Raw genomic sequence first — 55,715 nt, 5'->3', positions numbered from 1 at the left:
ATGAAACCGGGCAGCGTCATCGAAGTCGAAATCGACGGCGTCGGCAAGCTCAGCAACCGTTTCGGTTAGAGCTCGCACCAGAATTCAACAACTGGAGTTCGACATGAAGATTGCAGTCATAGGCGCTGGCGCCATCGGGGGCTTGGTGGGAGCGAAGCTCGCGCTGGCCGGTGAAGACGTCACGTTCATGGTGCGCGGAGCCAACCTCGATGCCATCCGCAACAACGGCATCAAGCTGATCTCTGCCGAAGGCGACGAGCAGGTGGCGCGCAACGTGAAGGCCACGAACGACTACGCCGCAGCGGGGCCGCAAGACATCGTCGTCCTCGCGATGAAGGCCCATCAGGTCGAAGCGGTTGCGAACGACGTGCCCAAGCTGTTCGGCCCCGAGACCGTGGTGGTGACGATGCAGAACGGCATCCCCTACTGGTACTTCCACAAACACGGTGGCGTGCTCGCGGGCAGCGTCGTGCGCAGCGTCGACCCGAACGGCATCGTCGGCGAGAAGATTCCGGCAGGCCGCGTGATCGGTTGCGTGGTGTACCCCGCGTCCGAACTCATTGCGCCAGGTGTTGTGAAGCACATCGAAGGCGAGCGCTTCCCGGTCGGCGAACTCGACGGGTCGTCGAGCGAGCGCGTCAACCGCGTCTCGGCCTGCCTGACGCAGGCGGGCTTCAAGTCACCGGTGCTCGACAACATCCGCGCCGAGATCTGGCTCAAGCTCTGGGGCAACCTGACCTTCAACCCGATCAGCAGCCTGACGCATTCGACCCTGGTCGACATCTGCCAATACCCTCTGACGCGTGAGCTGGCCTCGGCCATGATGCGCGAGGCGCAGGCGGTGGCCAACAAGCTCGGCATCGAGTTTCGTGTGACGCTCGAGAAGCGCATTGCCGGCGCCGAAAAAGTCGGCAAGCACAAGACCTCGATGCTGCAGGACGTCGAAGCCGGCCGCGCGCCGGAGATCGATGCACTGGTCGGCGCCGTCGTCGAGCTGGCCCGTCTCACCGAGACGCCGACACCGCACATCGACACGGTGTATGCGCTCGTCAAGCTGCTTGCGCAAACCATGGATGCACAAAGCGGACAGGTTCGCCTTGTCGCTGCAAGCTGAGCCAGCGCTCTCGCGTCACACGGTTCGCAAGGCGTATGACGCGTCTGTTCAGCAGCTCAATCTCCGCTCTGACTTCTGAGCAAACTCGGCCCATGAAGGCCAAGGTGTGGTCGTTTTCACGTTTGATGGAAACGCACGACCGTTCGACGCTCGAAACCCCTGATGTGGGTCACGTCAGCTATGCGTCAGAATCTCGCCTTCATGCAAGAGTTGCATTCGGAGCAGAAGATGGAAAAGACATGGCTCAAGCAATACCCCGCGGGCGTGCCTGAGCAGATCGACCCCGATCAATACCAGTCGCTCACAGCACTGATCGAGGAGGCCTTCAAGAAGCACGCAAGCCTGCCCGCCTACAAGTTCATGGGCAAGAGCTTCAGCTTTGCCCTTGTCGACGAGCAGTCGCGGGCCTTCGCGGCCTACCTGCAGTCGCAGGGGCTGGAGAAGGGTGACCGTGTGGCCATCATGATGCCCAACGTGCCGCAGTACCCGATCGCAGTGGCAGGCATCCTGCGCGCCGGCCTGGTGGTGGTGAACGTGAACCCGCTGTACACGCCGCGTGAACTCGAGCACCAGCTGAAGGACTCGGGTTCGAAGGCCATTGTCATCGTCGAGAACTTTGCTGCCACGCTGCAAGCTTGTTATGCCGCGGTGCCGACGAAGAAGATCATCCTCGCCAGCATGGGCGAGATGCTCGGCTTCCCGAAGGGGCTGATCGTCAACTACGTGGTGCGCAAGGTGAAGAAGCTGGTGCCGGCCTTCACCCTGCCCGGCGTCGTGCATTTCAACGACGCGGTGGCGGCCGGCCGCAAGGCGGCCTACCGCGCGCCCGACCTCAAGCCGACCGACATTGCCGTGCTGCAGTACACCGGCGGCACCACGGGTGTGAGCAAGGGCGCGGTGCTCCTGCATCGCAACCTGGTGGCCAACACGCTGCAGAGCGAGGCTTGGTACCAGCCGGCCCTGAAGAAGGTGCCCGCAGGCGAACAGCTGACGACGGTGTGCGCCTTGCCGCTGTATCACATCTTCGGTTTCACCTCGAACATGATGCTGTCGATGCGCACCGGCGGCTGCAACATCCTGATCCCCAACCCGCGTGACATCCCGGCGGTGTTCAAGGACCTGTCGCGTGAGCGCATCCACAGCTTCCCGGCGGTCAACACGCTGTTCAACGCCATGGCGAACCACCCGGGGTTGAACACGGTGGACTGGAGCCACTTGAAGATCTCGGTCGGCGGCGGCATGGCCGTTCAGCAGGCCACCGCCAAGCTGTGGCTCGAGAAGACGGGTTGCCCGATCTGCGAAGGCTATGGCCTGTCGGAGACGTCGCCGTCCGCCACCTGCAACCCGCTCGACAGCGATGCCTTCACGGGCACCATCGGCCTGCCTTTGCCCAGCACCGAGTTGGCCCTTCTCGATGACGACGGCAAGGAAGTGCCCGCCGGCACGCCGGGCGAGATCGCCATCCGCGGCCCGCAGGTGATGGCCGGCTACTGGCAGCGCCCCGACGAGACGGCCAAGTCGATGACGGCCGATGGCTACTTCCGCACCGGCGACATCGGCACCGTGGACGCGCGCGGCTACTTCAAGATCGTCGATCGCAAGAAAGACATGATTTTGGTGAGCGGCTTCAACGTCTACCCGAACGAGATCGAAGACGTGGTGACGCAGATGCCCGGCATCCGCGAATGCGCTGCGGTGGGCGTACCCGACGCCAAGGCCGGCGAGGCGGTGAAGCTGGTGATCGTGCGCAGCAACCCCGCCGTTACCGAAGCCGATGTGAAAGCCTATTGCGAGGCCAACATGACAGGCTACAAGCGGCCCAAGATCATCGAATTCCGCAACGACCTGCCGAAGACGCCGGTTGGCAAGATCCTTCGCCGGGAGCTCCGTGACAAAGCCTGATTCCGCGAACGCGGAAGTGAAATTCCTTCGGCCCCAGATGGAAATCGTGAAAACTTGGCGCCGTGGCGGTTCTAATGTGGAACAACGTTGCACAGAACGGGCCGAAACAAGTCCTGCAGTGCGTAAGCGACGCACACTTGCAAGCGCAACGACGTTGTCATCCACGGGAGCTCGCCGGTGATCTGGTCCAAGACTGATGCGGGAAGAACGGAAATGCAGACGCGTGCGCTCGTCAAAGAGCGCAGCCAACGCAATCTCTTGCTGCTGATTGACGGTATCAAGACCGAAGAGATGCTGTTGGCCAACGTGGCTGGCGTGAAGCCCGAAGACTTCGAGTCTCTCCAGTCGCTGGGGTTGATCGCACCGGTTTCCAGCTCGTCATCGAGCCGGTCCTCCCACTCCTCGGCCTCATCCAGCAGTGCTTCGGCGCCTGCGACTATGCCGCCGGCAGCGGCCGCTGAAGAGCCTCTCGACTACTCCCAGTTCACCACCGCTCTCACGCAGCTGATTTCCAGTGAGCTGGGGTTGCGTGGGTTTACGCTGACCTTGGCTGTCGACAAGGCCAACAGCATCGAAGAGCTGCGCGAGGTGGCCACCCGCGTGATCGATCAGATCCGCGATCGCAAGGGCCTGCCTGCCGCCGAAAAGGCCCGGCGCACCCTCTTTGGCGCCTGACCTCCCGCTGCTGCGCTCGGCTTCTTCTCGATGACCCTTCTGCGCAGCCTGCTGCACGGCTTGCGGCGTCTCCTGCGCGGTGTACTGCTGATCCTGGCGGCGGCAATCCTCTTCATCGAGGAATGGGGCTGGCGGCCGCTCACGGCCTGCATGGCGTGGCTCGCGAAGTGGCCACCGCTCGCGCGGCTGGAGGCCGCCATCCGAGGCGTGTCCCCACGGTGGGCCTTGGTGCTCTTCATCGTGCCGGCCACGCTGCTGTTCCCGATCAAGCTGGTGGCGCTATGGCTCATCCACAAGGGACATGCAGCGTTGGGGCTCGCCGTGATCGTCGCGGCGAAGTTGCTAGGCACCGCCCTCGTCGGTCGCCTGTTCGTGCTGACCGAACGGCAGCTGATGCAGTTCGCGTGGTTCGTGCGGGCGCTGAACTGGTGGCGCACCACCAAGGAGCGCGTCAAGGCGGCCGTCAAACGCACTGCCAGCTGGCGTGTCGCTCAGGTGCTGACGCGGCGTGTGCGTATCCTCTTCAGGCGCTTCTCGCGCTAGCTTCGGCTAGTGCCTGAACTCAGGCAGTCTTCTGCGGCGGCCTTCGAACTCGGCGGTCAAGCCTGCGTCGCCGAACTTCGCAGCCAGCGCGTTGGCGCGGGACAGCGCATCCGCTGCGTCATCCGCCATGCCCAGCCAGGCACAGGCATTCCAGCGTTCCAGCTCCAAGAACGCGCGGTCCACGTCTTCGCCATGCGCGCTGTCGTGCGCGTCGAGCAGCGCCAGGCCAGCCATCGCATGGCGCAGAGCGAGATGCGGTTCGCCGAGCGCCGTGCAGGCGATGGCTCGGGTGTAGAACGCGCGTTCATGCTGCACCCAGGTGCCGGCGTGTTGCCAGAGGCGCTGAGCCTGCTCGGCGCTGCGGGCCAGCGCGGCGCGCAAGGCGCCATGCTGCAGATCAGTGTCGGGCCGCTCCAGCAAGCCGCTGGCGATGTTGTTGAGGCAGGCGGCGGTCTGAGCGTCGAGCGGGGTCTGCGTGGGCCACGCGCTGTCGGTGATCGCCGCCAGCGCTCGCAGGGCGGTCTGTGCCGCGTCGCCGTTGGATTGGGCGGGCATGAGGTACATCGCGGCGCTGAGCGCCAGCAACTCGGGCGCGCGTTCGGTCAAGGCGCCGCTGGTGGCCACCAACTCGGTGGCGGCACGGGTCAGCGAATCGGTAGCACCGACGATCAATGCGGCGGCGCCCAACTGTCGCCACAAAGCAGGGTGCGGCGTGGGCAAGGCCAGCTCGATCAGTTGCTGCTGCCGTGACAACGCCTCGTCCCAAGCCGAGAGCTTTTCTCCCAGCACGTGGTTGATGAGATAGGCGTAGTTCAGCCAGCGTTCGACCGGCAATTGGCGTGTGTTCAGCTGGCGCAGCAGCTCGGCCGCGCGAGCCGGTTCGGCGTCGTGGCAGGCGTTGATTTCGTCTAGGCGTTCGGTGTCCGTGCTCATGGTGGCAACTCTAGCTGAGGCACACTCGCCGCATGCCCGTTCGCCTCTATCTGGAGCAGCCGCTTCTGGCCGACTCCCTCATCAGCTTGCCTGCCGGTCCAGCGCGTCATGTGCAGGTGCTGCGCCTGCAACCCGGCGCCGATATCACGCTCTTCAACGGCCAAGGCGGCGAGTGGCAAGCCACCGTCAAGCAGATGGGCCGCAGCGAGGTGCAGGTGCTGGTCGGCCAGCACGGCCCGGTGGATCGCGAGCTGCCGCACCGGATCACCCTTGCCATCGGCATGCCGGCCAACGAGCGCATGGATGCGCTCGTTGAAAAAGCCACCGAACTCGGCGTCGCTGCCATCCAGCCTCTGCTCACCGAACGCTCGGTATTGCGGCTGAGCGGAGAGCGCGCGGAGAAACGCCTTGTGCATTGGCAGGGCGTGGCGGTCGCTGCATGCGAGCAGAGCGGCCGTACCCGCGTGCCTGAGTTGGCGCCAGTGCGGTCGCTGGCCGAGTGGCTGCGCGGCTTGCCGGCGTCCGACGGTGGGCAGCGATGTTTGCTCAGCCCGCGTGCGACAAACGCACTGGCGCCTTCGACAGGCGCTGTGATGTTTCTGAGTGGACCTGAGGGCGGCCTCAGTGAGGCAGAAGAAGCGCTCGCGATGTCAGCCGGGTTCGCCGGCGTCAGCCTCGGCCCGCGCGTGCTGCGTGCCGACACCGCGCCGCTGGCGGTGCTTGCACACCTGGCACTATCGGCTCGCTAAGCCGGGCGGCTGCGCGCCGAGCCCGCCACGAGATCGAAGCGGAACAGCCGGCATTCGATCGGGCCATTCCACATCGGCACGCGGCGTGATTCCTTCAGGCGCATGGCACTGGGCAGCTTCATGTCGGGACTGAGCACCCAGGCCGTCCACCCGGAGGGATGCTGCGTGTAGGCGCGCTTCCAGTGGGAGGCGAGGCGAGGGAAGAAGTCGTCCGGCGTGTCCCGGTCTTGCGCCGAGGGCCGTGCCGCCTTGCCGGCGACATCGATGCGTTCACCGTAGGGCGGGTTGATCATCAGCGTGCCGTGCAGGGTGTCCGGTAGCTGAGGTGCAGGCCGTTCCAGCGCGTCGCCGCCGTTGAACTGGATCGCCTGTTCGACCCCGGCGCGCTGTGCGTTACGGCGAGCGAAGTCGACCATGCGAAACGCCACGTCACTCGCGTAGATCGGCACGGCGCTCGCGTGGATGCGCGACTGTGCATGGCTCTTCAGGCGCTGCCATTGCGCGCGCATCTCGGCATCTGCAAACGGCAGCAGGCGCTCGAAGGCGAAGCGGCGCTTCAGGCCGGGTGCGATGCCGCAGGCGATCTGCGCGGCTTCGATGGCGATGGTGCCCGAGCCGCAGCAGGGGTCGTGCAACGCGCCGCCCGCCTCTGCAGTGCCTTGCCAACCGGCCGCGGCCAGCATCGCGGCGGCCAGCGTTTCCTTCAACGGTGCGTCGCCCTTGTCTTCGCGCCAGCCGCGTTTGAACAGCGACTCACCCGAGGTGTCGACGTACAGGGAGGCATGCGTCTCGCCGAGGTGCAGCACCAGTTGCAGGTCGGGGTGCTGCGTGTCGACGTTCGGCCGCTCGCCGGTGGCTTCGCGGAGCATGTCGCACACGGCGTCTTTGACGCGCAGCGCGGCGAAGTTGAGGCTGCGCAACGGGCTGCGTTGCGCGGTGGTGTCCACGCGCAGCGTGTGCTCGGGCGTGATCCACTGCATCCAGTCGACGCTGCGGGCCAGCGCATACAGGTCGTCTTCGCTCTGGTACGGGCCTGCGGCCACTTCGGCGAGCACGCGCTGGGCCAGGCGGCTTTCAAGATTCAGCGCCATCACCTCGAGCGGCGTGCCGTCCACACCCACGCCACCACGGCCCGTATGCACCTGGGCGTCGGGCAGCACGCGCTGAACCTCTTCGGCCAGCCATGCTTCGACGCCGGCTGCGCACGGCAAGAACAGGGGCAGGGCCATTACATCGTGCGCCGCAGGTTGGCCGGCGCGATGCGCAAGGCTTCGCGGTACTTCGCGACGGTGCGCCGCGCGACCTGGATGCCCTGCTCTTCGAGCATCTTGGAGAGCTGGCTGTCCGACAGCGGCTTGGCCAGGTCTTCAGCGGCCACGAGCTGCTTGATGAGCGCGCGCACCGCGGTGCTCGAGGCGTTGCCGCCGGCTTCGGTGTTGAGCGAGGAGCCGAAGAAGTACTTCAGCTCGAAGGTGCCGAACATCGTGGCCATGTACTTGGCCGTGGTCACGCGCGAGATGGTCGACTCGTGCAGCCCCAGCTCGTCAGCGATTTCGCGCAGCACCAGCGGCTTCATCGCGATCTCGCCGTGGGTGAAGAAGCTCTTCTGCCGCTCGACGATGGCCTGCGACACGCGCTGGATGGTGTCGAAGCGCTGCTGGATGTTCTTCATGAACCAGCGTGCCTCTTGCAGGCGCGAACTGAGCGCCGCGCCCGATCCGTTGTTGGGCGAGCCGCGGCTGTGCCGGATGGCCTGCGCATACAGGTCGTTGATGCGCAGCTTGGGCATCACGTCGGGGTTGAGCACGACCTTCCAGTTGCGGCCCGACTTCTGCACGATCACGTCGGGCACGATGATGTTGGCCTCGGCGCGCGCGAAGGGGCGGCCCGGTTTGGGTTCGGTGGCGACGATCAGCGTCTGCGCCTGCTTGATGAGCTCTTCGTCGGCACCGGTGGCCGCCATCAGCTTCTTCATGTCGCGCCGGGCCAGCAGCTCCAGGTGCTGCTTGCAGATCATGATCGCGATCATCTGCGCCTCGCTGCGCGGCTGGGCCCGCAGCTGCAGGATCAGGCACTCGCCCAGGTCGCGCGCGCCCACGCCCAGCGGCTCCATGTTCTGCAGCCACTTGAGCGCGCAGTGCAGGCGCTCGAGCAGCTCCTCGCGCTGTTCTTCGTCGTCGGCCAGTTTGGCGGCGATCTCTTCCAGCGGGTCGTCAAGGTAGCCGTCGTCGTTCAGTGACTCGATTAGCACGGTCACGGCGGCTGCGTCTTCGGCGCTGAGGCGCATGCCCATCAGCTGCTGGCGCAAATGGCTTTGCAGGCTCTCGCCGACGCTGTTGCGCTCGTGGGGGTCGAAGTCGTCGCTGTCGTTGCTGGTGCTGCTGCCGCTGGTGGGCAACTCACGGATGCCGTCGAAGTCATCGCGCTCGGTGCCGTTTTCCCAGTCGTCGCGTTCGGTGGTGCCGAACTCGGCACTGTCGACGCCGGGAGTCACTTCGTCAGGCGCAGAGTCGGCATTCGGCTCGGCCACGCGCTCGGCCTCGCGCTCCGCGACGTGCTCAGACGGCGAGATGCGCTCGGTCATCGGCTCGAAGGCCGCGGCCGCCTCTTCCTCGGCTTCGAGGAAGGGGTTCTGCTCCAGCATCTGCTCCACTTCCTGGTGAAGCTCGAGCGTGGAAAGTTGCAGCAGCCGGATGGACTGCTGGAGCTGGGGCGTCAGCGCCAGGTGCTGTGACAGGCGTACCTGCAATGACGGTTTCATACTGCGTGGTCCGTCACAAAACTACATTCGGAAGTGTTCGCCGAGGTAGACCTTTCGAACATCGGCGTTCTCGACGATCTCCCCAGGTGTGCCTTCGGCCAGCACCCGGCCCTCGCTGATGATGTAGGCGCGGTCGCATATGCCCAGCGTCTCGCGCACGTTGTGGTCGGTGATCAGCACACCGATGCCACGCGCCTTCAGGAATCCGATGATGCGTTGGATCTCGAGCACCGCGATCGGGTCGACGCCGGCAAACGGCTCGTCGAGCAGGATGAAGCGAGGCTGCGTTGCCAGAGCGCGTGCGATCTCGACGCGCCGGCGTTCGCCGCCCGACAGCGACGGCGCCGGGTTCGCCCGCAGCTTCTCGATACTCAGGTCGTTGAGCAGGCCGTTGAGCAGCTTGTCGATGGTGGGCTTGGGCAGCGCGCGGTCGTCGGGGCCATGCTGAAGCTCGAGCACCGCGCGGATGTTCTCTTCGACCGTGAGCTTGCGAAAAATCGAAGCCTCTTGCGGCAGGTAGCTCAGACCCAGGCGCGAGCGTTGGTGAATCGGCAGGCGCTCGACGCGCTTTCCGTCGATGCTGATCTCGCCCGCGTCAGCCCGCACCAGGCCGACGATCATGTAGAAGCTGGTGGTCTTGCCTGCACCGTTGGGCCCCAGCAAGCCGACGACTTCGCCGCTGTTGACCGCCAGGCGAACGTCTTTCACCACCTTGCGCGCGCCATAGCTCTTCTGCAGCCCCACGGCCTCCAGCCGGCTGGTGGTGACTTCGAGCGGGGCTGGTGCGTTCACCGCTTCGCCTCCGACGCGGCGGCTGATGCGGCTTCAGCGGCAGCGGGCGAATCCGGCCGCGGCGTAAGCACCGCGCGCACACGGCCCGTGGGGTTGGCGGGTGTGGCGGCCGAGGTGCCGCCCGACACGGTGAACAGCTCGGCCGTGTTGTCGTACGTGATCAGCGCGCCGGTCACTTCATCGGCCACGGTGCTGCCGCGCAGGCGCTTCACTGCTGCCTTGTTGATGAAGCGGATGGTGTCGGCCTTGCTGTCGTATTCCAGGCGCTCGGCCTCGCCTTCGATGAACTCGTTGACGCCTTCGCGCTTTTGCCGAAAGCTGGCCGGTTGGTTCGTGCTCCCGATGGCGGTGGCGGATTGATAGCCCTCCGGGCTTTCGCGAACTTCGATGCGGTTCGCGCGGATCACCATCGTGCCCTTGGTGACCACCACGTTTCCGTTGAAGACGACGATCTGATTCTGCAGATCAACCTTACCCGGCTGGTCGGACTCGACTTCCATCTTCTTCAGACGGTCGGCCTTCTCTGCATGCACGGGCATCGCGAGGGTCGCGAACAGCAGCACGCAGAGCGGAACGAGGCGGGAAAGGGGGAGGTGTGGTGTGTTCATTGCGGCATGAAACTTGCAGGCCATTCTAGCCGACAGTTTCATGCAGCCGGGAGACTTCGCGCAGGCTCGCCGCTCACGCGGCGTGTGCTAAATCGCCTTTCAGCGCGCGACTTTAACCGTCAAGCCTTGCGCAGCGTCTGCACCAGGTACTCGGTCACTGCGAGGGCCTTTTCCGGAGAGCCAGCCAGTGTGCCCGAGGTGAAGAAGCGGCCGTGGATGCCCATGGCGGGCACGCCGTCGATCTTGTAGCCCTCGGCCAATCGCGTGGCCTGCTTGGCCTTGGTCTGCACCGAGAACGAGTTGAAGACTTCCAGGAACTTGGCCTTGTCGATGCCGTTCTTTTCCATGAACGCAGCGATTTCGTCGACCTTTTCCAGGCGCTGACGGTCGTTGTGGATCGCGTAGAACACGCGGCGATGCATGGCGTCGACCTTGCCCATGGCTTCCAGCGCGTAAAAGATCTGTTGCTGGGGCGCGTAGATCTCGCGAAAGGCGACCGGCACGCGGCGGAACGCGATGTCGGCCGGCAGCTTCTTCTGCCAGGCATCGAGCGTGGGCTCGAAGGCATTGCAGTGCGGGCAGCCGTACCAGAAGAACTCGATGACCTCGATCTTCCCTGGCGGGGCGCTCACCGGTACCTGGGTCCCGAGGCGAACGTAGTGAGTGCCCTCCACTGGCCCACCCTGTGCCTGCGCAGGCAGGCCCATCGAGAGGGCAGCCGTTCCCAAACCCAGGCTCACCACTTGTGCTGAAAAATCGCGACGGTTCATGTTGTATCGATTCGAGGTCAATGACGGTTGTGGAGTACGGCAGCGCCAGATAAGTTCAGGACTTCACTTCTGAACCTGGACCAGCGCGGATTCCACACCCACGCCTTCCAACTTTTCTTTCATCTGCGTGGCTTCTTCTTTCTTGTCGAACGGGCCCAAACGCACGCGGTAGACAGTACGCCCGGACTGTTCACGCTCGGTGACCTTGGCCGCCCAACCCGACATCGCCAGTTTGGCGCGCTGGGCTTCGGCATCTTCGACACGGCCAAAAGCACCTGCCTGCACGAAGTAGCTCAACGCATCACTGCCCGGTTTCGTGGACACGGTGTTTTCGGCGGGTGGCTTGGCGGGCGGGATTGCGGGTGGAATCGCAGGCGGAATGGCTGGCATGGCTCCGCTGGCGGGCGGCGGGAGGACAGCCGCCGGGGCCGTGGCCACGGTGCCGCTGGCCGAGCTGTTCGGCTTCACCGGCGTCTTGCCGTAGAGCGCGCTGTTCGGGTCCCAGTTCTTGTTCTTCTCGGTTTCGGCGGCGTCCTGCTCGGCGGTGCGTTGCGGCACCTTGTTGATGAAAGGCACCGGCACCTTGGCGATGTAGAGCGCCACGCCGAGGGCGAGCGCGAGACCGACCAGCAGGCCGACGATCAGGCCCAGCACGAAGTTGCCGCGCTGGTGGATCCGGCGGTTGGGGCTGGCGGGGCGTTGCATCTTCATTCCTTCTCCATCACATCTTGTCGGGGGCGCTCACGCCCAGCACGGCCAGGGCATTGCGCAGCACCTGGCGCGTGGCGGCCAGCAGAGCCAGCCGGGCTCGGGTGAGCTCGGCGTTGTCGTCCAGCAGAAAGCGTTCGGCGGCATAGTAGCTGTGGAACGCTGCAGCCACATCGCGCAGGTAGAACGCGACGTCGTGCGGCGCCAGGTCGGTCGCGGCCGAGGCAAGCATTTCGGGGTAGTCGGCGAGCTTCTGCATCAGCGCGATTTCACTCGGCGCGGTCAGCAGCGAGGCATCGGCCTGCGACAACGTGGCCAGGTCGCCGCCACGCTCGCTGGCCCAATCGCGCAGCACCTTGCTCATGCGCGCATGGGCGTAATGCACGTAGTAGACCGGGTTCTCGTCGTTCTGCTTCACGGCCACGTCGACATCGAAGGTGAACTCGGTGTCGGCCTTGCGGCTGATCAGGAAGAAGCGCACCGCATCCTTGCTGGTCCACTCGATCAGGTCGCGCAGCGTGACATAGCTGCCCGCGCGCTTGGAGATCTTGACCTCGGCGCCGTCCTTCACCACGCGAACCATGGTGTTAAGCACGTAGTCGGGGTAGCCGGCCGGGACCCCCATGTTCGCCGCCTGCAGGCCGGCGCGCACGCGTGCGATCGTCCCGTGGTGGTCGGTGCCCTGGCAGTTGATCGCCTTCGGAAAACCGCGCTCGAACTTGCTCAGGTGATACGCGACGTCTGGCACGAAGTAGGTGAACGTGCCGTCGGACTTGCGCATCACGCGGTCCTTGTCGTCGCCGTACGCGGTGGTGCGCAGCCACAGCGCACCGTCTTGTTCGTACGTCTTGCCAGAAGCCACCAGTCGTTCCGCCGTCTGCTCGACGCGGCCGCTGGTGTACAGGCTCGACTCCAGAAAGTAGTGGTCGAAGCGCACGCTGAAGGCCTGCAGGTCCAGGTCTTGTTCGTGGCGCAGGTAGGCCACGGCGAATTGGCGGATGCCGTCCAAGTCGTCGGGGTCGCCCGAGGCGGTGAACTCGCGGTCGTCGGCCTTCACGGTCTTCTTCGCCATGAAGTCGGCCGCGATGTCGGCGATGTAGTCACCGTTGTAGGCCGATTCTGGCCAGCCGGCGTCACCCGGCTTCAGGCCCTTGATGCGCGCCTGTGTCGAGCTGGCCAGCGTGGCGATCTGCACGCCAGCGTCGTTGTAATAGAACTCGCGCTGGACCTTCCAGCCCTGCGTTTCGAAGAGATTGCAGATCGCATCGCCCAGCGCGGCTTGTCGTGCATGGCCCACGTGCAGCGGGCCGGTCGGGTTGGCCGAGACGAACTCCACCATCACCTGGCGCGCCTGCTGCGGCCCGCGGCCGAACGCGTCTGCTGTCGTCAACACCGCAGACACCACCGCCTGCTTGGCCGCTGCTTTCAGGCGCAGGTTGATGAAGCCCGGGCCCGCGATCTCCATCGACTCGACCCATTGCTGCACGGCCGCGCGGCGCGAGAGCGCGTCGATCAGTGCCTGCGCCAGCTCGCGCGGGTTCTTCTTCAGCGGCTTGGCCAGCTGCATCGCGGCCGTGCAGGCCAGGTCGCCATGGGACGCCTGCTTGGGCGACTCGAAGGCGGCGGAAACGGTACTGCCGGGGTTCAGTTCGGCAAGGGATTCCTGCAGTGCGAGCAGCAATTCCTGTTTGGCTTGGATCATCAACGGATTCTAAGTGGCGCATCCACACGGACATGGCATGCGCAAAGGCCCGGATAAGCACAACGTTTTGTGTCCAATTTGGCATGCAGGGCTTGCGGGACAGTGCCAAGATGCCGTTTCCGATGTCCTCGCTCACACCTTATCCCAGCAGCTCTTTTGGCGGCCTGCCCCTGCCGCCTCAGATCGGCAAGTACCCCGTGCTGCGCCGCCTCGGTGAAGGTGCGACCAGCGAGGTCTTCCTGGCCCGCGACGACTTCCACCAACGCGACGTTGCCATCAAGCGCGTGCGCGCCGGCGCCACCAACGACCCGACCGACGGGCGCTATTTCGAGCGCTTCTTCGCCGCCGAGGCCGCTCTGGTTGGCCGGCTGAAGCACCCGAACGTGGTGCAGATCTACGACGCAGTGGTCGACCCCATCGAGTCGTATCTCGTCATGGAGCATGTGCCGGGCAGCACGCTGCGGCCTTACTGCCGCGCCGATCAGTTGCTGCCACTCGAGTTGATCGTCGAAATCGGCTTCAAATGCGCGATGGCGCTTGGTTACGTGTACCGCCAGGGATTGATCCACCGCGACGTGAAGCCTGCCAACCTGCTGGCGGTGATCACCAACGGCAACATCACCGACGTCAAGATCAGCGACTTCGGCAGCGCGCTCAACATGGCCTCGGAGACGACCCAGGTCTACCGCGTGGGCTCGCTGGCCTACATGTCGCCCGAGCAGCTCGACGGCAGCACGCTCGATTGCCGTGCCGACATGTACTCGCTCGGCGCGGTGCTCTACCACCTGATTGCCGGCCGGCCGATGTTCGACTCAAACTCGCAGTCGGCCATGATGAACCAGATCTACACCGCCGAACCCACGCCGCTGAGCACCTTGCGTTCGGGCGTGGCGGCAGGTGTCGACAACGTGATCCTCAGCGCCGTGGCCAAACGGCCTGACGATCGCTACACCACCTGGGACGACTTCGCCCAGGCGCTCTCCGGCCTCATCACCAACCAGCAGGTGCCGCGCGGCCACCTGCAGGGCGTGCTTGATTCCGAGCGCTTCAACCTGCTGCGCTCGCTCGATTTCTTCTCCAACTTCGGCGACGTGGAGCTGTGGGAGGTGGTGCACCGCGCACGCTGGCAACGCTTTGATTTCGGCCACGCGCTGTACAGCAAGGGCGAAGAGGGCAACAGCTTCCACATCATTGCGCAGGGTGAGGTCGAGGTCTTCCGCGATGGCAACAAGGTGGCCCAGCTCGGCTCCGGCACCTCGGTGGGTGAGATGGCCTACCTCGCGCCCAGCCCCGAGCTGCGCCGCCACAGCACCAACGTGGTCGTCACCGACCCGGCCACTACCATCTCGTTCACACCCGAGACACTGGCGCAGGTGAGCCCGAACTGCCGCCACTTGTTCGATGAAGCGTTCATCCGCGTGCTGGTGCGCCGGTTGCATGCTGCCCACGAAGCTATCGCCCACCCGCGGCGCATCCTGTAGTCGCGAAGTGCTGCTCGCGCGTTGACCCCTTGCTGGGCGCGTGCGGCAGTGATTCAATCGCGACCGGCGAACTCCTCGCTATGCCTACACCCCGGGAAGGAAGCTCCATGAAACATCTGATCAGCATCTTGGCTGTCGCCGCATCTGCCTTTGCCGTCTCGGCGCATGCCGCCGATGCCGCTTCGGCCCCCACCAAGCAGCAGTCCAAGATGACCACCTGCAATGCCGAAGCCGGTGACAAGAAGGGCGACGAGCGCAAGGCCTTCATGAAGACCTGCCTCTCCAACAAGCCGGTCGCCGCCAGTGGCAAGACCGCGCAGCAAGAGAAGATGAAGACCTGCAATGCCGACGCCAAGGACAAGAAGGGCGATGAGCGCAAGGCGTTCATGAAGACGTGCCTCTCGGCATGATCTAGCCCCGAGCGCTAGCCCCCCAGTCGCTTCGCTCCTGCCCCCGAGGGGCGCCAACTCTACGCCCGGGAGACCCGTGCGTGAGTCGTTGCTTGAGGGGGCACTTCGCGTTGCTTGTGCTCGCGTGCTAGCGACTGCATGGGTTGATACGCCCGCGTCCGCTCGGGCGTTTTCATTGGTTGCCGTCGTGCTCGGCCGAGCGCGCTGTGTGCCTCAGAGGGCCTGCTGCCAGTAGGCGGCGTCGCCATAGGTCTGCTTTAAGAAATCGATCCACAGGCGCACGCGCAGCGCGAGGTGCTTGCGTTGCGCGAAGACGGCGTAGATGCCGTTGGGGGGTGCTGCGAACTCGTTCAGCACGCTCACCAGTTGGCCGCTCTGGATCTGGCTTTCTACCTCCCAGGTTGAGCGCCAGGCCAGGCCCAGGCCGGCGAGGCACCAGTCGTGCAGCACCTGGCCATCGCTGCAGTCGAGCTTGCCGTTCAGGCGCAGGTGGATCACCTCGCCGTCGAGCTTGAAGGCCCAGCCTCGGGTCTGGCTGGCGTCTGAGCTGAGCGTGAGGCAATCGTGACGAGCCAGGTCGTCGGGGTGCTTGGGCGTGCCGGCGCGCGCCAGGTAGTCGGGCGTGGCCACGCACAGCCGCCGGTTGTCGGCCAGGCGCACGCTGACGAGGCTGCTGTCTGGCATGTCGCCCACGCGTACGGCGCAGTCGTAGCTTTCGTTGACGATGTCGACCAGCCGGTCGCTCAGGTTCAGCGACACCTTCACGTCGGGGTGCATCGCCACGAAGCCGGGCACCAGGGGTGCCACGTGGCGCCGGCCGAAGCCTGCCGGCGCGGTGATGCGCAGGTAGCCGCTGGCCTTCACGCCGCCGGCGCTGACGCTGGCTTCGGCGTTCGCCAGGTCGGCCAGCAGGCGCTGGCAGTCTTCGAGAAAGGCGCTGCCCTCGTGCGTCAGCGTGATGCGGCGGGTTGTGCGCAGCAGCAGCTTCACGCCCAGGTGTTCTTCCAGCGCGTCGATGCGGCGGCCGATCACCGCCGGGGCGATGCCTTCGACGGCGGCGGCAGCCGTCAGGCTGCCCTTGGCGGCCACCGACACAAAGGATTCGATCTGCTTGAGCTTGTCCATCCCGCTAGATTACCTCCAGAGAAGTCACGAATCTTCGGCATCTCAGGCTCTTAATAAACCGCGAAAGATCGAATAGATTGCGGGGCTGACACCGGCGCGCGCCTTGCACGCCCGCGCCCGCAACCTTTTCTCATGACGCCAGAGGGATCCCATGACCGCACGCACCTCCATCCACAGCCTGCAAGTTGCCACCGAGCTGGCCCGCTTCGTCGAGGACCAGGTCCTGCCCGGCACCGGCATAGCCGCCGCTCATTTCTGGCAAGGCTTCGATGAGATCGTGCGCGAGTTCGCGCCCAGGAACATCGCGCTGCTGGCCGAGCGCGACCGCCTGCAGGCCGAGATGGACGCGTGGCACCAGGCCAACCCCGGCCCGATCGGTGACATGAAGGCCTACAAGGCCCATCTGGAGAAGATTGGCTACCTCGTGCCGCACCCGAAGAAGGGCAAGGCCACGACGAAGAACGTCGACGCCGAACTCGCGCTGCAGGCCGGGCCGCAGCTGGTGGTGCCCATCCTCAACGCGCGTTATGCGCTGAATGCCGCGAATGCGCGTTGGGGCTCGCTGTACGACGCGTTGTATGGCACGGATGCGATCTCCGAGGCCGGCGGTGCGGAGCGGGCCGGCGCCTACAACCCGGTGCGCGGCGCCCGGGTCATCGAGTACGCACGCCACGTGCTCGACCGCACCGCGCCGCTGAAGAAGGGTTCGCACATCAACTCGGTGGGCTACCACGTGGACGATGGCAAGCTCGTCGTCACGCTGAAAGACGGCAAGCAGACCGGCCTCGACGAGAAAGACCAGTTCATCGGCTACCAGGGCGATGCGGCGTCCCCCTCGTCGGTGCTGATCCAGCACAACGGCCTGCACATCGACATCCGCATCGACCGCGCCACACCCATCGGCAAGACCGATCCGGCTGGCGTGAGCGACCTGGTGCTCGAAGCGGCGCTCTCGACCATCCTCGACCTCGAAGACTCGGTGGCGGTGGTCGATGCCGAAGACAAGGTGCTGGCCTACGGCAACTGGCTCGGCATCCTGAAGGGCACGTTGACCGAGCAGGTCAGCAAGGGCGGCAAGACCTTCACGCGCGGGCTCAACCCCGATCGCGTCTACACCAGCCCCAAGGGTAAGACGGTCACGCTGCATGGCCGCTCGCTGATGTTCGTGCGCAATGTCGGCCACTTGATGACCAACCCGGCCATCCTCTATGGCGGCGGCAAGGAGATGCCCGAAGGCATCATGGACGCCGTCATCACGACGACCATCGCGCTGCACGACCTCGCGCGCACCAAGACGCCCGGCATCAAGAACTCGCGCACCGGCTCGGTCTACATCGTCAAGCCGAAGATGCATGGCCCGGCCGAGGTGGCCTTCGCGTCCGACCTGTTCGCAAGCGTCGAGAAGCTGCTCGGCCTGCCCGACAGCACGGTGAAGCTGGGCATCATGGACGAAGAGCGCCGCACCAGCGTCAACCTCAAGGCCTGCATCGCTGCCGCCGCTTCGCGCGTGGCCTTCATCAACACCGGCTTCCTCGATCGCACCGGCGACGAGATGCACACCGCGATGTACGCGGGCCCGATGATGCGCAAGGGCGACATGAAAGCCACCGCATGGATCCAGTCCTACGAGCGCAACAACGTGCTCGTCGGCCTCGGCATGGACCTGCGCGGCCGCGCACAGATCGGCAAGGGCATGTGGGCCATGCCCGACCTGATGGCGGCGATGCTCGAGCAAAAGATCGCCCACCCCAAGGCCGGCGCCAACACCGCCTGGGTGCCGTCGCCCACCGCGGCCACGCTGCATGCGCTGCACTATCACCAGGTCAAGGTGTCGAAGGTGCAGAAGGAGCTCGAAAAGACCGACGCCGACGAGGCCCGCAGCGAGCTGCTCGACGGCCTGCTGCAGATCCCGGTCGTGAAGGATGCCACCTGGTCGGCCGCCGAGCGCCAGCAGGAGCTCGACAACAACGTGCAAGGCATCCTCGGCTACGTGGTGCGCTGGATCGACCAGGGCGTGGGCTGCTCCAAGGTGCCCGACATCCACAACATCGGCCTGATGGAAGACCGCGCCACCCTGCGCATCAGCAGCCAGCACATCGCCAACTGGCTGCAGCATGGTGTGGTGACCGACAAGCAGGTGAAGGAGACCTTCCAGCGCATGGCTGCGGTGGTCGACAAGCAGAACGCCGGCGACCCGCTCTACAAGAACATGGCCGGCAACTTCAAGACCTCGGCCGCGTACCAGGCCGCGCTCGACCTCGTGTTCAAGGGCAAGGAACAACCGAGCGGCTACACCGAGCCGCTGCTGCACGCATGGCGCCTGAAGGTGAAGGCCCGGGCCTGACCCGCGCGCAGTCGCACCCACCCTCCACGGCGCCTTCGGGCGCCGTTTTTCATGGGTAAAACTTTCAAAGTCGAGGGAAAGTCCCAGCCCCCTTGGCGCCATCCGCCATCGTTTGGCGCGGATTGCCACTTACGCTCGAGCGAAGCTTCATTCGAGAATTTCCGGCATCGGAGGCACCGGCGCGCAGTCGCCGGGCACCGATCGACAGGGCGACGCCCTGGCCGCACCAAAAACCAATGCATAGGAGACAAACCATGCGCCTTTCTTCTGCGCTCACGCGCGCGCTGTGCGGCTTGACGCTTGTGGCCGGGCTTTCGCTCGGCCTGGCCCATCGCGCCGCCGCGGCCGATACCTACACCCAGACCAAGTACCCCATCGTGCTCGTGCATGGCCTGTTCGGCTTCGATGCCATCGGCCCGGTCAACTACTTCTACGGCGTGCCCAGCGCGCTGCGGTCAGGCGGTGCGGTGGTCTTCACGCCCAGCGTGTCGGCCGCCAACTCGTCCGAGGTGCGCGGTGAACAGCTGCTGCAGCAGTTGCGCGCGATGAAGGCGGCATACGGGTACCAGAAGTTCAACCTCATCGGCCACAGCCACGGCGGGCCGACCATCCGCTATGTGGCTGCGGTGGCACCGGAGCTGGTGGCGTCGATCACCAGCGTGGGGTCGCCGCACGCCGGCAGCAAGGTGGCCGATGGCCTGAACACCATCACCTCGTGGACCGGCACCACCGGCGTGGCGGCCACGATCGCCAATGCGCTGGCATCGACCATCGCCTGGCTCTCGGGCTCGTCGCAACTGCCGCAGAACTCGCTCGCTTCGCTGCAATCGCTCAACACCGCGGGCTCGGCCGACTTCAACCGCCGCTTTCCGCAGGGCGCACCGACGAGCTCGTGCGGCCAGGGCGCTGCGGTCGTCAACGGCGTTCGCTATTACTCGGTGGGCGGCACCAGCGTCTCGACCAATGTGTTCGACGTGAGCGATGCGCTGCTCGTCGCCACCAGCGTGTTCTACGGCTTCGAGCAGAACGACGGCCTCGTCGGCCAGTGCTCCAGCCACTGGGGTGTGGTGCTGAAGGACAACTACGCCTGGAACCACCTCGACGAGGTGAACCAGGGCTTCGGCTTGCGCGGCCTGTTCTCGCAAGACCCGGTTGCGTTCTACCGCAGCCAAGCCAACCGCCTGAAGGCCGCCGGCCTGTGATGAGCGGGCTGACCCATGCGTCGCGGCGGTTGTCGCGGCGCATGCTGCTGCTGGCCGCGATCGCGCTGCTCGTGGTGGCGTGGTCGCTGCTGAAACAGGAGCACGCCACGCCGCCGGCGCGCACACCCGTCTTCACCGACTGGAACTTCAACCCCTTCGCCGACGGCGCGCCCAGCGAGGCCATCCAGCACAACGCCGACGAAGCCCTGGCGCTCGACGCGGCACGCGCACGCGTGATGAAGGTGTGGGAAAGCGGCTCGCTGCGCGGGTCGGACCTCGACGGCGACTGGGGTCAGTGGGTCGTTGACAGTGCTGGCACCCAGCAATTGCAACCCTCCCTCTCGCTGCGCCGCCGCTTCGACTACCTGCTGACGGCGCTCGGCGAGGTGACGGCGCCCGACCTGCGGCAATGGATGGCGCAGGAGATCGGCGTCGAACTCGGCAGCGCGGCGGCGCAACAGGTGCTTGCGGTGTGGGACCGCTATATCGCCCTGCAGCAGACGAGCTTCAAGGCGCTGGTCAACCCGAACGATGCGGCGACTTGGCAGCCCTCGCTGGCCGAACGTGCCGCGGTTCGCCGGCAGATCCTCGGTGAGGAATGGGCGAAGGCGTTCTACGCCGACGAGGAGCGCGATTTCGTGGCCTTCACCGGGCCGCTGGCTACGCAGCGCGCGGCGGGCACAGCGGCTCCTCGCGATGCGCAGATGGCCTTGCTGATGCCCGCTGCGCCCACGGCCGACCCCACGCAGTTGCAAGCGCAGCGGGTGCAGCAACTGGGCGCGGAAGGCGCCGAGCGCCTGCGCGACGAAGAGGCGCAGTGGGCCGACTGGGAGCGCCGGTTGGCGGCTGCGCGAACGCGTCTGCAGGAGATCGCGGCAGCGCCCGAGTTGTCTGCCCTGCAGCGCGCGCAGGCCCAAGCGGCCTACCTTGCGCAGAACTTCGCTGGGGCGGAGTTGGTGCGAGTGCGGGCCTTGCTCGGCGTCGACCGCTGAGGGGCTGGGTTGGACAGGTGGTGGCCGTGCACATCCAGCCATCGAAGGCGAGAATGACCGAAGCCCACTGACCCTTCGCGTTCGCGCGGACCGGACGCCCCATGACCACACTCCTGATCCGCAACGCCCGCCTGCTCGTCACGATGGACGACGACCGGCGCGAGATCGCCAATGGCGGCGTGTTCGTGCGCGACAACGCCATCGAAGCCGTCGGCCCCAGCGACGAGTTGCCCACGACCGCCGACGAGGTGATCGACGCGAGCGACCAGGTGGTGATCCCCGGCCTGGTGAACACGCACCACCACATGTACCAGTCGCTGACGCGGGCCATCCGCCCGGCGCAAGACCGCGAACTCTTCGGCTGGCTGCAAACGCTCTACCCGATCTGGGCCGGGCTCACGCCCGAGATGACACGCGTGTCGACGCAAACCGCGATGGCCGAGCTGCTGCTGTCGGGCGCCACCACCAGCAGCGACCACCTCTACATCTACCCCAACGGCACGCGGCTCGACGACAGCATCGAGGCCGCCGCCGAGATCGGCATGCGCTTCCACGCGGCGCGTGGGTCGATGAGCGTGGGCCAGTCGCAAGGCGGCTTGCCACCCGATCGTGTGGTCGAGCGCGAAGACGCGATCCTCAAAGACACACAGCGCCTCATCGAACGCTGGCACAACCCGGGTCGCTTCGCGATGCAGCGCATCGTGGTGGCGCCGTGCTCGCCGTTCTCGGTGAGCCGTGAGCTGATGCGCGACTCGGCGCTGCTGGCGCGCCAGCATGGCGTGTCGCTGCACACCCACCTGGCCGAGAACGACAACGACATCGCCTACACGCGCGAGAAGTTCAACTGCACGCCGGCCGAATACGCCGAGCAGCTCGGCTGGCTCGGCCGCGACGTGTGGTGCGCACACTGCGTGAAGCTCGACGACGCGGGCATTCGCCTCTTTGCCCGCAGCGGCACCGGCGTGGCGCACTGCCCGTGTTCCAACATGCGGCTGGCCTCGGGCATCGCGCCGATTCGTGCGATGCGCGATGCCGGTGTGCCGGTGGGCATCGGTGTCGACGGCAGCGCGTCCAACGACAGCGGCCACATGCTCGCCGAGGTGCGGCAGGCGCTGCTGCTGCAGCGGGTCGCGCGCGGTGCCGAGAAAGGCCCGTCGGCGATGAGTGCCCGCGAGGCGCTCGAGATCGCCACGCGCGGCGGTGCCCAGGTGCTCAACCGTGACGACATCGGCCAACTCGCGCCCGGCATGGCCGCCGACATCGTCACCGTGCCGCTCGACGAGATCGGCATGGCCGGCGGCCTGCACGACCCGCTGGCCGCGTTGCTGTTCTGCCATGTGCCACGCGTGAAGCACAGCATCGTCAACGGCCGCGTGGTGGTGCGCGATGGGCGGCTCGCCACGGTCGACCTGCCGCGGCTCATCGAACGGCACAACCGCCTCGCGCGCGATCTCGCGGGCGCGTAATCCATTGAGCTTGACCAATCGACCTTGATCGAGAATGGCGGCGTGCCGAACGCCATCTCACGTCGCTGCTGGATGCTGTTGCTCGCCTGCTGGCTGGGTGTGATTGCCCCGTCGCATGCTGCCGATGTGCCCGCGGACACCTACACCCAGACCCGTTACCCGATCGTGCTCGTGCACGGCCTGTTCGGCTTCGGCGCCATCGGCCCGGTGGACTACTTCCACGGCGTGGCCAAGGCCTTGCGCGACGGCGGTGCGGTGGTCTACGCGCCCGGCGTGTCGGCTGCCAACCTGTCGGAAGTGCGTGGCGAGCAGCTGCTGTTCGAGTTGCGTGCGCTGAAGGCAGCGTACGGGCACGAGAAGTTCAACCTCATCGGCCACAGCCACGGCGGGCCGACCGCGCGTTATGTTGCCGCCGTGGCGCCGGAGCTCGTCGCTTCGGTGACCACCGTGGGTGCGCCGCACACCGGCAGCAAGACGGCCGACGGGCTGAAGGAGATGGCTCGCGGCAGCGGTGTGCCGGCCGCATGGGCGAATGCACTGTCGGGTGCCGTGGCTTACCTGGCGGGGGATTCGGGCTTGCCGCAAGACGCGCTCGGTGCCTTGCAGTCGCTCGACAGCGAAGGTGCGGCTGTTTTCAATCGGCGCTTCCCGCAGGGCCAGCCGAGCACGCCGTGCGGCGAAGGCGCTGCGCTGGTCAACGGCGTGCGCTACTTCTCCGTGGGCGGCACGCGCGTCACGACCAACCCGCTCGACCTCAGCGACGCCGTGCTGCTGGCCACCAGCCGCTTCTACGGCGACGAGCCGAACGACGGTGTCGTCGGCCGCTGCGCCAGTCACTGGGGCACGGTGCTGCGCGACGACTACGAGTGGAATCACCTCGACGAGGTGAACCAGAGCTTCGGCCTGCGCGGCATGCTCTCGCCGGACCCGCTGGCCTTCTATCGCCTGCAGGCCAACCGGCTCAAGAAGGCGGGGCTGTGAGGGCGACGGCCGTGCGCGGTGTGATGCGGCTGGCTGCCGCGCTGTGGCTGGCCGGGTGTTGCTCGACACCGGCCGCAGCACAAGCCGGCGTGCGCAGCGTGGACCAGGTGCGTGCCAGCGGCTCTTTGCGCGGCACCGATCTCGACGGCGACTGGGTCATCGGCCCGGCGAACGGCGCGCGGCCCGATGCCGCGCTGATCCGCCGCTTCGACCACCTGCTCACGGCGGTCGGCGAACTCGACCTGCGCGAGCTGCGCGCGTGGATCGAACGCGAGGTCACCCAGCAGCGAGGCGCTGCCATCGCCAGCCAGGTGCTGGTGGCGTGGGACGAACACCTGGCGTGGCTCCAAGGCCGGAGCGCCTCGAACCAGGAAGCCAGCGGCTCACCGGCACCGAATGCGCCGACGCGTGGCGCGAGCGTCACGCCGCCGCCTGCCGCGCCACGCATGCTGCTGATGCCCGAGCCACTGGCCAGCGCCGAACAACAGAAGGATTTGCAAGCGCAACGGGTCGGCCGCTTCGGCGCTGTGGCCGCCGAGCGCCTGCGCGCTGAAGACGAAGCCCGCTGGGCGTGGTCTCGCCGCATGGCGGAAGCGCGTGCCCAGCTGCAGACGCTGAAAGGCGAGGCCGCGGAGCGCTACCTCGCACGCCAGTTCAGCGGCAACGAGCTGCTGCGCGCCCGCACCCTGCTGGGCATGCCGCCCTGACCCTGCGTTAGGCCTTGGGCTGCCGAGATCGGTTTGTCGCCTGAGGCGCGACCGGGAAAGACCTTGCTGACCGGCGATCTGCAAACACCCGTGAAGATTGGGGTTTGCCCAGGTTGGACTTCAACCCGGGCATCCACGATGCTCTGAAAGCTGCTCATGGCTGTGGCTGTCAGCGCTCCAACGTTCCCCTGCAGGAGACATCACCGTGACCACTCGCATCCAGATCAACGGCAAGACGATGACCGTCAAGGCCGAGCCCGATACGCCTTTGTTGTGGGTCATCCGAGACGAGGTCGGGCTCACCGGCACCAAGTTCGGCTGCGGCATGGCGCTCTGCGGCGCCTGCACCGTGCACCTCGACGGCCAGCCCGTCCGCTCGTGCCAGACGCCGCTGTCGGCCGCGGCCGGCAAGAAGGTCTCGACCATCGAGAGCCTGTCGGCCAACAACAGCCACCCGCTGCAGAAGGCCTGGATCGCGCACGACGTGCCGCAGTGCGGCTACTGTCAGAGCGGCCAGCTGATGAGCGCCGCCGCGCTGCTCAAGACCAACAAGAACCCGAGCGACGACGACATCGACGCCGCAATGAGCGGCAACATCTGCCGCTGTGGCACCTACCCGCGCATCCGCGCCGCGATCAAGACCGCGGCGGCTGAAATGCGCAAGGCCTGAGGGGACTGCCATGACCACCACCACCACCACTACCAAGTCCAAGAGCGCCGGCGTCAGCCGCCGCGGCTTCCTGCAGACCTCGGCCGTCGCCAGCGGCGGCCTGATGCTCGGCGTGAGCCTCACCGGCGTGAGCGACGCGCTCGCCGCCGGCACGGTGCACACGCCCAACGCCTGGGTGCACATCGCCGACGACAACACCATCACGCTGCTCTCGGCCCGCTCCGAGATGGGCCAGGGCGTCTACACCTCGATGCCGATGCTGATCGCCGAAGAGCTCAACGTCGACATCCGGCGCATCAAGGTCGCGATCGCGCCGCCCAACGGCAAGGTCTACGGCAACGCGCTGCTCGGCGGTCCACAGCTCACCGGCGGTTCGTCTTCCGTGCGCGACGGCTGGGACAAGCTGCGTCTGGCAGGCGCACAGGTGCGCACCATGCTCATCAGCGCCGCGGCGCAGAAATGGAAAGTCCCCGAGTCGGAACTGAGGGCCGAGAACGGCTTCGTGCTCGGGCCCAAGGGCAAGAAGGCCACCTACGGCCAGCTCGCCGCTGCGGCGTCGCGCCTGCCGGTGCCGCAAAGCCCGACCATCAAGGACCCGAAAGACTTCCGCATCGTTGGCAAGCCGACCAAGCGGCTCGACACGCCGGCCAAGACCAACGGCACGGCCGAGTTCGGCATCGACGTCAAGGTGCCCGGCATGGTCTACGCCTCATTGGAGCAATGCCCGGTGATCGGGGGCACGGTGAAGAGCTTCGACGCGAGCAAGGCCAAGACCATGCCCGGCGTGATCGACGTGGTGCAGATCCCCGACGGCATCGCCATCGTGGCCGACACCTGGTGGCACGCTCGCAAGGCGCGCGAAGGCCTGACCGTCGTGTGGGACGAAGGCGCCGGCGCAGCGTTGACCGAGAAGACCATGCTGGCAAGCACCAAGGCCGCCGGCCTGTCCGACGCGGCCAAGCCGCTCGCGCTGCCGAAGGTGGGCGATGCCGACGCCGTCATCAAGGGCGCGGCCAAGGTCATCAAGGCCGAGTACACGATGCCGCTGCTGTCGCACTCGCCGCTGGAGCCGATGAACTTCACCGCCTGGTACCACGACAACCGCGTCGAGCTGATCGGGCCCACGCAGTGGCAAGACGCTGCGGCCGGCACGGTGGCCAAGGTCTGCGGCGTGCCGCCGGAGAACGTGAGCCTGCGCACCACCTTCCTCGGTGGCGGGTTCGGCCGGCGCATCGACGTCGACTTCATCCTCCAGGCCGCGCTGATCAGCAAGGCCGTCGGCAAGCCGGTCAAGCTGCTGTGGACGCGTGAAGACGACATGACGCACGACTTCTATCGCCCGCAGTCCGTGCACGAGCTGAGCGCCGCCGTCGGCGACGACGGCAAGCCGACGGCCATGACCTTCCGCCTGACCTCGCAGTCGATCACCGGCCGCGTGTTCGGCCTGCCGGCAGCAGTGCAAGACCCGCTGATGACCGAAGCCGCCATCGCGGCCTATGAGATCCCGGCCACGCGGCACGATGTCGTCAAGCACGACGCCGGGCTGCGCGTGGGCTACTGGCGCTCGGTGAGCCATGCGCTGAATGCCTTCGCCAACGAGACCTTCATCGACGAGCTGGCCGCCAACGCCAAACAAGACCCGTACGCCTACCGCATGTCGCTGCTGGCGAACAAGCCGCGCTTTGCCAACGTGCTCAAGCAGTGCGCCGAGAAGGCCGGCTGGGGCACGGCGGCACCGGCGGGTCGCTTCCGTGGCATTGCGCTGATGGAGGGCTACGACACCTACATGGCGCAGGTGGCCGAAATCTCGCTCAGCAAGGACAACGAGGTGCGCGTGCACAAGGTGACGGTCGTGGCCGACCTCGGCCGCATGGTCAACCCCGACACGGTGGAGGCACAGATCCAGTCGAGCATCGTCTTCGGCGGCACGGCTGCGCTGTGGGGCGAGATCACGCTGGAAAACGGCCGCGTGCAGCAGACCAACTTCCACCAGTACCGGCTGATGCGCATGAACGAGTCGCCCGAGATCGTGATCGTGCTGGTGCCCAGCACCGAGAAGCCCGGTGGCATTGGCGAGCCGGCCACCGCGCTCATCGGCCCGGCCATCGGCAATGCCTTGTTCGTCGCCACCGGCAAGCGGCTGCGCAAGATGCCGTTCACGCCGGAGAACATCGCGGCGGCCTGATCGGTCGCTGAGGTCAGCGAGGTCCTGTCGTGGCGAGATGCCGCGCCAGGGCCTCGCGCGCCCGCTCCGCAGGTTCCGCGGCGACGCGCTCGGCCAGCACGTCGGTGAGCTGACGCACCTGGCCCTCGGCGAGGCCGGTGTTCATGCTGATGCGCACATGCGCCTGCAGCTGCGAGTCGACGCCTTGCAGGGCAGACAGCATGCTCACGGTCGCCAGTTCGCGGCTCTGCCAGTCGAGGTTGTCTCGCTCGAAGATGTCTCCGAAGAGGTGGGTCCTCAGGTAGTCGTTTATGGCCGGCGCAAAGTCGAACAGCGCTCCCGTGACCGGCGCGCCCGACAGCTTCGTCTGGTTGGCGGTTCCTGCCGCCATCAACGCGTCGCCCTTGGGCGCAGCGCGGCTGGGAGCACGCCCCTCTACATCTTGGATGCCGCGCTTCTTGCGGTCGTCCAGCGTCTTCATGAGTTCTCCCAGGGCATTCAGGCTGCGCGGGAAACCGGCGTAGGCGTAAAGCTGCACCAGGATTTCCTTGGTGTCATTGATCGTGAGGCCGGCGTCCAGCCCTCTGCTCAATGCGGTGCTGAGCCGGGGCAGGTCGCCGGCAGCTGCGAAGGCGGCGATCGGAACGATGGCTTGCTGTCGGGCCGACAGCGTGTCTGAGCGTGGTTGTGCGTGGTTCATGGTGGGCGGGGTTGGGTTGTTGGCGGTGCCTGCCTGGCAGAGCGCAGCTGCCAGACCGAGCGCGATGGAGAGCGCGACCTTCGCGCAAGGGCTAGCGTGCTGTGTATTGCGCATCGCTGACTTTCTCCATCCACTCAACGTTCTTCCCTTCGGCGGTGCCGGTGACCGCCAAGTGGGTCATGGCGGCAGAGGGACCGGCTCCATGCCAGTGCTTCACACCGGGCGGGCACCACACGACGTCTCCCGGGCGAATCTCCTGGACGGGCTTGCCCCATTCCTGTGTGAGGCCCACACCGGACACGACCACCAGCCGCTGGCCTTTGGGATGCGTGTGCCATGCAGAACGCGCGCCCGGCTCGAAGGTCACCAGCCCGCCTGACGCCGTGATGTCGCCGTCGGCGGGCCACACCGGGTCGACTCGCACGCGGCCGGTGAAGAAGTCGGCCGGCCCCGCCGCCGACGGTTGGGTTCCTGCGCGTGTGATCTGCTGCGCCGGCGCGCTGCCGGCGTTGTCGGCGGCTCCGGCGCCGCAGGCCGTGGTGGCAGCGACGCACGCTGCAATGTGCATGGGAAATTTCATGTTTGTCGCTCCGTTTTGAGGTGCAAAAGCAGTCCGGTCTGAACACTGTAGGCAGCGGTTCATTGGTTGATAAGATGGAAAAATCCGCATACGGTGGTGTGCCGGATTCACCAATGGCCAAAGAGAACCTGAACGACCTGCAGGCCTTCGTGGTCGTTGCGCGAGAGCGCAGCTTCACCCGCGCAGCGGCTCAGCTCGGGCTGTCACGCTCGGCCTTGAGTCACGCGATGTTGGCTCTGGAGGCGCGCCTGGGAGTCCGGCTCCTGACCCGCACCACGCGCAGCGTTTCCACGACCGACGCCGGCGTACGGCTGCTGAACACGGTTGCGCCGCGTCTTCAAGAGATCGAGCACGAGCTCAGCGTTCTCACGGAAATGCGCGACAAGCCTGCCGGCACCGTCCGCATCACCGCGCACGATCACGCCATCGTCACGGCGCTCTGGCCGCGTCTCATGCCGCTGCTGAAAGCGTATCCGGACATCCAGGTCGAGTTCAGCGTCGAATATGGGTTCACGGACATCGCTGCGCAGCGCTTCGATGCGGGTGTGCGCCTGGGAGACCGCGTCGACAAGGACATGATTGCCGTTCGCATCGCGCCGGACCTGCGGATGGCCGTCGCAGCGTCGCCCGAATACCTTGCGGGCAAGACCCTTCCGGCCACGCCGCACGAGCTGACAGCGCACCGCTGCATCAACCTGCGACTGCCGACCCATGGCGGCCTCTATGCGTGGGACTTCGAGAAGGACGGCCAGCAGCTCAACGTCCGCGTGAACGGCCAGACGGTGTTCAACAACACCTTTCTGATGCTCCATGCCGCGCTGGACGGCCTGGGCTTCGCCTACGTGCCGTTCGACCTGATGGAGCCTCATATCGCGGCGGGCCGGCTGGTGCCTGTGCTCGAGGATTGGTGGCCGCGATTTCCGGGGTACCACCTCTACTACGCCAACCGGCGGCAGATTGCCCCCGCGCTGGCGCTCGTCATCGAAGCGCTGAGGCAGCGCTAGCGGGTCACGACGGCGAGGCCTGGGCCTGCTGCGCCAGCGCGTCGCGTATCTCGCCGACGCCCGACGGCCGCACCACGCGTGTCACCTCGACGCCGTCGCGCATGAAGATCAGCGTCGGCCACAGCTTCACGCGGAACGATCGGCCGAGCGGCCGGCCCTGGCCGTCTTCAACCTTGATGTGGCGCAGCTGGGGGTGATCGGCCATCGCCGTCTCGATCAGCGGCTGCGCGCCGCGGCACCAGCCGCACCAGTTGGTGCCGAATTCGACGACGGTCGCGCCGGGCAGCGCGTCAAGCTCGCTGCGGCTCAGGGCTTCTTCGGTGTAAGGCGTGCTCATGTGGCCATTGTGTGCAGGTGACGAATGCGCTGCGCATGGGGCCATAGAAAACCCGCCATCGCGGCGGGTTCTTGGCAAACGGGCTACGGCTGCCCGCGGTGTGCCCAGGGCACGCCGGTATGCTTCGCATTCCATGAATCTTTCTCTCTCTGAACTCCCCGAGCGCTGCGACGTGCTGGTCGTCGGTGCTGGCCCGGCCGGCAGCGCGGCGGCCAATGTATTGGCGAAGGCTGGTCTCGACGTGGTGCTGATCGACCAGCGCAGCTTCCCGCGCGAGAAGGTGTGCGGCGACGGCCTCATCCCCGACACCCATGCGGCGCTCGACAAGCTCGGCGTGTTGGAAGAGGTGATGGCGCGCGCGCAGTCCGCCGGCCACGTGGCCTGTATCGGCCCGCGCGGTGGCCGCATCGACGTGCCGGGCCGGCTGGCGGTGCTGCCGCGCCGCGAGCTCGACGACATTGTTTGCCGCGCCGCCGTGCGGGCCGGTGCGCGCATGCACGCGCCGGTGCAGTTCGACGAGCCGCTGCTCGACGCGGCCGGCCGTGTGTGCGGCGCCAAGGTGTCGCACGCCAAGGAGCACCGCGAGATCCGCGCCCACTGGATCGTGCTGGCCAGCGGTGCCGTGCCGCAGGCGCTGAAGGCCGCCGACGTGTGCGAGCGCCAGACGCCGGCCGGCGTGGCTATGCGCGCGTATGTGAAGAACGATGCGATGGTCGGCCGCATCACCGAACTCGAGGTGGTGTGGCACCGCAAGCTGCGGCCGGGCTACGGCTGGATCTTTCCCTGCCCCGACGGTGTGTTCAACATCGGGGTGGGCGTGGTCGACAGCCACGGCACCGGCCGCGACGGCCACCACACCATGCAAGACGTCAACCTGAAGCGCGTGTTCGAGCGCTTCTGCGAGTGCTACGCGCCGGCACACGAGTTGATGGCTGGCGGCGTGATGCAGGGCAGCCTGAAAGGCGCGCCGCTGCGCTTCACGCTGTCGGGTGCGCGCTTCTCGCGCGACGGGCTGCTCGTCACCGGCGAAGCCGCAGGCAGCACCTACTCGTTCACCGGCGAAGGCATCGGCAAGGCGCTGGAGACCGGCATGCTCGCCGCCCACGCGCTGCTGAGCGGCCGCCAGCAGCAGTGGGACGACGCGGCCGTGCGGGCGCACTACGAAGCCGGCTTGATGGCACTGAAGCCGCGTTTCGACCTCTACGAGCGCGCCAACCGCGTCAACGCCCACCCGTGGCTGATCGACCTCGTGATCTGGCGGGCGAGCAAGAGCGCGCGGCTCCTCAAGCGCATGAGCGGTGTGCTCAACGAGACCAGCAACCCGGGGCAGCTGTTCAGCGTCAAGGGCTTCACGCGGCTGTTCACGGAATAACACCATGTGCCAGCTCTTGGGGATGAACGCCAACACGCCGACCGATCTGGTGTTCAGCTTCACCGGCTTTTCAAAGCGCGCCGAAGAACACAAGGACGGCTTTGGCATCGCCTTCTTCGAAGACGCCGGCGTGCGGCTCTTCGTCGATGCGCAGAGCGCCGCGCTGTCACCGGTGGCCGAGATGGTGCGGCACTACCCGATCCACAGCAGCAACGTCATCGCCCACATCCGCAAGGCCACGCAGGGCCGCGTGGCACTGCAGAACACGCACCCGTTTCAGCGCGAGCTATGGGGCCGCTACTGGGCCTTTGCGCACAACGGCGACCTGAAGAACTACGCGCCGCGCCTGCACGGCGCCTTCCACCCGGTGGGCAACACCGACAGCGAACTCGCCTTCTGCTGGCTGATGCAGGAGCTGGCGAAGGCGCACGCCGGCGTGCCGTCGATCACCGAACTCACCGCCACGCTGGCCGAGCTGGTGCCGCGCGTGGCCGCGCACGGCACCTTCAATTTCATGCTTAGCAACGGCCAGGCGCTGTGGGCGCATTGCTCGACGAAGCTGCACTACCTGGTGAGGCAGCACCCCTTCCAGGCCGCGCACCTGCAGGACGAAGACATGAGCGTCGACTTCGCGCGCGTCACCACGCCGGCCGACCGCGTGGCGGTGGTGGTGACGGAGCCGCTCACCGCCAACGAAGCGTGGGTGCCGTTCGCGCCGGGCGAGATCAAGGTCTTCGTCGACGGGCTGCCGGTCGGGCCTTGACGGGCGTCTTCCCCGGCGCTTTCGCCGGTGTCTTGGTGCGCGCATTCGGCTCAGTCTTCGGCCGATGCCCGCTCGCCAGCCACTCGCCGTAGAAGTCGAGCTTGCCGTCGAGCAGCGCGAGTGCCTGGCTCCACTCTTCGATGGTGCTGAGCACGCGCGCACGGTGCGCGGCCAGCATGTCGCGCCGCTGTGCGAGCGTGGCCTTGCCCTGCATCACGAGCGTGGTGTAGCGCCGCATCTCGGCGATCGACATGCCGGTGCGGCGCAGGCGCTCCATCAGCAGCAGCCAGTCGACGTGCTGCTCGTTGTAGACGCGCCGGCCGCCTCCGTTGCGTTGAACCCCCGGCATCAGCCCCTGCGTCTCGTACCAGCGGATCGCGTGCACGGTGCGTGCCGTGCGGCTTGCCAGCTCGCCGATCATGAAGGCCTCGGCCATCGGTTCAGTCCTTTCGGTACCAGGTGTCCCACACGTGGTGGCTGTCGTAATACTCCTTCACCGCGGCGATCTTGTCACCGCGCAGGCGCATCAGCAGGTGGTACTGGTTCTCGTACACGCGGCCGTTCTTCAGCCTGCCGTGCGACTCCACTTCGACGGCGACCTGGTCGCCTTCGGCCACCGTGCCCTTGACCGTCATGCGCAGCCCCTCGGGCAGCTGCGCCGTCATGCGGCGAAACACGTCGACGATCTGCGCGCGGCTCAGCAGGCCGACACCGGGCAGCTTGTCGGGCTTGCCCGCCAGCCACCAGGTGGCGTCGTCGGTCAACAGCTCGACGGCACCGGCCACGTCGTTGTCGTTGAAGCGCTGGAAGAAGGCACGCGCCAGCTGCGCGTTCTGCGTAGCGTTCGCTCGTGTGATGGGCTCGTTGCTCATGGCGATCTCCAAGTTGAGGAGAACGCATTGGGCGAGCTAGAGCGCACTCGATGTCAAGCGGCCTCGCGGCATGGGGCCAGACCGGGACGCCACACCCCGCGATCAGTTGGAGCTAAAGCACCCCCGCAGTATTCTTCGCCCACTTGTCTCGTTCATGAACAACGACCAAACCCCATTCCATGACCCTGCCCAAACCACCCATCCCCCGCTTCGACACCTTCTACAAATACGACGCCTTGACCCGCTTGCTCTTCGACTACGCCGATGCCTACCCGGAGTTGCTGCAGGTCGCGGCCATCGGCAAGAGCCACGAGGGCCGCGACATCTGGGTCGCGACCGTCACCAACACGCACACCGGCCCGGCTGAAGACAAGCCCGCGTTCTGGGCCGACGGCAACATCCACGCTGCCGAGCTGACCGCCAGCACCGCCTGCCTGTACTACCTGCACCAGCTGCTCAGCAGCTACGGCACCGACCGCGACATCACCTACCTGCTGGACACGCGCACCGTCTACATCTGCCCGCGCCTGAACCCCGACGGCGCCGAGTTGGCGCTGGCCGACAAGCCGCGCCACATCCGCTCGTCGACGCGCCGCTATCCGTTCGACGAAGAGCCGGTCGATGGCCTGACGATGGAAGACGTGGACGGCGACGGCCGCATCCTTTTCATGCGTGTGCCCGACCCGATGGGCACCTACAAGAAGTGCGCACAGGACCCGCGGCTGATGGTGCCGCGCGAGCCCGGTGAGTTCGGCGGCGAGTACTACCGCGTGATGCCCGAAGGCCTGATCGAGAACTACGATGGCCTCAGCATCAAGGTCAACAAGGACCTCGAAGGCCTGGACCTCAACCGCAACTTCCCGGCGTTCTGGCGACAGGAGTTCGAGCAGACCGGCGCCGGCCCTTATCCGACCAGCGAGCCCGAGGTGCGCGCGATGGTCGACTTCATCCTCAAGCACCCGAACATCGGTGCCGCCATCAGCTACCACACGCACAGCGGCGTGATCCTGCGGCCCATGGGCACGCAGAGCGACGACGACATGATCCCCGAAGACCTATGGGCCTTCAAACGCTTCAGCGCGATGGGCCAGCAGCTCACCGGCTACCCGGCCATCAGCATCTGGCACGACTTCAAGTACCACCCGAAGGAAACCATCACCGGCACACAGGACTGGGTCTACGAGCACCTGGGCGCGCTGTTCTGGGTGGTCGAGATCTGGGCGCCCAACAAGGAAGCCGGCATCGGCGACTACAAGTGGATCGACTGGTACCGCGAACACCCGGTCGAAGACGACCTCAAGCTGCTGAAGTGGAGCGATGACCACTGCAACGGGCAAGCCCACGTCGACTGGAAGCCGTTTCACCACCCGCAGCTCGGCGCGGTCGAGATCGGCGGCTGGGACAAGATGAACTTCTGGCGCAACCCGCCGCCGCACCTGCGCGAGCGCGAGGCCGCGCGCTTCCCGAATTGGATGACGCAGGTCGCGCTGAGCCTGCCCAAGCTCGAGGTGCTGCGCGCTGAAGTGCGCGCGCTCGGCCCCGACACCTGGCGCGTGCGCTTCGCGGTGTGCAACAGCGGCTGGCTGCCGGCCTACGTGAGCAAGCGGGCGCTGGCGCGCAAGACGGTGCGCGGCGTGATGTTCGAGATCCACCTGCCGCCTGGCGATGCGAGTGTGTCGCTCGTCAGCGGCAAGGAGCGCATCGAAGGCCCGCAGCTCGAAGGCCATGCACCCAAGAGCACGCTGCAGGCCTTTCTGCCGGCGGCCGACGTGACGGCCGACCGCGCGGTGACCGAGTGGGTGGTGCGCGCGCCCAAGGGAACGCGGCTCGCACTGACGGCCCGTGCCGACCGTGCTGGCGCCGTCAAGACCGAAGTGGTGCTGGATTGACGAGGCGGGCGCTGGCCCGGGTTAACAAAGCGCTACACATTTGAAGCTCTCCCCCTAAGTCTTGGGGGGCCAGGCTTGGCGGCAAAGACCGGGCCCTAAACTGCGGCCCGCCTTCGGAGTCAGCGCACCGTCATTGCGCCCGAAGGCAATCCAACTCCAGGGAGAGAACCTCATGAAACAGGGTGCGATGCGCCAACTGTGGGTGGGCCTGTGCCTCACGGCGGGCCTGTGGCTGAGCGGTTGCGGTGGCGGCGGTGGAGACACCACGCCCACCCCGGCGCCGGTGGGCAAGGTGAGCGGTACGGCGGTGGCAAGCGACGACTCCTCGCCGCTTGCCAACGCCAAGGTCAGCGTCGCGGGCATGAGCACCCGCACCGCGGCCGACGGCAGCTTCACGATCGACGCCGTGCCGGCGGCCGACCGGCAGGTGCTGAGCATCGAGGCCGACGGCTTCGTCGACGGCAAGCTGCCGGTGCCGGTGGCCGCGAACCAGACCGCGCGCGCCACGGCCCGCCTGGTGCGCGCCGCCTCGGCGACGACGGTCGACGCGGCTGCAGCCGCTACCGTCACTGCGCCCAACTCCACCGCGGCGGTCAATCTGGCCGCCAACAGCCTCGTCAACGCCAGCAGCGGTGCAGCCGCCACAGGCGCGGTGACGGTGCGCGTCACGCCGATCGACCCGGCCGCCGACCCACAAAGCATGCCCGGCGACTACACCACGCCGGCCAATACCCGCATCGAAAGCTTTGGAGCTGTCGAGGTCAGCCTGAAAGACGCCACGGGCGCCAGGCTGAACCTCAAGGCCGGCAGCAGCGCCACGCTGCGCATCCCCTTGTCGTCTCGCTCGGCCAACCCGCCGAGCACCATCCCTCTGTTCTACCTGGACGAGGCCGCCGGCCGCTGGGTCGAGCAAGGCAGCGCCACGCTGAAGGGCACCGAGCCCAACCGCTACTACGAAGGCACGGTCACGCACTTCAGCTACTGGAATGCAGACCAGGTGCAGGACACGATCTTCGTCAACGGCTGCGTGGTCGACAAGGCTGCCAAGCCGGTTGTCTGGGCCGACGTGCAGAGCGTGGGGCTGGACTACTCCGGCAGCGCTTACGCGCCCACCGACGCGCAAGGCAAGTTCCGCGTGGCGATCCGCAAGTCGAGCCGCGCGCAGGTGTTCGCCGAGTTCAACGGCGGCTACTCGAACACCGTCCTCGTCGGTCCGTCCGAGGTCGACATCACCCTGCCCGAATGCCTGGTGATCGACACCGCCCCGGTCGCGCCGATCATCCTCACGCCTCCTGAAAGCCAGACGGTCGACGACGGCACGTTGACCTGCTTCAGCGTGGTGGCCAACGGCACACGCCCGCTGACCTACCAATGGAAGCGCGACGGCGTCGCCATCGTTGGAGCGAGCTACCCGTGGTATTGCGTCACCGCGAGCACCAGCGGGGTGTTCACCGTCAACGTCAGCAACACGGTGGGCACGGTGACCAGTGCGGCCGCCACGCTGACGGTCACGCCGCCGACGGCGCCCGCGCTGCTCGTGCAGCCGCAATCGGTGTCGGTCACCGAAGGTGACGCGGCCAGCTTCTTCGTCGTCACCACCGGCAGCACGCCGATGAGCTTTCAATGGCTGCGCAACGGCGTGGCCATCGACGGCGCCACGGGGCTGGGCTACACCCTGCCCACGACCAGCGCGGCTGACAACACCGCCCGTTTCAGCGTGCGTGTGAGCAACCGGGCCGGTACCGTCACCAGCGCCGAGGCCACGCTCACCGTCAAGCCGGTGGTGCTGAAGGCGCCCGAGATCACGGTGGCACCCGGCAATGTGACCGTCAACGAAGGCCAGCCGGCCACATTCATCGTGCTGGCCAGCGGCACACCGAAGCCCACCTACCAGTGGAAGCGCAATGGCGTCGACATCGCGGGCGCCACTGCCACCACTTACACGACCCCGCTGACGGCCCTGGCCGACAGCGGCGCCGTGTACACGGTGGTTGTGAGCAACAGCCAGGGCAGCGTGACGAGCCCCGGCGCGACGCTCACGGTGCTGGTCGGTACCCAGACCGACAGCTTCGCGCTGATGCGCTTGCTGGGCCTGAGCTTCGACTTCTACGAAGCTGCCTACCTGCCGTTCATGGCCACCAACGATGCCGGCACGGCGTTCATTGACCCAGCGTCGGTGTGCAGCGTTTCCGGCACGTTGGCGGTCAAGCTGAACGGCACCACCGTCACCGCTGGCGGCGCATTCCCGGCGAGCGGCACGCTGGCGGGCACCGCGAGCGCCTGCAACGACGGCACCAGCGCCTACACCGGCAGCAGCTCGGTGGTTTTCAACTTCAGCGCGACCAACCCCACCGTCGGCACGGCCACCGCCACAGTGAGCAACATGCGCCTGCTGAGCGTCGACGGGAACGGCACGGTACAGCGCGACATCACCGCCAACGGCGGTGGCGCAACCAACGTGAGCGGCAGCGTTTCGGGTGCCAACACCACCCAGATTGCGACGCTCACCCCGGCCGTGGGCGCTACGCTGAAGAGTGGCGTGAGCGGGCTCACCGCCACCTTTGCGGGCGGCAGCGTGTCGACGCAGACCACACAGGTCACGCTGACCGACGAGCTCAAGCAGCTCCGCGTGACCTACAGCGACATGCGCTTCAGCGTGTCGGGTGTCAGCTACCTGGCCAACGGCTTCTATGAGTTGAACTTTGCCGCTCCCGGCACCCTGCCCACCGGCGCGGGCGAAGTGGTGCTCAGCTCGAACGGCGTGCGCGTGGGTCGCCTGTTCATCGACGCCAACGGCATGCTTGCGATCGAGGTGAACGGCACGGTCCAGCCTTTCGGGGCCGCCACCCGCGGGCTGCGCGCGCGCTGAGCGAGAGGGCGCCTCGCGCCTTCTCGCTCACGCCTCTCAGTGGATGCCGGTGCCGTCGCCCAGCTCTCGGCTGGAGGCGGGCCGCGCCACCACCGGCGCTTCGCTCATGGCCTCGCGCCACACCTTCTTCGGCAAGAACGTGCGCAGCTGCTCGATGGCCTTGTCCATCAGCAGCGGGTGCAGCTCGTGGCCGATGCCGGGCAGCACGTCGGCCGTCACGTCACCACCCAGCGCGACCAGGCGCTCGGCCGAGTCGATCGCCGGCGCGGGCGTGATCACCGCGTCAGTCATGCCGTGGAAGAAGTGCACCGTGGTGTCGTGTGGCGCATGCGCCGGCTGGACCGCATGGCGGCCCGAGAACGCGAGCACGCGGCCGGCCAGCGCAGGCTCGGCCTGCACCGCCTCGAGCGCCATGATCGCGCCTTGTGAAAAGCCGAACAGGGCGGTGCGCTCCCAACTCATGTTGAACTGCTGCTGCAGCGACCGCACCATCGCGACGAACCTCGGCATGGCCGCGGCCACGCGCTCGACGCGGTTGGTTTCGGTCACACCGCGCACCGAAAACCATTGCCAGCCCGCGCCGCCGCCCGGCACGCCGTCAAAGGCTTCAGGCGCGTCGAGGCAGATCACCGCGGCCTGCGGGTACTCGGCCACCAAGCGCTGCGCCAGCGGCGTCATGTCCGACGCATCGGCACCGACGCCGTGAAACAGCAGGAACAGGAGTTCGGTCGGCCCGGAGGCGGGCAGGTGGGCGAGTGCGGTGGCAGGCATGCGATGGCTCGGAGCGAAAGGATCGGAGCCGAAGTTTGCACCTGCCGGCAGGTGCCGTCGCGGGCGGGGGCATTGTGAATCAAGGTACAATGGTACCTTGGTATCTTGCTGACAAGAGTGGCCACCATGCCCAAATCCGAAGAAGACATCCCTGTCGAGCGCATCCAGACCGGCGTGCGCCTTGAGAAGCGTCTCGTCAAAGTGCTCAAGGCTTTGGCCGAGTACAAGGAGGTGACGCTCGGTGACCTGATCGAAGGCATCGTGCTGCATGCGTTCGAGAGCAAGCCCCCGTTCTCCAAGGACACCCTGGCGATGATCGCCAAGCTGAAGGAGATCTACGGGCTCGAGCTCGGCGCCAGCGCGAGCCATCGCATGTCCGATCGGAAGGGAGCGTGAGTCCTGCTTGTGCGAAGTCCATGAACTTGAATCAATCAACTCATGGAGCTGTCTCATGTCTCACCACCGCGTTCTCGCGCACACCATCCGCATCGCCGCGCCCGTTCAAGCCTGCCAGCGGTTCTTCACCCCAGCCGGTGAAGAACTGTGGGTCGACGGCTGGCGACCCAGCTACCTTCACCCTACCGATGGGCGCACCGAGCCGGGCATGGTTTTCACGACCGGCTCGGGAGATGATTTCACCGTCTGGAGCCTGGTCGACTTCGACACGGTAGGTCACCATGCGCGCTACACGCGCGTCACCCCCGCTTCACGCAGCGGCTTCGTCGAGGTTCGCTGCGTGGCGCTCGATGCCAGGTCGACGGCGGTGACGGTGACCTACACGCTGACCGCGCTGACGCCGAGCGGCGAGAAGCTTCTCGCCGCACTCGACGAAGCTGCCTTCACGGCCATGATCGAAGGCTGGCGCACGTCGATCGAGGCGCGCTTGCCGCAGCTGCTCCTGGCAAGCATCCGCTGAGCCGCTGTCAGCAGCCCCCGCCCATCTTTTCCATGCCCTGGCGGATCTCTTCGGGCGAGAGATCGCGCTGGTGCGTCGCCAGCGACCACATGTGGCCGAACGGGTCCTGCACCTGGCCGTAGCGGTCGCCCCAGAACATGTCGGCGGGTGGCATCTTGACCGTGGCCCCGGCATCCACGGCCTTCGCGAAGGCAGCGTCGACATTGGTGACGTAGAGGTGCAGCGTCACGGCGGTGCCCTTGAGCTTGTTCGGGCCCACGGCGCCCATGTCGGGCCACTCGTCGACCAGCATCACGGTCGAGTCGCCGATGCGCACCTGGGCGTGCATCAGCCGGCCGTCGGGCCCGGGCATGCGGGACAGCTCCGTCGCGCCGAAGGCCTTCTTGTAGAACTCGATGGCCGCGGCGGCGCCGTCGCACACCAGGTGCGGCGTCACGGTGTGCATGCCTTCGGGAATGGGTTTGACAGATGTCTGGGTCATGTGAACCTCCATGCAGGGTTGAGTGCGGCGGGCTGAGCATCGATCGACGCTGCGGCGCCTCCAACTTCCATGACGAACGACAAGAGGCGCTTTCGACACCCGAGAGCTCAGGGGTAACCCTGAGCCAGCGCGATGGCAACGGCCCGGGCGGGCATGTTTCAAGCTTGTCGCATTTCGTCGTTCAACGTCTTCGCCAACCGGCGCGGCAGGCCGCCCAATCGAGAACGATCCTGTCACGAAAGAACCAGTCCGTGCCCACAACCCTGCTTCGCGCCTTGTTTCTCGCGCTGTCACTTTCGGGCTTGTCAGCCTGCGGTGGCAGCAGCTCCGACAGCACGTCGCCGGCGCCGCCCGCCACGCCACCGGCAGTCGACCAGGTGGTCACGACCAGCGTGAGCGGCTACCCGCATGCGATCGATGTCTACCAGACCGCCGGTGCCACGCGGGCTGTCGTCGTCCTGCATGGCGGTGGTGGCGACAAGACGGCCATCGCCTACCAGCTCGGCATGAATGCGAGCGCGACCTCGGCGACGCTGGGCACCGTCAATTGGGGCTGGCTCGACGCGCACAAGGTGATGCTGGTGCTGCCACAGGGCCAGCACCTGAGCACCGAACCCAAGGCCACGACCTGGAGCAACCGGGCGATGAACTCCGGCGTCGACGACGTGGCCTTTCTTCAGGCGCTGGCGGCGAAGATTCGTGCCGACTACGGCATTGCCGACGTCTCGGTGATGGGCCATTCGATGGGCGGTGTGATGACGAACCGCATGTGGTGCGAATCACCGCAAACCTTCAATGCCTATGTTTCGCTCGCCGGCCCGGCATCGGCCAGCTTCAACAACGCCGCCACTCCGTGCCAACCCGGCAGCGCGGCGGCCAAGCCCTACATGGGCGTCATCGGCGACAGCGACGAGATCATGCAGACCGCCGGCGTCTGGGACGCCGCCACCTGGACGGTCGACCCGACGGTGGTGATCGCCGCGTTCACCGCCTGGGACAACAACATCGTCATCGGTGAACTGCATCAGCAGCAGACGCGCACCTCCATCCTGTGCAGCGGCACCCTGGACCCGAACGCCTTTGTCGCCGAAGGCAATGTCGACACCTGGGGCAGCTGCGGCGGCAAGCTTGTGCTCAAGCGCGTGCGAGGCGGGGAGCATGGTGTGGCGTCGCTCGACGCACAGATGGGCGCCGGCAGCACGGATGTGATGGACGCGGCGTACGCCTTCATGTCGCGGCCATGAGCGCTCGCAGGGTCAGGGCCGCACGCGTGCCTTGAATCCGACCTCGCGGGAGACGTTCTTCGATTGCTTGCACCGCCGCGGGCACGAAGACTGCATGGCCTGCATACGTCCCCACGGGAAACCTGCATGACCACCACCTTGATCCGCCAAGGCCGCGTCATCACCGCCACCGACGATTACGTCGCCGACGTGCTGATGCAAGACGGCGTCGTTCGCGCGATCGGTCGCGATCTCGCGGTCGGCGACGACGTGGTGCAGGTCGATGCGAGCGGGCTGTACGTGCTGCCAGGCGGTGTCGACACCCATGTTCACATGGAAAACGTGATCGGCCCGACCATCACCTGCGACACCTTCGCCAGCGGCACCAAGGCGGCGGCCTTCGGCGGTACGACGACGGTGGTCGACTTCGCGCTGCAGACCGCAGCCGACTCACCGCTCGAAGCCATCGCCCGTGCGCAGCGCAGCGCCGAGCCGCAGGTGAACATCGACTACAGCCTGCACTGCATCGTGACGCGCGTCGACGCGCAGGTGCTCGCCGACGTGAAGCATGCCATGCGGCACGAGGGCGTCACCAGCTTCAAGATGTTCATGGCCTACCCGGGCGTGATGATGGCCGACGATGCGGCCATCTTCCAGATGCTGAGGCAGGTGGGCGCCGATGGCGGCATGGTGGCACTGCATGCAGAGAACGGCACGGTGATCGACCTGCTGATCAAGGAGGCGCTGGAAGCCGGCCACACGGCGCCGCGCTATCACGCGATGACGCGGCCGGCGCTGATGGAAGGCGAGGCCACCCACCGCGGCATCCGCCTCGCCGAGCTGGCCGAGGCGCCGATCTACTTCGTGCACGTGTCGTCGAACCAGGCGCTCAAGCACATCGTGGCGGCGCGCGACGAAGGCATTCCGGTGTTCGCCGAGACCTGCCCGCACTACCTGCTGTTCGACGACTCGGTGTACGACAGCGACAGCTTTGAGATCGCCAAGTACGTGATGACGCCGCCGCTGCGCACGAGCGACGACCAGAAGCACCTCTGGCGCGCGCTGCGCTACGACGACCTGCAGGTGATTGCGACCGACCACTGCCCGTTCTGCATGAAGGAAGGCCATTTCGGCTACCAGCTGCAGAAGATGCGTGGTAAGGACGATTTCTCGCTGATCCCCAACGGCGCGCCGGGCATCGAAACGCGGCTGGTGAGCCTGTTCGACATCGGCGTGATGCAGGGCAAGCTCTCGCTCAACCGCTTCGTGCAGCTCACCTCGACCACGCCGGCCAAGCTGTTCGGCCTGTTCCCCAAGAAGGGCACCATTGCCGTCGGCAGCGACGCTGACATCGTGCTGTTCGACCCTGCGGCCACGCAGACCATCCATGCGAAGCACCTGCACAGCCATTGCGACTACACGCTGCTCGAAGGGCGCACGCTGCAGGGCCGCGTCGAGAAGGTGTTCCTGCGCGGCGAGTTGATCGTCGACGGATCTGCTTGGCTGGGGCATGAAGGCATGGGCCGTTTCGTGCCGCGTGGTGAAGTCAGGGCCTTCTGATCATGGCAACGACACGGCGCGTGATTGCGATCGAACCCCTGACGGCCGAGGCGTTTCGCCCGTTCGGCGAGGTAATCGATGTGTCGGCCTCGAAGCACTTCACGATCAATCAGGGGTACGCCGAGCGCTATGACGACCTGGCGCGCATCGACGTGAGCCGCGAAGGGGGTTACCCGCGTCTGAGCATTTTTCGGGCGAAGCCGCGCGGCCTGCCGTTCGTGCTCTTGCTGCTCGAGCGCCACCCGTTGGGCAGCCAGGCCTTCCTGCCGATGTCGCCTCAGCCCTATCTCGTCGTCGTGAGCGGCGGCGCCGGCGATGCGCCGGATCTGGCGTCGATCCGCTGCTTTGCGGCAGCGCCCGGCCAGGGCGTGAACTACGCGCCTGGCGCCTGGCACCACCCACTGCTCGCGCTGGACGCAGTGTGTGATTTCGTGGTGATCGACCGCGGCGGGCCCGAACACATTGCCAACTGCGACGAGGTGGCATTGCCCGCGGGCACCTTCTGGGTCGAAGGCTGACTCAGTTCACTGCAAAGCAGTAGAGCAACCCGGCCCCGCCGGTCTTGACGAGCGCCTCCTGCCCGCAGCCGCGCGTCGGGTGCGACGAGTTCCACGACTTGGCCGGCGCCGATTCGTCGAGGCCGGTGCGGTCGTGGTGGCCGACGATGGCCGCTCCGTCGCCGCTGGTGGTCCAGTTGCTGCAGGTCTGCTCGGTGGCCATGCCGTCGGGCGTGGAGCCAGTCAACACGTCGTGCTGGTTGGGGGTGTCGCCGCGGCCATTGATGATGGCGCCCTTCTCTGTGAGCGCCGTCTGCTTGGTGATCTTGTTGGCCGCGTGCAGGTCAGCCACGCTGGTGGCGATCACGTCGCCCTTGGCGTTTTGCCAGGGGCCGTTGCCGATCCGCTCGCGTGCGTTGACGGCCGCGGCCCCCGTTGTCGCGCTGGTGCTCAGGTAGGCGTGCCAGGTGCGCTGGCCCGCATCTGCCGTCTCGGCGAGCGATTGACAGTACTTGTCGGCGCCCGCGAGGCCCCCGAAGTCGGCACCGCGGCCGTTGCCGGTGCTGGTGACGAAGAAGCTCATCGGGTTCTTCGGCTGCATGTTGCTGCAGGCCGCAGCGGCAAGGGCGACCAGCGACAGGGCGAGCGACAGGCGGATTCTTCGGTTCATGGGTTCTCCCGGATAGGTTGCTGACAGGTTGGCGCAAGGTATACGAACGGCCGGGCGATTTCTTCCAACGCATTGCGCGAGGGAGGGATATCCCCCGACACGCGCGGCCGCTGCCAGCACCTCGTTCTTCCCACGTGAAGCAGCACAAATGAAAAACGGCACCCGAAGGTGCCGTTTCATGCAAGCGGAGGCCTGCTCAGAAGTTGTGCTTGAGGCCGAGGGCGATTGTGTTGCCGTTCGACAGGCCGGTGAGCTTGTCGTTCATCACCAGCGCGTAGATGTCGGTGCGCTTGGAGAGGAAGTAGTCGTAGCCCACGGTCAGCGTCTTGTTGACGATCTCCGGCCGGGTGCCGGCGGCGTCGTTCGTTGCGTTGCCGTATTGCGCCAGCAGCTTGCCCGCCCCGATTGGAGCAGTGGCGCCGATGCCATAGATCTTGCTCTTGGTGTCGGTCGTGGCCTGCGTCTTCACCACGCTGTACTGCCCCATCAGCTTGACGACCTTGAAGTCCCACGACGCACCCACCTGCGCCGAGGTCTGGTTGTCGAAGCCGAGGGACTGGATGGCCGGCGTGAAGCCGCTGATGCCTTGCTGCACCTTCTGGTATGCCACCGTGGCGGCGAACGGGCCGTTGAAGTACAGCGCGTTGGCACCGACGTTGCGGCCCTTCTGCGTGCCTTCACCCAGCGCGCCTTGCAGGTTGATGGACAGGCCGCCCATCACCGGGCTCTGGTAGAGGATCGAGTTGCTCCAGCCGGTGTCACCCAGCCAGGCCAGCATCTCGGGGTGCACCGAGCTGGGGGTCAACACCTGGCGGATCGACGGCGAGTAGCCGAAGGAATCGGTGAAGGCATTGAAGACGAGCGTCGAGACGAAGAACTGGTTGGTGGTGCGGCCCAGCGTGGTGGTGCCGAAGTCGCCCGACAGGCCCACCCAGGCGGCGCGCGCCCAGAACACGTCGCCACCGAAGCGGCCGGACTCGCCAGTGTCCGAGCGCAGGAAGGATTCGATCGCGAACTTGGCCTTCAGCGTGCCGCCGAGTTCTTCGGTGCCGCGGAAGCCGATGTAGCTCGTGGCCATGTTGCCGCTCTGGGCCTTGTTGATTTTGGCGGCACCGGCGTCCTGAAACTGGCCGGCCGACATGTCGATCAGGCCGTAGAGGCTGGCGGACGACTGCGCGAACGCGGGGGCCGACAGGCACAGCGTGGCCGCGGCCAACGCGACGGACTTGAGGGGGCGACGGATCATGAAGAGGCACTCCAACGGTTGTGATGTTTTGGGATGAAACTGGCTCGGGCAACTTGTATGCAAGTGCCATACCTGCGGCTGCTTCAATCGCTTGCATTGTGGCCGCCCGACCCGCCCCGGGCTTGCCGCAGAATGGGGGCCGCTTTCTGGAGACACCGCCCATGGACCTCAGTGTCAATGGCCAGACCCGCACCGTCGCCGATGCCGACGTCGACCCGAGCATGCCCTTGCTGTGGGTCCTCCGAGATGTACTGAACCTCACCGGCACCAAGTTTGGGTGCGGCGTGGCCGCTTGCGGCGCATGCACGGTGCACCTGGACGGGCAGGCCGTGCGCTCGTGCGTGACGCCACTGGCCTCGGCCGCCGGCAAGCCGGTGCGCACCATCGAAGCACTGGGCACGGCCGATCAGCCGCATGCCTTGCAGAAGGCGTGGGTCGCCCACCAGGTGCCGCAGTGCGGCTACTGCCAGAGCGGCATGCTGATGGCTGCGGCCGACCTGCTCGCCAGGAACCGCGATCCATCGGACGCCGCCATCGACGCCGCCATCACCAACATCTGCCGCTGCGGCACCTACCCGCGCATTCGCGAAGCGATCAAGACCGCGGCCAAGACACTGCGCGGTGAGACCGGTTCGCCACGCGCCGGATCGCCCGCATGAAGCGACGCAGCATGCTCTTGCTGGGCGCCGGTGCCGCCGGTGCGTTGGTGGTGGGCTGGGGGCTGTTGCCGCCGCGCGGCCGCCAGGGCGGTGCCGACACCTTGCCCGTGGCCACAGGCGAAGTCGGCCTTAACGGCTGGATCAAGATCACTGCGGACGGCAAGGTGCTGCTCGCGATGCACCGCAGCGAGATGGGCCAGGGCGTGCACACCGCGCTCGCGATGCTGGTGGCCGAAGAGCTCGACGTGTCGCTCGCCAAGGTGCGCCTGATCGAAGCCGGGCGCGACACGCTCTACGGCAACGTGGCCGGCTTCGTGGCCGCGCTGCCGCTCCACCCGGCCGACATGGAGCCGGGCCGCGAGACTCAGGGCGTGAAGGCCGGCCGCTGGATCGTCGCCAAGGCCGCGCGCGAACTGGGCATCAACATGACCGGCGGCTCGTCCAGCGTCGCCGATGCGTGGGACGTGCTGCGTCTGGCAGGCGCCACCGCGCGCGCGCAACTGCTCGGTGCCGCCTCGCTGCAATGGAGGCTGCCGCTGGCCGAGTTGGTGGTGGCCGACGGCGTCATCAGCCACCCGTCGGGGCCGACAGGGCACTACGGCGAGTTTGCGAAAGCGGCGGCGGTGACGCCGGCGAGTTCGGTCGCCGTGAAGGAAGCCAAGGACTGGAAGCTCATCGGCAAACCATTGCCGCGCATCGACCTGGTCGCCAAGACCAATGGCAGCGCTGGCTTCGGCATCGACGTGCGCCTGCCCGGCATGCTGTACGCCGCCATGCGCCACTGCCCGATGCTGGGCGGCAGCCCCGGCCGTGTCGACAGCGACGCCGCGATGAAGCTGCCCGGCGTGGAGCGCGTGGTGCGCCTCGGCCCCTACGCCGGCTCGACCGCCGGTGTGGCCGTGGTCGGCCGCAGCAGCTGGCACGCCAAGCAGGGCGCGCACGCGCTCGACATCGAATGGCGAGCACCGCCGGCCGGCACGCTCGACTCCAGGCAGATCGCCGCCGGGCTCGAAGCCACGGCGCGACACGCCGCGTCCACGCAAGGCGGCTTCCCGTTCTACGCGGCAGGCGATGTGCAAGCTGCAAGTGCCGCGGCAGCGCGGCGCATCGAAGCCGTGTACCACGCGCCGTATCTCGCGCATGCCGCGATGGAACCCATCAACTGCACCGCGCAGGTGAAAGACGGCAAGGTGGAGGTCTGGGCGCCGACCCAGTTGCCCGGCATGGCGCTCGCCTTGGCGGCGCGCATCGCGGGCGTCAGCGAAGACGCTGTGACCCTGCACGTCACCTACCTCGGCGGCGGCTTCGGCCGTAGGCTCGACATCGACTTCATCGGTCAGGCCGTGCGCATCGCTCTCGAAACCAACGGCCGCCCGGTGCAGCTGCTGTGGTCGCGCGAAGAAGACATCACGCACGACTTCTACCGCCCTGCAGGTGCGGCGGTGATGCAGGCGAGCATCGATGCGCAAGGCGCGATCACCAGCCTCGCCATCACCAGCGCGGGCGATGCGGTCACGCCACGCTGGATGGAGCGCGGCCTGCCGGCCCTCTCCGGCCCCATCGACCTGCCCGACAAGACCGCGAGCGAAGGCCTGTTCGACCTGCCCTACGGCATCGCCAACCAGCGAATTGCCCACGTCGCCACACGCAGCGGCGTGCCGGTGGGCTTCTGGCGCTCGGTGGGCCATTCACACAACGCGTTTTTCTCAGAATGCTTCATCGACGAGTTGGCGTTCGAGACCCAGAAGGACCCGGTCGCATTCCGCCTGTCGCTGCTGACCGACATGCCACGCCATGCGGCGGTGCTGAAGCTCGCCGCGGACAAGGCCGGCTGGGGCAAGCCCTTGCCGGCAGGCCGTGCGCGCGGCGTGGCGCTGCACGAGAGCTTCGGCAGCATCGTGGCCGAGGTGGTCGAGGTGTCACTCGCCGAGGGGCGGCCGGTGGTTCACCGCGTGGTGTGCGCGGCCGACGTTGGCATCGTCGTCAACCCGGGGATCGTGGCGCAGCAGATGGAAAGTGCCGTGATCTTCGGTCTGAGCGCGGCGCTCCATGGGCGCATCGACATCGTGGGCGGTGTGGTGCAGCAGACCAACTTTCCCAACCATCCGGTGCTGAAGCTGGCGGATGCGCCGCGTGTCATCGAGACGCATCTGATCGCCAGCACGAATCCACCTGGCGGCGTGGGCGAGCCTGGGACGCCGCCTGTGGCACCGGCGGTGGCGAACGCTTTGTTTGTTTTGACGGGGAAGCGGGTGAGGGGCTTGCCGTTGGTGTGATCGGTTTTGTGCAAGCGCTGCAACCTCACCCCATCTCCCGACTCGCCAACGCCGCCGCCGCCGCGCGCGTCTCCACCCCGAGCTTCTCGAACACGTGCTCCAGGTGTTTGTTGACCGTGCGCGGGCTCATGCCGAGGATGTCGCCGACGTCGCGGTTGGTCTTGCCCTTGGCCACCCACGACAGCACCTCGGCCTCACGCGGCGTGAGCGAGGCTGTGCTCAGGCGGTGGGCCGCTGCACTCGGCTCCGCGCGGCGCTGCAAGAGCAGCATCTGCTCGCCCAGGCCGACCGGCCCGAGGTTGCGCAGCACCAGCGCCTGACCGTTGGCGCCGATCGTGGTGTGTTGTGGTGACTCACTCGCCGACAGCCACTTCAACCAGTCCGACGGCAAGCCCTCGGCGCATGCAGGGAAGAGCTCACGCAGCCACGTCGCGGCCTGCGGCGATCGCCACGCCACACGCAACTGCGCGTCGATCACCAGCACGCCATGGCCGCCCACGTCGATCGCCTCGCGCGCCAAGCGCACCGCACGCGCATTGCGCACGTGCGTCGCCAGGCGCACCAGCACCTCTTGCGCACGAACCGGCTTGACGACGTAGTCCACGCCGCCGCTTTCGAACCCTTCGACGATGTGCGCCGTCTCCGACAGGCCCGTCATGAAGATGATGGGCACGTGCGCGAGCGCCGGCTCCTGCTTGATGCGTCGGCACACCTCGAAGCCCGACAGCCCTGGCATCAGCGCGTCGAGCAGGATGGCATCGGGCGTGACGAGGTCCAGCCGCGCGAGCGCCGACTCGCCGTCGCGCGCCACCAGCACGGTGTAGCCGTCGTCCTCCAGCGCCTGGCACAGGTGGCCGAGCGACTGCGGCGCGTCGTCAACGACGAGCACCACGGTGGCGGGGCGCGCTTCTTTCATGCCGCCTCCGACGGTGTCGGGTTGCGCAGGCCCTGCACCAGCTGTTCGAGCAACCCTTCCAGATCGAAGCGGTCGAGCAGCGCGCGCAAGCGCGCGACCTGCGCCTCGCAACGCGGGTGCCCCAGGGCGGCCGCATCGAGCGCTTGCCGCAGGCCCTGCAGGTGGCCGATGCGCGTCAGGCGGATCAGCTCGCCGGTCACTTCGGCCGGCAGGTTCGGCGTCGGTGGCCGATTGATGTACTGCGCGCTGGAGGCTGCCCACGAGGGCAACGCCAGCTCGGCCAGCCACTCGATCTGCAGCTCGCGTTGCAGCGCTGCCAGCAGCTCCGACTCGATCACCGGCTTGTCGACGAAGCCCTGGCAACCGGCCTCGGCCAGCTTGCCGGGTTGGTTCTCGAAGGCGTTGGCCGAGACCATGATGATCGGCACGTCGCGAAAGCCCGCGGCGCGGATCTCCTTCGCGGTCTGCCAGCCGTCCATGTCGTCCATCGACACGTCGAGCAGCACGGCGTCGGGGCACGCCTCCAGCACGCTCTCCAGGCATTCGCGGCCGCTGGCCGCTTCGCGAATCTGGAAACCCAGTGGCACCAGCATGCCGACCAGCATCTGCCGCTGCGTGGGCTGGTCGTCGACCACCAGCAGCGTGCGGCGTGCTCCCAGGTAGCCGGTGACTGGGCGGTGCGTGATGCGCGCCCGGCTCGGCGCGGCCACCTCGCGCAGGTAGAGCCGCGCCGTGAAGGTGCTGCCCACGCCGGGCGTGCTCTTCACCGTGAGCTCGCCGCCCATCAGCTGCGTGAGCAGGTGGGTGATGGTGAGGCCGAGGCCGGTTCCCGCGTCGCCCGTGCGGCGCCCCGCGCTGCCGCGTTCGAAAGGCAGGAAGATGCGCTCCTGGTCTTGCTCGGCAATGCCGATGCCGGTGTCGATGACTTCGATGCGTGCCACCTCCCGCCGGTGGTCCAGCCGCAGTGTCACCGTGCCGCTGTCCGTGAAGCGCACCGCGTTGCTGAGCAGGTTGATGACGATCTGGCGCAGGCGCTTGGCGTCGGCGTTCACGTAGTCGGGCACACGGCCGCTGGTTTCGAGCCGGAACACCAGGCCCTTGGCTTCGGCCTGCGGCGCGACCATGCGAACCAGGTCGTCGAGGAACTCGTGCACCGGCAGCGGCGCTGGGTCGAGCCGCAGGCGGCCGGCCTCGATGCGCGCCAGGTCGAGCAAGCCGTCGATCAGGCCGTGCAGGTGTTCGCCGCTGCGGTGGATGGTGGCGACCGACGCGCGGCGCGTGCCCTGCACCTGCTCGTCCTTCATCAAGATCTGCGCATAGCCGAGGATGCTGTTGAGAGGTGTGCGCAGCTCGTGCGTCATGCCGGCCACGTAGCGCGTCTTGGCCTGGTTGGCCGCTTCGGCCACGTCTTTCGCGGCCTGCAGCGCAGCGTCGGTGCGCTGGTGGGCCTCGATCTCGCGCGTGAGCAGCTGGTTCTGGCGGTTCGATTCGTCTTGCGCCATGTGGCGGCTCTCGCTGCCCAGCACCACCCACCACGCGCCCACCGCACCCACCAGCGAGAGCAGCGCGAACACCTTGAGGAACGGTGCTTTCAGGATGAGCTGGTCGGCTGCGCGCAGCACGCCTTGCTGGTCGTACACCACGCCAAGGATCACGCCGAGCAGGCCGATCAGCGAAGCGGCCACCACCAGGTAGTGCGCCACGCGGAAGTTCACCCGCGACGAGAGGCTTGCCGGCAGCACGGTGACCAGCACCGCGCTCACCTGCTCGGCCGCGCGCGAGTTGGTCTTGCAGCGGTCGTGGCAGCGTGACTCGAGCGTGCAGCACAGCGAGCAGATCGGCGCGTCGTAGGCGGGGCAGTGCGCCATGTCTTCGGACTCGAAGGCGTTGTCGCACACCGAGCACATCACGCTCTGCCCCGGCGCCCAGCGCTCGGGGCTGCGCCGTGCCAGGTAGTAGCGCCCACCGGTGGCCCAGGCGAGCAGCGGCGACAACACCATCGCGGTGATGAGCGCGATGAAGGGCGCAAAAGCCTCCGCCACCGGGCCGAGCACACCGGCGTAGGCCACGATGGCCAGCACGGCGGCGGTGAGCATCGCTCCCAGGCCTACGGGGTTGATGTCGTACAGATGCGCGCGCTTGAACTCGATGTGCTTCGGGCTCAGGCCCAGCGGCTTGTTGATCACGAGGTCGGCCACCAGCGCACCGACCCACGCAATGGCGACGTTGCTGTACAGCCCGAGCACGCGCTCCAGCGCCTCGAACACGCCGAGTGTCATCAGCAGCACGGCGATCAGCACGTTGAACACCAGCCACACTACGCGGCCCGGGTGGCTGTGCGTGAGCCGCGCGAAGAAGTTGCTCCACGCGAGCGAGCCGGCGTACGCATTGGTGAGGTTGATCTTGACCTGCGACACCACGATGAAGAGCGTGGTGATGGCGAGGATCCACGCCGGGTTGTCGAACACGTAGCCGTAGGCGGCCAGGTACATCTGCGTCGGCTCCATCGCCTTGTCGGTCGGGATCTGGTGCTGCAGTGCGAGGAAGGCCAGGAACGCTCCGCCCAGCATCTTCACCATGCCCGGCACCACCCAGCCCGGCCCGGCGACGAGCACTGCCGTCCACCAACGGCGCTTGTTGGCAGCGGTCTTCTCGGGCAGGAAGCGCAGGTAGTCGACTTGCTCGCCGATCTGCACCACCAGCGAAAACGCCACAGTGGCCGCGGTGCCGAACATCAGCCAGCTGAAGCCGTTGCTGCCCGAGGTGCGGCCCACCAGGCCGGTGAAGTCGCCGAACACCTGCGGGTTCTTCACCAGCACGAAGAGATAGGGCATGACGAGCAGCACGATCCACAGCGGTTGCGTCCACAACTGCAGTCGCGAGATCACCGTGATGCCGTACATCACCAACGGCACGATGCCCAGCGACGACAGCAGGTAGCACAGTGGCAGCGGCCAGCCGAAGTACATCTGCAAGGCCAGCGCGAGGATGGCTGCCTCGAGCGCGAAGAAGATGAAGGTGAAGCTTGCGTAGATCAGCGAGGTGAGCGTGGAGCCCAGATAGCCGAAGCCCGCGCCGCGCGTGAGCAGATCCATGTCGACGCCGTACTTGGCGGCGTAATAACTGATCGGCAGGCCGGTGAGGAAGGTGATGAGGCCCACCACCAGGATCGCCCAGATCGCGTTCGAGAAGCCGTAGCTCAGCGCGATGGAGCCGCCGATGGCCTCAAGCGCCAGGAACGAGGTGGCGCCGAAGGCCGTGTTGGCGACGCGGAACTCGCTCCACTTGCGAAAGGTGCGCGGCGTGTAGCGCAGCGCATAGTCTTCCAGGGTCTCGTTCGCGACCCAGGTGTTGTAGTCGCGACGGATGCGAAAGATTTTTTGTGTGGCCACAGACACGTCACCCTCCGGGCATCAGGCCCGTGGGTGCTTGCAAGAAATGTGCTCCGCCCTTCTGCATTCACCGTGAAGACGGGAATGACGGCGCCGCACGAGTGTCGGCGCACACATGCATATCGAAGCTACGTTGATTGACGTATTCGGTCTGCGCACGCCTTCTCCTACCTTTGAGGCCATGGTGAATGCACAAAAGCTGTGGCACGTGTTTGGTGCCGGCCGGTTCACCACACCGCCCACAACCTGCTCGGAGAAGCCCCATGTCGCACGACCCGCACGATCCTTCATCCCCTGACCAACAACGCCGTCGCCTGCTGCAAGGCGCCGCCGCACTGCCGCTCATGGGCCTGAGCGGCCTGGCACTGGCGCAAGCCTTTCCCACCGCCAAGGTGAACACCACCAAGCTCGCCATCACCGACACCGAAGTGACGGTGGGCCAGCTGCACTCGGCCACCGGCACGATGGCGATCTCGGAGACGGGTTCGATCCAGGCCGAGCAACTCGCCATCGACCAGATCAACGCGATGGGCGGCGTGCTCGGCCGCAAGATCAAGGTCATCAAGGAAGACGGCGCCTCCGACTGGCCGACCTTTGCCGAGAAGAGCAAGAAGCTGCTCGTCAACGACCGCGTGGCCTGCGTCTTCGGTTGCTGGACCAGTGCCTCGCGCAAGGCGGTGCTGCCGATCTTCGAGAAAGAGAACGGCATGCTCTATTACCCGACCTTCTACGAAGGCCTGGAGCAGAGCAAGAACGTGATCTACACGGGGCAGGAAGCCACGCAGCAGATCCTCTACGGCCTCGACTGGGCCTCGAAGGAGAAGAAGGCGAAAACCTTTTTCCTGGTCGGCTCCGACTACATCTGGCCACGCACCTCGATGAAGATCGGCCGCAAGCACATCGAGGGTCATCTACCGGCAGGCAGCAAGGTCGTGGGCGAGGAGTACTACCCGCTGGGCCACACCAACTTCAACTCGCTGATCAACAAGATCAAGGTCGCCAAGCCCGATTGCATCTTCATCGCGGTGGTGGGCGGATCCAACGTCGCGTTCTACAAGCAGCTAAAGGCGGCGGGCGTGACCGCGAAGACGCAGTTCCTGCTGACCATCTCGGTGACCGAAGACGAGGTGCTGGGCATCGGCGGCGAGAACATGAACGGCTTCTACGCATCGATGAAGTACTTCCAGTCGCTGGACAACGCCAACAACAAGGCCTTCGTCAGCGCCTTCAAGGCCAAGTACGGCAAGGACGCCGTGATCGGCGACGTGACGCAGGCCGGCTACCTTGGCCCGTGGTTGTGGAAGGCCACCGTCGAGAAGGCCGGCAGCTTCGACGTCGACAAGATCGCCGTGGCCTCCACCGGCATCGAGCTCAAGACCGCGCCCGAAGGCTACGTGAAGCTGCACGAGAACCACCACCTGTGGAGCAAGGCACGCATCGGCGAAGCCGGCACGGATGGGCAGTTCAAGGTGGTCGCCGAGTCGTCTGCACTGATCGAGCCGAACCCGTTCCCGAAGGGATACCAATAACCCACCCCCTACGGCCTGCGGCCGCCCCCTCAAGGGGGCAACACCAGTGGACCGGCAAAGCCGGATCCACGGTGTTCGCGCGATGGGTTCGCGTTCCGCGGAACCGCCACGACACGCATCGACTTCTGGTCCAAGGTGAGCCCATGACCTTCTCGGAAATATTGAACATCAGCCTGATGCAAGGCTTCGCCGGCCTCAGCCTGTTCTCGGTGCTGCTGCTGATGGGCCTGGGGCTCGCCATCATCTTCGGGCAGATGGGCGTCATCAACATGGCGCATGGCGAGTTCATGACCATCGGCGCCTACACGATCTATTTCTTCTCGCACCTCGCCGAGGCCTACGCGCCCAACCTGGTGGCGGTGTACTTCCCGTTTGCGATCATCGCGGCCTTCGTGCTGGCCTTCATCGTCGGCTGGGGTGTCGAGTGGGCCTTCATCCGCCACCTCTACAAGCGCCCGCTCGACACGCTGCTCGCCACCTGGGGCCTCTCGCTCGGCATGCAGCAGATCTTCCGCTCGACCTTCGGCGCCAAGGAAGTGAGCCCCACGCTGCCCGACTGGCTGATGGGATCGTGGGCGCCGGCGCCAGGCCTCGACATTCCGATCAACGGCCTCTTCGTGATGGCGCTCACCTTGGTGGTCACCGGCGGCGTGCTGATTGCGCTCTACAAGTCGCGCTGGGGCCTGCGGGTTCGCGCCACGGTCGCCAACCGCGTGATGGCCAACGCCACCGGCATCAACACCAAGAAGACCGACCGCCTCACCTTCGCCATCGGCTGCGGCATCGCCGGCGTGGCGGGTGCAGCGTTCACCACCATCGGCTCCACCGGCCCGACCAGTGGCTCGCTGTACATCGTCGACGCCTTCCTTGTGGTCACCTTCGGCGGCGCAGCCAGCCTCTTCGGCACAGTGGTCTCGGCCTTCGGCATCGCGCAGACGCAGTCGATCGCCGAGTTCTTCATCACCGGCTCCATGGCGAAGGTGCTCACGCTCTCGGCCATCGTGCTCATTCTGATGATGCGGCCGCAGGGCTTGTTCGCTTCCAAGGTGCGGCGTTGAATTTCATTTCCGGAGATCGCAGTCAATGAACGGCCTCAAGCAGTGGATGGACAGGACAGGGACGGGCAGCGTGCTGCTGCTCGCCGTGTTGCTCGTCATCGTGTTTCCCCTCGCGCTCGATCTCTTCCGGCTCAACCTCGTCGGCAAGTACCTCAGCTACGCCTTCGTCGCGCTGGGCCTGGTGATGCTGTGGGGCTACGGCGGCGTGCTGAGCCTGGGCCAGGGCGTGTTCTTCGGGCTCGGTGGCTACGGCATGGCGATGTTTTTGAAGCTCGAGGCCAGCGACCCCATCACCACAAAAATCCAGTCGACGCCGGGCATCCCTGACTTTATGGACTGGAACCAGCTCACCGCGCTGCCGCTCTGGTGGACGCCGTTCAAGAGCTTCCCGCTCACGCTGCTGCTGATCCTTGCGGTGCCCACGCTGCTCGCCTTCATCATCGGCTTCGCGATGTTCAAGCGCCGCGTCGGCGGCGTGTACTTCGCGATCATCACGCAGGCGGTCGCGCTGATCCTCACGGTGCTGATCATCGGCCAGCAGGGCTACACCGGCGGCGTGAACGGCATGACCGACCTGAAGACTCTGCTCGGGTGGGACACCCGCACCGACAGCGCCAAGTACATCCTCTACTTCGTCAACGTTGCCTTGCTGCTCGGCGCCATTGCGGCCTGCCTGTGGATCCAGCGCAGCAAGCTCGGCACGCTGCTGCTGGCCATGCGCGACAAGGAAGACCGCGTGCGCTTCTCGGGCTACGACGTGTCGATGTTCCGCGTCTTCGCCTTCTGCCTCGCGGCCATGCTGTCGGCCATCGGCGGCGCGTTGTTCACGCTGCAGGTGGGCTTCATGTCACCGTCGCTGGTGGGCATCGTTCCCAGTATCGAGATGGTGATCTTCGCGGCGGTGGGCGGGCGCATGTCGCTGGTCGGCGCGGTGTACGGCACGCTGCTCGTCAACTTCGGCAAGACCTACTTCTCCGAGAGCTTCCCCGACCTGTGGCTGTTCCTCATGGCCGCCATGTTCCTCGGCGTGGTGCTTGCCTTCCCCGAGGGCCTGGCAGGCTTATACGTCGACAAGATCAAGCCCTGGGTGTTGAAGCGCCTGCAGCGCAAGCCGGTAGCACTGGCCGAAGCCACGCCACCTGCCAAGCGCAGCGACCCACCCGCACCACCGGCCACGCTGCCGCCCGGTGTGAGCGGCCAGAAAGCCTGAGGCCCGCACCATGAGCAACACTGACTTCGTTCTCGCGGTGGAAGACCTCACCGTCTCGTTCGACGGCTTCAAGGCCATCGACAAGCTCACCCTCTACGTCGACAAGAACGAGCTGCGCGTGATCAT

At 66.5% G+C, this 55,715-nt stretch carries 52 protein-coding genes (2 of these 52 only partly in view); 32 read left to right on the top strand and 20 right to left on the bottom strand.

What is annotated here, in order from left to right; genetic code table 11:
• From AC1DYS_RS02185 to AC1DYS_RS02165, 5 genes are all read left to right on the top strand, one after another.
• Nucleotides 1-69, top strand: partial view of a fumarylacetoacetate hydrolase family protein gene (locus tag AC1DYS_RS02185; RefSeq protein WP_477895604.1) — the end only. 699 nt of this gene lie to the left of the window's left edge; the window shows 69 of its 768 coding nt (coding positions 700-768); the start codon falls outside the window, past its left edge; it ends in the stop codon at nt 67-69.
• 34 nt (nt 70-103) lie between these two features.
• A complete protein-coding gene (locus AC1DYS_RS02180) occupies nt 104-1,114 on the top strand; it encodes a 2-dehydropantoate 2-reductase (RefSeq protein ID WP_477895602.1) in 1,011 nt (336 codons plus the stop codon).
• Nucleotides 1,115-1,342: 228 nt separating this feature from the next.
• On the top strand, nt 1,343-3,016 hold the full coding sequence (locus tag AC1DYS_RS02175; protein WP_477897243.1) for a long-chain-fatty-acid--CoA ligase: 1,674 nt from the start codon (nt 1,343-1,345) through the stop codon (nt 3,014-3,016).
• Nucleotides 3,017-3,229: 213 nt separating this feature from the next.
• Entirely contained in the window at nt 3,230-3,691 is a 462-nt protein-coding gene (locus AC1DYS_RS02170; RefSeq protein ID WP_477895600.1) for a hypothetical protein, read from the top strand.
• Between the two features lie 30 nt (nt 3,692-3,721).
• Entirely contained in the window at nt 3,722-4,234 is a 513-nt protein-coding gene (locus AC1DYS_RS02165; protein ID WP_477895598.1) for a hypothetical protein, read from the top strand.
• A gap of 6 nt (nt 4,235-4,240) precedes the next feature.
• Here AC1DYS_RS02165 and AC1DYS_RS02160 read toward each other — a convergent pair whose 3' ends face one another.
• Entirely contained in the window at nt 4,241-5,167 is a 927-nt protein-coding gene (locus AC1DYS_RS02160; RefSeq protein ID WP_477895596.1) for a hypothetical protein, read from the bottom strand.
• Between the two features lie 32 nt (nt 5,168-5,199).
• Between AC1DYS_RS02160 and AC1DYS_RS02155 the strand changes: the two genes are divergently transcribed.
• Nucleotides 5,200-5,916: a 16S rRNA (uracil(1498)-N(3))-methyltransferase gene (locus AC1DYS_RS02155; protein ID WP_477895594.1), complete on the top strand. Its 717-nt coding sequence runs from the start codon at nt 5,200-5,202 to the stop codon at nt 5,914-5,916.
• On the opposite strand, the gene AC1DYS_RS02150 is transcribed toward AC1DYS_RS02155, so the two are convergent.
• The 7 genes from AC1DYS_RS02150 to argS all read right to left on the bottom strand — a co-directional run bounded on the left by AC1DYS_RS02150 (nt 5,913) and on the right by argS (nt 13,257).
• Nucleotides 5,913-7,145, bottom strand: a complete 1,233-nt coding sequence (locus AC1DYS_RS02150) for a THUMP domain-containing class I SAM-dependent RNA methyltransferase (protein ID WP_477895592.1) — start codon at nt 7,143-7,145, stop codon at nt 5,913-5,915. The two genes, AC1DYS_RS02155 and AC1DYS_RS02150, sit on opposite strands and share 4 nt — an antisense overlap.
• Nucleotides 7,145-8,677 carry an RNA polymerase factor sigma-54 gene (locus tag AC1DYS_RS02145; protein ID WP_477895590.1) on the bottom strand — a complete coding sequence of 511 codons (1,533 nt, stop codon included), beginning with the start codon at nt 8,675-8,677 and terminating at the stop codon, nt 7,145-7,147. Before AC1DYS_RS02145 ends, AC1DYS_RS02150 begins: the two co-directional genes overlap by 1 nt.
• Before the next feature lie 21 nt (nt 8,678-8,698).
• Entirely contained in the window at nt 8,699-9,469 is a 771-nt protein-coding gene (lptB, locus tag AC1DYS_RS02140; protein ID WP_477895588.1) for an LPS export ABC transporter ATP-binding protein, read from the bottom strand.
• Nucleotides 9,466-10,077, bottom strand: a complete 612-nt coding sequence (gene lptA, locus AC1DYS_RS02135) for a lipopolysaccharide transport periplasmic protein LptA (RefSeq protein WP_477895586.1) — start codon at nt 10,075-10,077, stop codon at nt 9,466-9,468. Before lptA ends, lptB begins: the two co-directional genes overlap by 4 nt.
• A gap of 119 nt (nt 10,078-10,196) precedes the next feature.
• Nucleotides 10,197-10,847: a thiol:disulfide interchange protein DsbA/DsbL gene (locus AC1DYS_RS02130; RefSeq protein WP_477895584.1), complete on the bottom strand. Its 651-nt coding sequence runs from the start codon at nt 10,845-10,847 to the stop codon at nt 10,197-10,199.
• Nucleotides 10,848-10,910: 63 nt separating this feature from the next.
• Complete coding sequence (locus AC1DYS_RS02125; protein ID WP_477895582.1) at nt 10,911-11,558, bottom strand: SPOR domain-containing protein; 648 nt, start codon at nt 11,556-11,558, stop codon at nt 10,911-10,913.
• A gap of 10 nt (nt 11,559-11,568) precedes the next feature.
• Complete coding sequence (gene argS / locus AC1DYS_RS02120; RefSeq protein ID WP_477895580.1) at nt 11,569-13,257, bottom strand: arginine--tRNA ligase; 1,689 nt, start codon at nt 13,255-13,257, stop codon at nt 11,569-11,571.
• A gap of 122 nt (nt 13,258-13,379) precedes the next feature.
• On the opposite strand from argS, the gene AC1DYS_RS02115 reads away from it, so the two are divergent.
• Both AC1DYS_RS02115 and AC1DYS_RS02110 read left to right on the top strand, forming a co-directional pair.
• Nucleotides 13,380-14,738 (top strand): serine/threonine-protein kinase, encoded by a 1,359-nt coding sequence (locus tag AC1DYS_RS02115; RefSeq protein WP_477895578.1) that lies wholly within the window; start codon nt 13,380-13,382, stop codon nt 14,736-14,738.
• A gap of 107 nt (nt 14,739-14,845) precedes the next feature.
• Nucleotides 14,846-15,148 carry a PsiF family protein gene (locus tag AC1DYS_RS02110; protein ID WP_047486296.1) on the top strand — a complete coding sequence of 101 codons (303 nt, stop codon included), beginning with the start codon at nt 14,846-14,848 and terminating at the stop codon, nt 15,146-15,148.
• A gap of 213 nt (nt 15,149-15,361) precedes the next feature.
• Here the strand turns inward: AC1DYS_RS02110 and AC1DYS_RS02105 are convergent, their stop codons facing one another.
• A complete protein-coding gene (locus AC1DYS_RS02105) occupies nt 15,362-16,273 on the bottom strand; it encodes a LysR family transcriptional regulator (RefSeq protein ID WP_477895576.1) in 912 nt (303 codons plus the stop codon).
• A 151-nt stretch (nt 16,274-16,424) separates the two neighbouring features.
• Here AC1DYS_RS02105 and AC1DYS_RS02100 point away from each other — a divergent pair, with 151 nt between their 5' ends.
• The 8 genes from AC1DYS_RS02100 (at nt 16,425) to AC1DYS_RS02065 (ending at nt 26,820) form a co-directional block, all read left to right on the top strand.
• Nucleotides 16,425-18,617, top strand: a complete 2,193-nt coding sequence (locus AC1DYS_RS02100; protein WP_477895574.1) for a malate synthase G — start codon at nt 16,425-16,427, stop codon at nt 18,615-18,617.
• Nucleotides 18,618-18,871: 254 nt separating this feature from the next.
• Nucleotides 18,872-19,819, top strand: coding sequence for an esterase/lipase family protein (locus AC1DYS_RS02095; protein ID WP_477895572.1), 948 nt, complete (start codon nt 18,872-18,874; stop codon nt 19,817-19,819).
• Nucleotides 19,819-20,811, top strand: coding sequence for a lipase secretion chaperone (locus tag AC1DYS_RS02090; RefSeq protein WP_477895570.1), 993 nt, complete (start codon nt 19,819-19,821; stop codon nt 20,809-20,811). Before AC1DYS_RS02095 ends, AC1DYS_RS02090 begins: the two co-directional genes overlap by 1 nt.
• 101 nt (nt 20,812-20,912) lie before the next feature.
• Nucleotides 20,913-22,277, top strand: coding sequence for an 8-oxoguanine deaminase (locus AC1DYS_RS02085; RefSeq protein WP_477895568.1), 1,365 nt, complete (start codon nt 20,913-20,915; stop codon nt 22,275-22,277).
• Nucleotides 22,278-22,319: 42 nt separating this feature from the next.
• Entirely contained in the window at nt 22,320-23,258 is a 939-nt protein-coding gene (locus AC1DYS_RS02080; RefSeq protein ID WP_477895566.1) for an esterase/lipase family protein, read from the top strand.
• Nucleotides 23,255-23,965, top strand: coding sequence for a CREC-EF hand family protein (locus AC1DYS_RS02075; protein WP_477895564.1), 711 nt, complete (start codon nt 23,255-23,257; stop codon nt 23,963-23,965). The genes AC1DYS_RS02080 and AC1DYS_RS02075 overlap by 4 nt, the downstream gene beginning before the upstream one ends.
• Before the next feature lie 205 nt (nt 23,966-24,170).
• Nucleotides 24,171-24,635, top strand: a complete 465-nt coding sequence (locus AC1DYS_RS02070; protein ID WP_477895562.1) for a (2Fe-2S)-binding protein — start codon at nt 24,171-24,173, stop codon at nt 24,633-24,635.
• Between the two features lie 10 nt (nt 24,636-24,645).
• Nucleotides 24,646-26,820 (top strand): xanthine dehydrogenase family protein molybdopterin-binding subunit, encoded by a 2,175-nt coding sequence (locus AC1DYS_RS02065; RefSeq protein ID WP_477895560.1) that lies wholly within the window; start codon nt 24,646-24,648, stop codon nt 26,818-26,820.
• Nucleotides 26,821-26,833: 13 nt separating this feature from the next.
• On the opposite strand, the gene AC1DYS_RS02060 is transcribed toward AC1DYS_RS02065, so the two are convergent.
• Complete coding sequence (locus AC1DYS_RS02060; RefSeq protein ID WP_477895558.1) at nt 26,834-27,499, bottom strand: carboxymuconolactone decarboxylase family protein; 666 nt, start codon at nt 27,497-27,499, stop codon at nt 26,834-26,836.
• A 91-nt stretch (nt 27,500-27,590) separates the two neighbouring features.
• Nucleotides 27,591-28,079, bottom strand: a complete 489-nt coding sequence (locus AC1DYS_RS02055; RefSeq protein ID WP_477895556.1) for a (R)-mandelonitrile lyase — start codon at nt 28,077-28,079, stop codon at nt 27,591-27,593.
• Between the two features lie 113 nt (nt 28,080-28,192).
• Here AC1DYS_RS02055 and AC1DYS_RS02050 point away from each other — a divergent pair, with 113 nt between their 5' ends.
• Nucleotides 28,193-29,083, top strand: coding sequence for a LysR family transcriptional regulator (locus AC1DYS_RS02050; RefSeq protein WP_477897241.1), 891 nt, complete (start codon nt 28,193-28,195; stop codon nt 29,081-29,083).
• A 4-nt stretch (nt 29,084-29,087) separates the two neighbouring features.
• On the opposite strand, the gene AC1DYS_RS02045 is transcribed toward AC1DYS_RS02050, so the two are convergent.
• The gene (locus tag AC1DYS_RS02045) at nt 29,088-29,420 is read right to left on the bottom strand and encodes a thioredoxin family protein (protein ID WP_477895554.1); all 333 of its coding nucleotides are present in this window, start codon (nt 29,418-29,420) and stop codon (nt 29,088-29,090) included.
• A gap of 133 nt (nt 29,421-29,553) precedes the next feature.
• Between AC1DYS_RS02045 and AC1DYS_RS02040 the strand changes: the two genes are divergently transcribed.
• The gene (locus AC1DYS_RS02040; protein WP_477895552.1) at nt 29,554-30,792 is read left to right on the top strand and encodes an NAD(P)/FAD-dependent oxidoreductase; all 1,239 of its coding nucleotides are present in this window, start codon (nt 29,554-29,556) and stop codon (nt 30,790-30,792) included.
• A 4-nt stretch (nt 30,793-30,796) separates the two neighbouring features.
• Entirely contained in the window at nt 30,797-31,555 is a 759-nt protein-coding gene (locus AC1DYS_RS02035; RefSeq protein WP_477895550.1) for a class II glutamine amidotransferase, read from the top strand.
• On the opposite strand, the gene AC1DYS_RS02030 is transcribed toward AC1DYS_RS02035, so the two are convergent.
• Together AC1DYS_RS02030 and AC1DYS_RS02025 are read right to left on the bottom strand one after the other, a co-directional pair.
• Nucleotides 31,518-31,991, bottom strand: coding sequence for a MerR family transcriptional regulator (locus tag AC1DYS_RS02030; RefSeq protein WP_477895548.1), 474 nt, complete (start codon nt 31,989-31,991; stop codon nt 31,518-31,520). The two genes, AC1DYS_RS02035 and AC1DYS_RS02030, sit on opposite strands and share 38 nt — an antisense overlap.
• Before the next feature lie 4 nt (nt 31,992-31,995).
• A complete protein-coding gene (locus AC1DYS_RS02025; RefSeq protein WP_477895546.1) occupies nt 31,996-32,427 on the bottom strand; it encodes a nuclear transport factor 2 family protein in 432 nt (143 codons plus the stop codon).
• A 179-nt stretch (nt 32,428-32,606) separates the two neighbouring features.
• Here AC1DYS_RS02025 and AC1DYS_RS02020 point away from each other — a divergent pair, with 179 nt between their 5' ends.
• Nucleotides 32,607-34,316: a M14 family metallopeptidase gene (locus AC1DYS_RS02020; protein ID WP_477895544.1), complete on the top strand. Its 1,710-nt coding sequence runs from the start codon at nt 32,607-32,609 to the stop codon at nt 34,314-34,316.
• Between the two features lie 172 nt (nt 34,317-34,488).
• Nucleotides 34,489-37,185, top strand: a complete 2,697-nt coding sequence (locus tag AC1DYS_RS02015) for an immunoglobulin domain-containing protein (protein ID WP_477895542.1) — start codon at nt 34,489-34,491, stop codon at nt 37,183-37,185.
• Nucleotides 37,186-37,221: 36 nt separating this feature from the next.
• Here the strand turns inward: AC1DYS_RS02015 and ypfH are convergent, their stop codons facing one another.
• Nucleotides 37,222-37,956, bottom strand: a complete 735-nt coding sequence (gene ypfH, locus AC1DYS_RS02010) for an esterase (RefSeq protein ID WP_477895540.1) — start codon at nt 37,954-37,956, stop codon at nt 37,222-37,224.
• A 126-nt stretch (nt 37,957-38,082) separates the two neighbouring features.
• On the opposite strand from ypfH, the gene AC1DYS_RS02005 reads away from it, so the two are divergent.
• Nucleotides 38,083-38,352, top strand: coding sequence for a hypothetical protein (locus AC1DYS_RS02005; protein ID WP_477895538.1), 270 nt, complete (start codon nt 38,083-38,085; stop codon nt 38,350-38,352).
• Between the two features lie 55 nt (nt 38,353-38,407).
• Nucleotides 38,408-38,872 carry an SRPBCC family protein gene (locus AC1DYS_RS02000; RefSeq protein ID WP_477895537.1) on the top strand — a complete coding sequence of 155 codons (465 nt, stop codon included), beginning with the start codon at nt 38,408-38,410 and terminating at the stop codon, nt 38,870-38,872.
• A 7-nt stretch (nt 38,873-38,879) separates the two neighbouring features.
• Here AC1DYS_RS02000 and AC1DYS_RS01995 read toward each other — a convergent pair whose 3' ends face one another.
• Nucleotides 38,880-39,353: a VOC family protein gene (locus AC1DYS_RS01995; RefSeq protein ID WP_477895535.1), complete on the bottom strand. Its 474-nt coding sequence runs from the start codon at nt 39,351-39,353 to the stop codon at nt 38,880-38,882.
• Nucleotides 39,354-39,604: 251 nt separating this feature from the next.
• Here AC1DYS_RS01995 and AC1DYS_RS01990 point away from each other — a divergent pair, with 251 nt between their 5' ends.
• The 3 genes from AC1DYS_RS01990 to AC1DYS_RS01980 all read left to right on the top strand — a co-directional run bounded on the left by AC1DYS_RS01990 (nt 39,605) and on the right by AC1DYS_RS01980 (nt 42,654).
• Nucleotides 39,605-40,597 carry a CE1 family esterase gene (locus AC1DYS_RS01990; protein ID WP_477895533.1) on the top strand — a complete coding sequence of 331 codons (993 nt, stop codon included), beginning with the start codon at nt 39,605-39,607 and terminating at the stop codon, nt 40,595-40,597.
• Nucleotides 40,598-40,723: 126 nt separating this feature from the next.
• Nucleotides 40,724-42,136, top strand: coding sequence for a dihydropyrimidinase (hydA, locus tag AC1DYS_RS01985; RefSeq protein WP_477895531.1), 1,413 nt, complete (start codon nt 40,724-40,726; stop codon nt 42,134-42,136).
• 2 nt (nt 42,137-42,138) lie between these two features.
• On the top strand, nt 42,139-42,654 hold the full coding sequence (locus AC1DYS_RS01980) for an ureidoglycolate lyase (RefSeq protein WP_477895529.1): 516 nt from the start codon (nt 42,139-42,141) through the stop codon (nt 42,652-42,654).
• A 1-nt stretch (nt 42,655) separates the two neighbouring features.
• Here AC1DYS_RS01980 and AC1DYS_RS01975 read toward each other — a convergent pair whose 3' ends face one another.
• Nucleotides 42,656-43,303 (bottom strand): hypothetical protein, encoded by a 648-nt coding sequence (locus tag AC1DYS_RS01975; protein ID WP_477895527.1) that lies wholly within the window; start codon nt 43,301-43,303, stop codon nt 42,656-42,658.
• A gap of 196 nt (nt 43,304-43,499) precedes the next feature.
• Nucleotides 43,500-44,549: a porin gene (locus tag AC1DYS_RS01970; RefSeq protein ID WP_477895525.1), complete on the bottom strand. Its 1,050-nt coding sequence runs from the start codon at nt 44,547-44,549 to the stop codon at nt 43,500-43,502.
• 161 nt (nt 44,550-44,710) lie between these two features.
• Here AC1DYS_RS01970 and AC1DYS_RS01965 point away from each other — a divergent pair, with 161 nt between their 5' ends.
• Together AC1DYS_RS01965 and AC1DYS_RS01960 are read left to right on the top strand one after the other, a co-directional pair.
• Nucleotides 44,711-45,208 (top strand): (2Fe-2S)-binding protein, encoded by a 498-nt coding sequence (locus AC1DYS_RS01965; RefSeq protein WP_477895523.1) that lies wholly within the window; start codon nt 44,711-44,713, stop codon nt 45,206-45,208.
• Entirely contained in the window at nt 45,205-47,484 is a 2,280-nt protein-coding gene (locus AC1DYS_RS01960; RefSeq protein ID WP_477895521.1) for a xanthine dehydrogenase family protein molybdopterin-binding subunit, read from the top strand. Before AC1DYS_RS01965 ends, AC1DYS_RS01960 begins: the two co-directional genes overlap by 4 nt.
• 25 nt (nt 47,485-47,509) lie before the next feature.
• Here the strand turns inward: AC1DYS_RS01960 and AC1DYS_RS01955 are convergent, their stop codons facing one another.
• Together AC1DYS_RS01955 and AC1DYS_RS01950 are read right to left on the bottom strand one after the other, a co-directional pair.
• On the bottom strand, nt 47,510-48,400 hold the full coding sequence (locus AC1DYS_RS01955; protein ID WP_477895519.1) for a response regulator: 891 nt from the start codon (nt 48,398-48,400) through the stop codon (nt 47,510-47,512).
• The gene (locus AC1DYS_RS01950; RefSeq protein WP_477895517.1) at nt 48,397-51,798 is read right to left on the bottom strand and encodes a hybrid sensor histidine kinase/response regulator; all 3,402 of its coding nucleotides are present in this window, start codon (nt 51,796-51,798) and stop codon (nt 48,397-48,399) included. The genes AC1DYS_RS01955 and AC1DYS_RS01950 overlap by 4 nt, the downstream gene beginning before the upstream one ends.
• Before the next feature lie 257 nt (nt 51,799-52,055).
• Here AC1DYS_RS01950 and urtA point away from each other — a divergent pair, with 257 nt between their 5' ends.
• From urtA to urtD, 4 genes are all read left to right on the top strand, one after another.
• Nucleotides 52,056-53,321, top strand: a complete 1,266-nt coding sequence (urtA, locus tag AC1DYS_RS01945; RefSeq protein WP_477895515.1) for an urea ABC transporter substrate-binding protein — start codon at nt 52,056-52,058, stop codon at nt 53,319-53,321.
• Between the two features lie 143 nt (nt 53,322-53,464).
• On the top strand, nt 53,465-54,379 hold the full coding sequence (urtB, locus tag AC1DYS_RS01940; protein WP_477895513.1) for an urea ABC transporter permease subunit UrtB: 915 nt from the start codon (nt 53,465-53,467) through the stop codon (nt 54,377-54,379).
• A 25-nt stretch (nt 54,380-54,404) separates the two neighbouring features.
• Nucleotides 54,405-55,589 carry an urea ABC transporter permease subunit UrtC gene (gene urtC / locus AC1DYS_RS01935; RefSeq protein WP_477895511.1) on the top strand — a complete coding sequence of 395 codons (1,185 nt, stop codon included), beginning with the start codon at nt 54,405-54,407 and terminating at the stop codon, nt 55,587-55,589.
• 10 nt (nt 55,590-55,599) lie between these two features.
• Nucleotides 55,600-55,715, top strand: partial view of an urea ABC transporter ATP-binding protein UrtD gene (gene urtD, locus AC1DYS_RS01930; RefSeq protein WP_477895509.1) — the 5' portion only. The gene runs 628 nt beyond the window's last position; 116 of the gene's 744 nt are visible here — the first part of the coding sequence; it begins with the start codon at nt 55,600-55,602; its stop codon lies beyond the right edge, outside the window.

The organism is Rhizobacter sp. P2_G4 (assembly GCF_056403575.1).
The sequence above is the reverse complement of the archived record's forward strand: the minus strand, read 5'-3'. Positions and strand labels throughout refer to the sequence as shown.

What these genes read in the sequence shown, in the direction of transcription:
- AC1DYS_RS02180 (WP_477895602.1), top strand. Translation starts at nt 104, where the DNA reads ATGAAGATTGCAGTCATAGGCGCTGGCGCCATCGGGGGCTTGGTGGGA.
- AC1DYS_RS02175 (WP_477897243.1), top strand. Translation starts at nt 1,343, where the DNA reads ATGGAAAAGACATGGCTCAAGCAATACCCCGCGGGCGTGCCTGAGCAG.
- AC1DYS_RS02170 (WP_477895600.1), top strand. Translation starts at nt 3,230, where the DNA reads ATGCAGACGCGTGCGCTCGTCAAAGAGCGCAGCCAACGCAATCTCTTG.
- AC1DYS_RS02165 (WP_477895598.1), top strand. Translation starts at nt 3,722, where the DNA reads ATGACCCTTCTGCGCAGCCTGCTGCACGGCTTGCGGCGTCTCCTGCGC.
- AC1DYS_RS02160 (WP_477895596.1), bottom strand. Translation starts at nt 5,167, where the DNA reads ATGAGCACGGACACCGAACGCCTAGACGAAATCAACGCCTGCCACGAC.
- AC1DYS_RS02155 (WP_477895594.1), top strand. Translation starts at nt 5,200, where the DNA reads ATGCCCGTTCGCCTCTATCTGGAGCAGCCGCTTCTGGCCGACTCCCTC.
- AC1DYS_RS02150 (WP_477895592.1), bottom strand. Translation starts at nt 7,145, where the DNA reads ATGGCCCTGCCCCTGTTCTTGCCGTGCGCAGCCGGCGTCGAAGCATGG.
- AC1DYS_RS02145 (WP_477895590.1), bottom strand. Translation starts at nt 8,677, where the DNA reads ATGAAACCGTCATTGCAGGTACGCCTGTCACAGCACCTGGCGCTGACG.
- lptA (WP_477895586.1), bottom strand. Translation starts at nt 10,077, where the DNA reads ATGAACACACCACACCTCCCCCTTTCCCGCCTCGTTCCGCTCTGCGTG.
- AC1DYS_RS02130 (WP_477895584.1), bottom strand. Translation starts at nt 10,847, where the DNA reads ATGAACCGTCGCGATTTTTCAGCACAAGTGGTGAGCCTGGGTTTGGGA.
- AC1DYS_RS02125 (WP_477895582.1), bottom strand. Translation starts at nt 11,558, where the DNA reads ATGAAGATGCAACGCCCCGCCAGCCCCAACCGCCGGATCCACCAGCGC.
- argS (WP_477895580.1), bottom strand. Translation starts at nt 13,257, where the DNA reads ATGATCCAAGCCAAACAGGAATTGCTGCTCGCACTGCAGGAATCCCTT.
- AC1DYS_RS02115 (WP_477895578.1), top strand. Translation starts at nt 13,380, where the DNA reads ATGTCCTCGCTCACACCTTATCCCAGCAGCTCTTTTGGCGGCCTGCCC.
- AC1DYS_RS02110 (WP_047486296.1), top strand. Translation starts at nt 14,846, where the DNA reads ATGAAACATCTGATCAGCATCTTGGCTGTCGCCGCATCTGCCTTTGCC.
- AC1DYS_RS02105 (WP_477895576.1), bottom strand. Translation starts at nt 16,273, where the DNA reads ATGGACAAGCTCAAGCAGATCGAATCCTTTGTGTCGGTGGCCGCCAAG.
- AC1DYS_RS02100 (WP_477895574.1), top strand. Translation starts at nt 16,425, where the DNA reads ATGACCGCACGCACCTCCATCCACAGCCTGCAAGTTGCCACCGAGCTG.
- AC1DYS_RS02095 (WP_477895572.1), top strand. Translation starts at nt 18,872, where the DNA reads ATGCGCCTTTCTTCTGCGCTCACGCGCGCGCTGTGCGGCTTGACGCTT.
- AC1DYS_RS02090 (WP_477895570.1), top strand. Translation starts at nt 19,819, where the DNA reads ATGAGCGGGCTGACCCATGCGTCGCGGCGGTTGTCGCGGCGCATGCTG.
- AC1DYS_RS02085 (WP_477895568.1), top strand. Translation starts at nt 20,913, where the DNA reads ATGACCACACTCCTGATCCGCAACGCCCGCCTGCTCGTCACGATGGAC.
- AC1DYS_RS02065 (WP_477895560.1), top strand. Translation starts at nt 24,646, where the DNA reads ATGACCACCACCACCACCACTACCAAGTCCAAGAGCGCCGGCGTCAGC.
- AC1DYS_RS02060 (WP_477895558.1), bottom strand. Translation starts at nt 27,499, where the DNA reads ATGAACCACGCACAACCACGCTCAGACACGCTGTCGGCCCGACAGCAA.
- AC1DYS_RS02055 (WP_477895556.1), bottom strand. Translation starts at nt 28,079, where the DNA reads ATGAAATTTCCCATGCACATTGCAGCGTGCGTCGCTGCCACCACGGCC.
- AC1DYS_RS02050 (WP_477897241.1), top strand. Translation starts at nt 28,193, where the DNA reads ATGGCCAAAGAGAACCTGAACGACCTGCAGGCCTTCGTGGTCGTTGCG.
- AC1DYS_RS02045 (WP_477895554.1), bottom strand. Translation starts at nt 29,420, where the DNA reads ATGAGCACGCCTTACACCGAAGAAGCCCTGAGCCGCAGCGAGCTTGAC.
- AC1DYS_RS02040 (WP_477895552.1), top strand. Translation starts at nt 29,554, where the DNA reads ATGAATCTTTCTCTCTCTGAACTCCCCGAGCGCTGCGACGTGCTGGTC.
- AC1DYS_RS02035 (WP_477895550.1), top strand. Translation starts at nt 30,797, where the DNA reads ATGTGCCAGCTCTTGGGGATGAACGCCAACACGCCGACCGATCTGGTG.
- AC1DYS_RS02030 (WP_477895548.1), bottom strand. Translation starts at nt 31,991, where the DNA reads ATGGCCGAGGCCTTCATGATCGGCGAGCTGGCAAGCCGCACGGCACGC.
- AC1DYS_RS02025 (WP_477895546.1), bottom strand. Translation starts at nt 32,427, where the DNA reads ATGAGCAACGAGCCCATCACACGAGCGAACGCTACGCAGAACGCGCAG.
- AC1DYS_RS02020 (WP_477895544.1), top strand. Translation starts at nt 32,607, where the DNA reads ATGACCCTGCCCAAACCACCCATCCCCCGCTTCGACACCTTCTACAAA.
- AC1DYS_RS02015 (WP_477895542.1), top strand. Translation starts at nt 34,489, where the DNA reads ATGAAACAGGGTGCGATGCGCCAACTGTGGGTGGGCCTGTGCCTCACG.
- ypfH (WP_477895540.1), bottom strand. Translation starts at nt 37,956, where the DNA reads ATGCCTGCCACCGCACTCGCCCACCTGCCCGCCTCCGGGCCGACCGAA.
- AC1DYS_RS02005 (WP_477895538.1), top strand. Translation starts at nt 38,083, where the DNA reads ATGCCCAAATCCGAAGAAGACATCCCTGTCGAGCGCATCCAGACCGGC.
- AC1DYS_RS02000 (WP_477895537.1), top strand. Translation starts at nt 38,408, where the DNA reads ATGTCTCACCACCGCGTTCTCGCGCACACCATCCGCATCGCCGCGCCC.
- AC1DYS_RS01995 (WP_477895535.1), bottom strand. Translation starts at nt 39,353, where the DNA reads ATGACCCAGACATCTGTCAAACCCATTCCCGAAGGCATGCACACCGTG.
- hydA (WP_477895531.1), top strand. Translation starts at nt 40,724, where the DNA reads ATGACCACCACCTTGATCCGCCAAGGCCGCGTCATCACCGCCACCGAC.
- AC1DYS_RS01980 (WP_477895529.1), top strand. Translation starts at nt 42,139, where the DNA reads ATGGCAACGACACGGCGCGTGATTGCGATCGAACCCCTGACGGCCGAG.
- AC1DYS_RS01975 (WP_477895527.1), bottom strand. Translation starts at nt 43,303, where the DNA reads ATGAACCGAAGAATCCGCCTGTCGCTCGCCCTGTCGCTGGTCGCCCTT.
- AC1DYS_RS01970 (WP_477895525.1), bottom strand. Translation starts at nt 44,549, where the DNA reads ATGATCCGTCGCCCCCTCAAGTCCGTCGCGTTGGCCGCGGCCACGCTG.
- AC1DYS_RS01965 (WP_477895523.1), top strand. Translation starts at nt 44,711, where the DNA reads ATGGACCTCAGTGTCAATGGCCAGACCCGCACCGTCGCCGATGCCGAC.
- AC1DYS_RS01960 (WP_477895521.1), top strand. Translation starts at nt 45,205, where the DNA reads ATGAAGCGACGCAGCATGCTCTTGCTGGGCGCCGGTGCCGCCGGTGCG.
- AC1DYS_RS01955 (WP_477895519.1), bottom strand. Translation starts at nt 48,400, where the DNA reads ATGAAAGAAGCGCGCCCCGCCACCGTGGTGCTCGTCGTTGACGACGCG.
- urtA (WP_477895515.1), top strand. Translation starts at nt 52,056, where the DNA reads ATGTCGCACGACCCGCACGATCCTTCATCCCCTGACCAACAACGCCGT.
- urtB (WP_477895513.1), top strand. Translation starts at nt 53,465, where the DNA reads ATGACCTTCTCGGAAATATTGAACATCAGCCTGATGCAAGGCTTCGCC.
- urtC (WP_477895511.1), top strand. Translation starts at nt 54,405, where the DNA reads ATGAACGGCCTCAAGCAGTGGATGGACAGGACAGGGACGGGCAGCGTG.